The 47829-nt window shown below is 62.1% G+C and carries 50 protein-coding genes (1 of these 50 running past the window's edge); 25 read left to right on the top strand and 25 right to left on the bottom strand.

The features are described 5' to 3' along the window. Window positions 1–281, top strand: a 281-nt coding sequence (locus GYH35_RS16635) for a hypothetical protein (protein WP_161828991.1), incomplete at its 5' end; no start/stop codon positions are given. Here the strand turns inward: GYH35_RS16635 and GYH35_RS16630 are convergent. Then, window positions 256–1392, bottom strand: a complete 1137-nt coding sequence (locus tag GYH35_RS16630; protein ID WP_202624370.1) for a DSD1 family PLP-dependent enzyme — start codon at window positions 1390–1392, stop codon at window positions 256–258. The two genes, GYH35_RS16635 and GYH35_RS16630, sit on opposite strands and share 26 nt — an antisense overlap. A 47-nt stretch (window positions 1393–1439) precedes the next feature. Between GYH35_RS16630 and GYH35_RS16625 the strand changes: the two genes are divergently transcribed. Both GYH35_RS16625 and GYH35_RS16620 read left to right on the top strand, forming a co-directional pair. Next, window positions 1440–2855 carry an FAD-binding oxidoreductase gene (locus GYH35_RS16625; protein WP_161811033.1) on the top strand — a complete coding sequence of 472 codons (1416 nt, stop codon included), beginning with the start codon at window positions 1440–1442 and terminating at the stop codon, window positions 2853–2855. A 29-nt stretch (window positions 2856–2884) separates the two neighbouring features. Next, a complete protein-coding gene (locus GYH35_RS16620) occupies window positions 2885–3979 on the top strand; it encodes a DUF3187 family protein (RefSeq protein ID WP_161828990.1) in 1095 nt (364 codons plus the stop codon). Here GYH35_RS16620 and GYH35_RS16615 read toward each other — a convergent pair whose 3' ends face one another. The 3 genes from GYH35_RS16615 to GYH35_RS16605 form a co-directional block, all read right to left on the bottom strand. Beyond that, window positions 3980–6004, bottom strand: coding sequence for a PhoX family protein (locus GYH35_RS16615; protein WP_161828989.1), 2025 nt, complete (start codon window positions 6002–6004; stop codon window positions 3980–3982). A 66-nt stretch (window positions 6005–6070) separates the two neighbouring features. Then, window positions 6071–7435 carry an alpha/beta hydrolase family protein gene (locus GYH35_RS16610; protein ID WP_161828988.1) on the bottom strand — a complete coding sequence of 455 codons (1365 nt, stop codon included), beginning with the start codon at window positions 7433–7435 and terminating at the stop codon, window positions 6071–6073. A gap of 88 nt (window positions 7436–7523) precedes the next feature. Further along, complete coding sequence (locus GYH35_RS16605) at window positions 7524–7883, bottom strand: hypothetical protein (RefSeq protein ID WP_161828987.1); 360 nt, start codon at window positions 7881–7883, stop codon at window positions 7524–7526. Window positions 7884–8014: 131 nt separating this feature from the next. Here GYH35_RS16605 and GYH35_RS16600 point away from each other — a divergent pair, with 131 nt between their 5' ends. The 5 genes from GYH35_RS16600 to GYH35_RS16580 are packed head-to-tail and all read left to right on the top strand — an operon-like array spanning window position 8015 to window position 9922. Then, on the top strand, window positions 8015–8338 hold the full coding sequence (locus GYH35_RS16600; protein ID WP_129647457.1) for an ArsR/SmtB family transcription factor: 324 nt from the start codon (window positions 8015–8017) through the stop codon (window positions 8336–8338). After that, window positions 8335–8763 (top strand): SRPBCC family protein, encoded by a 429-nt coding sequence (locus tag GYH35_RS16595; RefSeq protein ID WP_161811028.1) that lies wholly within the window; start codon window positions 8335–8337, stop codon window positions 8761–8763. The genes GYH35_RS16600 and GYH35_RS16595 overlap by 4 nt, the downstream gene beginning before the upstream one ends. 1 nt (window position 8764) lies before the next feature. Further along, complete coding sequence (locus GYH35_RS16590) at window positions 8765–9214, top strand: DUF1801 domain-containing protein (protein ID WP_161811027.1); 450 nt, start codon at window positions 8765–8767, stop codon at window positions 9212–9214. A 28-nt stretch (window positions 9215–9242) separates the two neighbouring features. Continuing rightward, a complete protein-coding gene (locus GYH35_RS16585) occupies window positions 9243–9446 on the top strand; it encodes a hypothetical protein (RefSeq protein ID WP_161811026.1) in 204 nt (67 codons plus the stop codon). Next, the gene (locus GYH35_RS16580; RefSeq protein WP_202624369.1) at window positions 9443–9922 is read left to right on the top strand and encodes a DUF1801 domain-containing protein; all 480 of its coding nucleotides are present in this window, start codon (window positions 9443–9445) and stop codon (window positions 9920–9922) included. Before GYH35_RS16585 ends, GYH35_RS16580 begins: the two co-directional genes overlap by 4 nt. An 18-nt stretch (window positions 9923–9940) precedes the next feature. Here GYH35_RS16580 and GYH35_RS16575 read toward each other — a convergent pair whose 3' ends face one another. Continuing rightward, window positions 9941–10570, bottom strand: a complete 630-nt coding sequence (locus GYH35_RS16575; protein WP_161811025.1) for a PKD domain-containing protein — start codon at window positions 10568–10570, stop codon at window positions 9941–9943. A gap of 286 nt (window positions 10571–10856) precedes the next feature. On the opposite strand from GYH35_RS16575, the gene GYH35_RS16570 reads away from it, so the two are divergent. Next, a complete protein-coding gene (locus GYH35_RS16570; protein WP_161828986.1) occupies window positions 10857–11831 on the top strand; it encodes a J domain-containing protein in 975 nt (324 codons plus the stop codon). Window positions 11832–11928: 97 nt separating this feature from the next. Here GYH35_RS16570 and GYH35_RS16565 read toward each other — a convergent pair whose 3' ends face one another. The 3 genes from GYH35_RS16565 to GYH35_RS16555 form a co-directional block, all read right to left on the bottom strand. Next, a complete protein-coding gene (locus GYH35_RS16565; RefSeq protein WP_161811023.1) occupies window positions 11929–13008 on the bottom strand; it encodes a phosphotriesterase family protein in 1080 nt (359 codons plus the stop codon). Window positions 13009–13227: 219 nt separating this feature from the next. Next, complete coding sequence (locus GYH35_RS16560) at window positions 13228–14076, bottom strand: MBL fold metallo-hydrolase (RefSeq protein ID WP_407700219.1); 849 nt, start codon at window positions 14074–14076, stop codon at window positions 13228–13230. A 10-nt stretch (window positions 14077–14086) separates the two neighbouring features. Then, complete coding sequence (locus tag GYH35_RS16555) at window positions 14087–14914, bottom strand: MBL fold metallo-hydrolase (RefSeq protein ID WP_161811021.1); 828 nt, start codon at window positions 14912–14914, stop codon at window positions 14087–14089. Between the two features lie 134 nt (window positions 14915–15048). On the opposite strand from GYH35_RS16555, the gene gcvA reads away from it, so the two are divergent. Next, window positions 15049–15951, top strand: a complete 903-nt coding sequence (gene gcvA / locus GYH35_RS16550; RefSeq protein ID WP_161811020.1) for a transcriptional regulator GcvA — start codon at window positions 15049–15051, stop codon at window positions 15949–15951. Window positions 15952–15986: 35 nt separating this feature from the next. On the opposite strand, the gene GYH35_RS16545 is transcribed toward gcvA, so the two are convergent. Continuing rightward, entirely contained in the window at window positions 15987–16874 is an 888-nt protein-coding gene (locus tag GYH35_RS16545) for a DUF1028 domain-containing protein (RefSeq protein WP_161828985.1), read from the bottom strand. Window positions 16875–17108: 234 nt separating this feature from the next. Here GYH35_RS16545 and GYH35_RS16540 point away from each other — a divergent pair, with 234 nt between their 5' ends. Then, on the top strand, window positions 17109–18704 hold the full coding sequence (locus tag GYH35_RS16540; RefSeq protein WP_161811018.1) for an amidase family protein: 1596 nt from the start codon (window positions 17109–17111) through the stop codon (window positions 18702–18704). A 178-nt stretch (window positions 18705–18882) separates the two neighbouring features. Further along, window positions 18883–21375, top strand: coding sequence for a Kelch repeat-containing protein (locus GYH35_RS16535; RefSeq protein WP_161811017.1), 2493 nt, complete (start codon window positions 18883–18885; stop codon window positions 21373–21375). A 16-nt stretch (window positions 21376–21391) separates the two neighbouring features. On the opposite strand, the gene GYH35_RS16530 is transcribed toward GYH35_RS16535, so the two are convergent. Together GYH35_RS16530 and GYH35_RS16525 are read right to left on the bottom strand one after the other, a co-directional pair. After that, entirely contained in the window at window positions 21392–22027 is a 636-nt protein-coding gene (locus tag GYH35_RS16530) for a hemerythrin domain-containing protein (RefSeq protein WP_161811016.1), read from the bottom strand. Between the two features lie 129 nt (window positions 22028–22156). Continuing rightward, complete coding sequence (locus tag GYH35_RS16525; protein WP_161811015.1) at window positions 22157–22540, bottom strand: DUF427 domain-containing protein; 384 nt, start codon at window positions 22538–22540, stop codon at window positions 22157–22159. Window positions 22541–22676: 136 nt separating this feature from the next. Between GYH35_RS16525 and GYH35_RS16520 the strand changes: the two genes are divergently transcribed. From GYH35_RS16520 to GYH35_RS16510, 3 genes are read left to right on the top strand one after another with little or no spacing between them, the layout of a single operon-like run. After that, window positions 22677–23936 carry a cytochrome P450 gene (locus GYH35_RS16520; protein ID WP_235936796.1) on the top strand — a complete coding sequence of 420 codons (1260 nt, stop codon included), beginning with the start codon at window positions 22677–22679 and terminating at the stop codon, window positions 23934–23936. A 52-nt stretch (window positions 23937–23988) separates the two neighbouring features. Beyond that, window positions 23989–24915, top strand: coding sequence for an SDR family oxidoreductase (locus GYH35_RS16515; protein WP_161811014.1), 927 nt, complete (start codon window positions 23989–23991; stop codon window positions 24913–24915). Between the two features lie 5 nt (window positions 24916–24920). After that, window positions 24921–25553: a BON domain-containing protein gene (locus GYH35_RS16510; protein ID WP_202624367.1), complete on the top strand. Its 633-nt coding sequence runs from the start codon at window positions 24921–24923 to the stop codon at window positions 25551–25553. 71 nt (window positions 25554–25624) lie between these two features. On the opposite strand, the gene GYH35_RS16505 is transcribed toward GYH35_RS16510, so the two are convergent. The 3 genes from GYH35_RS16505 to GYH35_RS16495 are packed head-to-tail and all read right to left on the bottom strand — an operon-like array spanning window position 25625 to window position 28924. Beyond that, on the bottom strand, window positions 25625–26707 hold the full coding sequence (locus tag GYH35_RS16505) for a cysteine synthase A (RefSeq protein WP_161811012.1): 1083 nt from the start codon (window positions 26705–26707) through the stop codon (window positions 25625–25627). Next, the gene (gene cysG, locus GYH35_RS16500) at window positions 26704–28146 is read right to left on the bottom strand and encodes a siroheme synthase CysG (RefSeq protein ID WP_161811011.1); all 1443 of its coding nucleotides are present in this window, start codon (window positions 28144–28146) and stop codon (window positions 26704–26706) included. The genes GYH35_RS16505 and cysG overlap by 4 nt, the downstream gene beginning before the upstream one ends. A 34-nt stretch (window positions 28147–28180) precedes the next feature. Beyond that, window positions 28181–28924, bottom strand: coding sequence for a phosphoadenylyl-sulfate reductase (locus tag GYH35_RS16495; RefSeq protein WP_161811010.1), 744 nt, complete (start codon window positions 28922–28924; stop codon window positions 28181–28183). Between the two features lie 130 nt (window positions 28925–29054). Between GYH35_RS16495 and cysB the strand changes: the two genes are divergently transcribed. The 5 genes from cysB (at window position 29055) to GYH35_RS16470 (ending at window position 33892) form a co-directional block, all read left to right on the top strand. After that, window positions 29055–30032 (top strand): HTH-type transcriptional regulator CysB, encoded by a 978-nt coding sequence (cysB, locus tag GYH35_RS16490; RefSeq protein ID WP_161811009.1) that lies wholly within the window; start codon window positions 29055–29057, stop codon window positions 30030–30032. Window positions 30033–30059: 27 nt separating this feature from the next. Beyond that, window positions 30060–31856 (top strand): ABC transporter transmembrane domain-containing protein, encoded by a 1797-nt coding sequence (locus GYH35_RS16485; RefSeq protein ID WP_161811008.1) that lies wholly within the window; start codon window positions 30060–30062, stop codon window positions 31854–31856. 181 nt (window positions 31857–32037) lie between these two features. Then, entirely contained in the window at window positions 32038–32610 is a 573-nt protein-coding gene (locus tag GYH35_RS16480; protein ID WP_161811007.1) for a hypothetical protein, read from the top strand. An 85-nt stretch (window positions 32611–32695) separates the two neighbouring features. Beyond that, the gene (locus GYH35_RS16475) at window positions 32696–33367 is read left to right on the top strand and encodes a dihydrofolate reductase family protein (RefSeq protein WP_161811006.1); all 672 of its coding nucleotides are present in this window, start codon (window positions 32696–32698) and stop codon (window positions 33365–33367) included. Window positions 33368–33403: 36 nt separating this feature from the next. Beyond that, window positions 33404–33892 (top strand): VOC family protein, encoded by a 489-nt coding sequence (locus GYH35_RS16470; protein WP_161811005.1) that lies wholly within the window; start codon window positions 33404–33406, stop codon window positions 33890–33892. Between the two features lie 52 nt (window positions 33893–33944). On the opposite strand, the gene GYH35_RS16465 is transcribed toward GYH35_RS16470, so the two are convergent. From GYH35_RS16465 to GYH35_RS16430, 8 genes are all read right to left on the bottom strand, one after another. Then, a complete protein-coding gene (locus GYH35_RS16465; protein WP_161811004.1) occupies window positions 33945–34496 on the bottom strand; it encodes a 3'-5' exonuclease family protein in 552 nt (183 codons plus the stop codon). An 8-nt stretch (window positions 34497–34504) separates the two neighbouring features. After that, window positions 34505–35239 carry a slipin family protein gene (locus GYH35_RS16460; protein ID WP_161811003.1) on the bottom strand — a complete coding sequence of 245 codons (735 nt, stop codon included), beginning with the start codon at window positions 35237–35239 and terminating at the stop codon, window positions 34505–34507. Between the two features lie 25 nt (window positions 35240–35264). Then, on the bottom strand, window positions 35265–36638 hold the full coding sequence (locus GYH35_RS16455; protein ID WP_202624366.1) for an NfeD family protein: 1374 nt from the start codon (window positions 36636–36638) through the stop codon (window positions 35265–35267). Between the two features lie 103 nt (window positions 36639–36741). Next, window positions 36742–37518, bottom strand: a complete 777-nt coding sequence (locus tag GYH35_RS16450; RefSeq protein ID WP_161811400.1) for an SDR family NAD(P)-dependent oxidoreductase — start codon at window positions 37516–37518, stop codon at window positions 36742–36744. A 97-nt stretch (window positions 37519–37615) separates the two neighbouring features. Continuing rightward, window positions 37616–38110: a DUF934 domain-containing protein gene (locus tag GYH35_RS16445; protein ID WP_161811002.1), complete on the bottom strand. Its 495-nt coding sequence runs from the start codon at window positions 38108–38110 to the stop codon at window positions 37616–37618. Further along, window positions 38085–39743: a nitrite/sulfite reductase gene (locus GYH35_RS16440; protein ID WP_161811001.1), complete on the bottom strand. Its 1659-nt coding sequence runs from the start codon at window positions 39741–39743 to the stop codon at window positions 38085–38087. Before GYH35_RS16440 ends, GYH35_RS16445 begins: the two co-directional genes overlap by 26 nt. Before the next feature lie 84 nt (window positions 39744–39827). Then, on the bottom strand, window positions 39828–40688 hold the full coding sequence (locus GYH35_RS16435; protein ID WP_161811000.1) for an acyl-CoA thioesterase: 861 nt from the start codon (window positions 40686–40688) through the stop codon (window positions 39828–39830). Between the two features lie 2 nt (window positions 40689–40690). Next, entirely contained in the window at window positions 40691–41755 is a 1065-nt protein-coding gene (locus GYH35_RS16430) for an NAD(P)/FAD-dependent oxidoreductase (RefSeq protein WP_161811399.1), read from the bottom strand. Between the two features lie 242 nt (window positions 41756–41997). Between GYH35_RS16430 and GYH35_RS16425 the strand changes: the two genes are divergently transcribed. The 3 genes from GYH35_RS16425 to GYH35_RS16415 all read left to right on the top strand — a co-directional run bounded on the left by GYH35_RS16425 (window position 41998) and on the right by GYH35_RS16415 (window position 45366). Continuing rightward, window positions 41998–42492, top strand: a complete 495-nt coding sequence (locus GYH35_RS16425; RefSeq protein ID WP_161810999.1) for a (2Fe-2S)-binding protein — start codon at window positions 41998–42000, stop codon at window positions 42490–42492. 13 nt (window positions 42493–42505) lie between these two features. After that, complete coding sequence (locus tag GYH35_RS16420; protein ID WP_202624363.1) at window positions 42506–44758, top strand: xanthine dehydrogenase family protein molybdopterin-binding subunit; 2253 nt, start codon at window positions 42506–42508, stop codon at window positions 44756–44758. A 62-nt stretch (window positions 44759–44820) separates the two neighbouring features. Further along, a complete protein-coding gene (locus tag GYH35_RS16415) occupies window positions 44821–45366 on the top strand; it encodes a hypothetical protein (RefSeq protein ID WP_161810998.1) in 546 nt (181 codons plus the stop codon). On the opposite strand, the gene GYH35_RS16410 is transcribed toward GYH35_RS16415, so the two are convergent. Next, window positions 45367–45555: a hypothetical protein gene (locus tag GYH35_RS16410; RefSeq protein WP_161810997.1), complete on the bottom strand. Its 189-nt coding sequence runs from the start codon at window positions 45553–45555 to the stop codon at window positions 45367–45369. 87 nt (window positions 45556–45642) lie between these two features. Here GYH35_RS16410 and GYH35_RS16405 point away from each other — a divergent pair, with 87 nt between their 5' ends. Beyond that, window positions 45643–46047, top strand: coding sequence for a type II toxin-antitoxin system prevent-host-death family antitoxin (locus GYH35_RS16405; RefSeq protein WP_161810996.1), 405 nt, complete (start codon window positions 45643–45645; stop codon window positions 46045–46047). Between the two features lie 4 nt (window positions 46048–46051). Then, window positions 46052–46747, top strand: coding sequence for a zeta toxin family protein (locus tag GYH35_RS16400; protein WP_202624362.1), 696 nt, complete (start codon window positions 46052–46054; stop codon window positions 46745–46747). On the opposite strand, the gene GYH35_RS16395 is transcribed toward GYH35_RS16400, so the two are convergent. Both GYH35_RS16395 and GYH35_RS16390 read right to left on the bottom strand, forming a co-directional pair. Further along, on the bottom strand, window positions 46723–47364 hold the full coding sequence (locus GYH35_RS16395; RefSeq protein WP_129647417.1) for a response regulator: 642 nt from the start codon (window positions 47362–47364) through the stop codon (window positions 46723–46725). The genes GYH35_RS16400 and GYH35_RS16395 overlap by 25 nt on opposite strands. After that, window positions 47361–47829 carry the end of a GAF domain-containing protein gene (locus GYH35_RS16390; RefSeq protein ID WP_161810995.1) on the bottom strand. The gene runs 1193 nt beyond the window's last position, so 469 of the gene's 1662 nt are visible here — the last part of the coding sequence; the start codon falls outside the window, past its right edge; the stop codon is at window positions 47361–47363. The genes GYH35_RS16395 and GYH35_RS16390 overlap by 4 nt, the downstream gene beginning before the upstream one ends.

Here is a 47829-nt window from a genome sequence, read left to right as displayed (position 1 = left end):
ATCTGCTCGATACCAAGGCGTTCGAGCTGCGGTATCGATTCGATGTCACGGTCGATGAGCGTTACGGCGAGGAACATTTAATCGGCGGCACTGCCAGGCCCTTCGTTGCCAAGGCTGGCGATGGGCCGGAGAGCAGGTTCGTGTGCCTGCTCGACGGCGATGAAGTCGTCGCCAGCCGTACCGTTTCAGCCGATGAGCTGCATGCTTTGGTCGAGGATGGCGAATGGAGCGTCCTGACCGAAGACACGGCCGCTGCTAGCGTGACCGACCCCGAGCAGTAATCGGCCAGATCGCAACGAGCGTCTCACCGCTAACAACGTGATACGCGTCGTATAAATTCACCGTCGGATCGCAGTGGGGCGCAGCCAATCGCATGCTGTCGCCAATCGTCCAGACATGCTTCGACTCTGGATCGACGATGCCGCCGTGCTCGTCGCCCATGAACTGATACACGCTTCCCTTCGGCGCCCCGCTCAGCACGACCGGCACTCCGCCATCGGTAGCAAACGCCTTGTAGCCAGCGTCAATCGTCGCCCGGCCAGGCGTATTGGCGCTCACGACTGTCGCATCCACGAACAGGGAATATTCGTAAGGAACGGCGGGCTGATTCGCCAGATCGCACTCGGCGTACTGGCGATCCATGAACGCATACGACCCGACCTGCCACTCGTTGAGCACGCCGAGCAATGCGTCGATGTGATGCGTTCCGGTACCCGCACCTGTTACCACCTCAGGCGCCCCGCCCTGCGCTTTCAATGCCGCGATGACGGACTTCAAGTAATCCATGCGCTCGCTGATGGCGTCGGTTCGCTCTTTGTAGCTGGCGATGTGCTGCTGACGGCCGCAGTACATCTGCACGCCTCGATAGCGCAACTTCTTGTGCTGCTCGATGACCTTGAACAGCTCGACCGCCGCAGCCGCAGACGGCACGCCGGTGCGGTGAATACCCGGATCGACATCGATCAGTACATTGAGCGGCCGTGTGACCACCGTCGCCAGTGCCGCGACATTCGCCGGGTTGTCGACCACCACGGCCAGATCGCGCATGCGCTCGTTCAACGCCTTCAAGCGCGCCAGGGCCGGAGCCGCAACCACCGGCGAGGTGATCAGAATGGACTCAACCCCGCCCTCCGCGAGCGCCTCTGCCTCGCCAAGCTTCGCGCAGCACACGCCCACCGCCCCGGCGGCGATCTGCAGCTTCGCGATGTCGACGCTCTTGTGAGTTTTGGCGTGCGGCCGCAAGGCCACGCCGTGTTTGCGGGCCAGGTCGGCCATCCGGCGGATGTTTCTATCCAGGGCGTCGCGATCGACGACCAGCGCCGGCGTATTGAGCCTGGCTCGCGAGCCGGGTTGCCCGATCAGGGCCTGATGTAAGCGCACGTCATCCAGCATCGATCGTCCCCGGGCGCGGCGAATGCCATTGGAGTTAAGCTTACCTCATGAGCATCACCCGCTCCCTGCTCGCCGATCTCCGCCGCGCCGTCGGTCCGCAGGGCTATCTCGAACAGGCGGCGGATATCGAGCCTTTCCTCGTCGACCATCGCAAACTGTATCGGGGCGCGACACCTCTGGTCCTGCGACCGGAGAGCACCGATCAGGTGTCCGCCATCATGCGGATGTGCAACGAGGCGCGCGTCGGCGTCGTGCCAGTGGGCGGCAACACCGGCTATTGCGGTGGAGCGACGCCGAGCGAAGATGGCTCGCAGATCGTGCTATCGCTCGCACGGATGCGGCGGATCCGCGCCATCGACCCCTTGAACTACACCATGATCGCCGAAGCGGGCTGTGTGCTGGCGGAAGTGCAGGCCGCGGCGGCCTCGGTGGATCGTTTGTTCCCCATGAGCCTGGGCTCGGAAGGTTCCTGCCAGCTCGGCGGCAATCTCTCGACGAACGCCGGCGGCACCGCCGTGCTCCGGTACGGAATGATGCGAGATCTGATTCTGGGCCTCGAAGTCGTGCTGCCCGACGGCCGCGTGCTCGACAATCTCAAGCCTCTGCGCAAGGACAACACGGGCTATGACCTGCGCAATCTATTCATAGGCGCCGAAGGCACACTCGGCGTCATCACCGCAGCGGCCTGCAAACTGTTTTCGCGACCGGCGTCCAATGTCACAGCCTTCGTCGGCCTTACCGACCCACAGCGCGCCGTTTCGTTACTATCCCGGCTGCGCACATTCACTGGCGACGCCGTGTCGACCTTCGAGCTGATCCCGCGCACCGCGCTCGAGCTGGTGCTCGAATACATTCCAAACACAGCCAACCCGCTCGACCAGGGTCACGATTGGTACGTGCTGCTCGAGATCGGGATGGGCCGTCAGGCTGAATCGATGCGCGAGGCCATCGAGGCCGAGCTGGCCGCCGCGATGGAACAAGGCGAGATCTCGGACGCCGCGCTCGCCGCCAGCGAATCCCAGCGAGAAATGTTCTGGCGGCTGCGAGAAACCATTCCCGAAGCCCAACGGCACATCGGCGCCAGCATCAAACATGACGTGTCCGTGACCACCAGCGAGCTGCCGCGGTTCATCGTCGAAGCTTCCCAACTGGTGCGTGCCCTATCGCCGAAAGGTCGGATTGTTTCCTACGGCCACCTGGGCGACGGCAATCTGCATTTCAACATCAGCCGCCCGATCGACAGCGACGATGAATCGTTTTTGCGCCTGGCGCCGAACATTAACCGGGCAGTGCACGATCTGATCGCGCGCTATGGCGGCAGCATCAGCGCCGAGCACGGCATTGGCAGGCTCAAGCGCGAGGAACTGGTTCGCTACGAGCCGCCGGTCGCGATCGAAGTCATGCGCGCCATCAAACAGGCGCTGGACCCGAACGGCATCATGAATCCTGGCAAGGTGCTGTAGGGAGATATATCACCAGAAGGAGCTGACAAATGACCGCAGGTCGAGGTTGCTTCGCGCTGCTGGTCATTTGTTTCTGCGGATCGGCAGCATCCGCGGCCGACCAGGACGAATGGAATCATCCCGGCCTGCTCCGCGGGCGCGATCTCACGCCGTTTGGATTGTTTCGTCTCGACATGCTGCCCGCACACACCGTGGACGCCCGTCAGGACAGCTTTGCCGTCGAGGTGCTGACCGCCTATCAGAACACCTTCGTGATGAGCGACAACGTGCGTGAGTATCTCGAGACTCGCAATGCAATTCGGCAGCCTCTGAGCCGCGCCGACGCGGATGAGATCCTCAGCATGGGCCGCGACGCGTACTACGTCGATGCCGAAGTCGGCTTGATCGACGCGGTGATCCACAAGCGTCTGAGCACCTGGTGGACGTCGTATGTGAGCCTGCCGTACATCGGCTACGGCCGCGGCGTGCTCGACAACACCATCGAATCGTTCCACGACGCAGTCGGGTTCAGCCAGCAAGGCCGCGACCTGGTCGCACGCAATCAATTTCAGATGGTCTACAACGTGCGCGGCGCGAGTTTTTCACAACTCGCACAGACGCCGGGCGGCTGGGGCGACCCCGTGTTCGGCTTCCGTTATTCGCTGCCCGAGCCACGCTACGGCTGGGACGTCGTCTTCGAGCTGGCGGCCAAATTCGCCATCGACGGCGAACGGTTCCTGTTGTCGACGGGGCGCGATGATTACGGCACACAGCTGACGCTGCAACGAACCTGGGGCCGACATGCCGCCTACATTGCCGGCAGCGCCGTGTACTACGCCGGCGGCCCGGAAACACCGGCTGACGAGCATCAGATCATTCCCACGGCACTACTCGGCTACGGCTTCGGCATCACTCGAAACACCACGGCCATCCTGCAAGCGTACGCGAGCCGAAGCACCGTGCAGGATGCCGAAGACGTCGAGGAGCTGACCGAGAACAAATATCAGCTGAGCATCGGTCTGCAACAGCGCGTCGGACATGTGCAGTGGAGCCTCGCGATCACCGAGAATATCTCCAACTTCAGCAATACGCCCGACATCGGCGCGCAACTCGGGCTCGCTTACTTCCCGATCGCGCGGCGCTGATCAGCTGCCGACGACGCCACCGCCGTCTTTGCGAATCGCGATCACACTGGCGCGCGGCTGGCTCGTGCCGCCGTCCGGCCAGTGGCTGCGCGGCTCGGCGGTCGTGCCGCCCTCGCCGGGGTGCTGAATGCTGATGAAGAGCGTTTCGTCATCCGGCGAGAACTGACAGCCGCACACTTCACAACCGACCGGGCCGCTCATGAACTGTTGCAAGCGACCGCGATTCGGGCCGGTCGTCGGCATTGCCCAGCAGCCGTTATTGCTGACGCCCGGCTGGGTGTCGTCGGTCACCATCCACAAGTTGCCGGCGCGGTCGAAACCGATGTTGTCGGGCGAGCCGATCGGGCTGAGATCCTCGGCGTTGGCGTAGCCCGCATAGTAGACGCTGTCGGGCTTGATGCGGCCCAGATCGGTGATCAAGCGGTCGCCGGAAGGATCGCCCGCCAGCAGGAACACTTCCCAGGAAAACTCCAGGGACGTGTGATCGTCGCCCGCCTCGGCGATCTCGATGATGTGACCGAAGTTGTTCGCGCCGCGCGGATTCGCGGCGTTGGGCCTTGTGTCGACCTCGCGGCCACCATACGTCACGGTGCCCGGCTCGACAGTGCGGTTCTCATTTCGTGTGCATGCGATGTAGATGCGGCCACTCGTCGGGTTCGCTTCGACATCTTCCGGACGATCCATAGGTGTCGCGCCGAGCAGATATGCAGCCATGCGCGCTTTGATCAGCACGTCGGCCTGATCGCGAAATCCGGCGGCGGCATTGAGCGGCCCCTTCGGATCGAACACCAATGGCAACCACTGCCCTTTGCCACTGGCATCGAAGCGCGCCACATGCAGCGTGCCCTGATCCAGCAAGTTGCGATTGGCCGCGCGGTTCTTCGGATCGAAGCGTCCGTTCGAAATGAACTTGTAGACGTACTCGAACTTGTCGTCGTCGCCCATGTAGACGGCAACGCGGCCATTCCGGGCAATCACCGGACTCGCACCCTCGTGCGCGAAACGACCCAATGCGGTTCGCTTGACAGGTGTGCCGGTGGGATCGAGCGGATCGATCTCGACGATCCAGCCGAAGCGGAACGGCTCCGTCGGCGCGACCGCCAGGTTGAAGCGGGAATCGGCCATGTCCCAGTTGTATAGCGACTGCGCCTTCCACATGCGGAAGCGCCGATGCGATTCGACGATGAACGGATCGACGTCGTTGCGCGCCTTCAGCTGATCCAGATTGGCGAAGTAATCCTGAATGTTCTCTTCGGCGGTGAGGTAAGTGCCCCACGGCGTTTCGCCACCGGCGCAATTCGCGAATGTGCCGAACGCACGCTCACCCGCCGGGTCGTCTTTCGTCTGCATCAGCGCTGCGCCGCGCGCCGGCCCGCCGATATCGATGGGCGTGTCCGCAGTGATGCGACGGTTGTAACGAGAGTCCTTCACGAATCGCCAGCGACCGCGTTCGCGCTTGACCTCGACGATCGACACCCCTTGCGCCGCCTTGGAGACCGCGACGACTTGCGAATACTGTTCGACAAACGCGCGGCTCACAGCGCCGCGCAGGCCGCGAAATCCCGGATGACCGGGAAACATCAGCGCGTCATCCGTGTACTCGTTGTTCACGCACAGCACGCCGTGATCGCTGCGACCGTTCAGTGGAAAGAAATGGATGGCGTCGCAGTTCTGCCCGAACTGGCTGCGCTGATGTAAGGCGGCCGTGGGCTCGAACAGCGTGCCGGCGTCGAGCTTGGTCGCATCGAGATCGGGCACCGAAGAGAACAGACTCTCGCCCCAGCGAATCACCACGTCGTAGCTGTAGCCCGGAGGCAGGACGATGGCGTCCGCCTTGCTGCCTTGAATCGCCTTGAAGCCGAGCGAGGCGGTCTTCGAAGCGTTCGCATCGGATGTCGCAAATGGCGCGCATCCGGCCAGGGCCATCGGCGCGATCGCGGCGCCCGCTTGCAGTACCTGGCGGCGAGTCAGTCGTTGCGCGAGCAGGTCTTCGAAGAGAGGAGCATCGGGGGCACGGCGGGTCATGAGCAGTAGACATCGATAGCTGCGGCTGAGAACACCGCAGCGTACTCCAATTCCACTGCATTCGTATTACAGCAAGCCGCTTTGCTTGCGGAACCACTCCACTTGCTGGCGGTAGTAGCCGTCTTCGAAGCCGAGCGTGACTCGCGCGCCGTCATCCTTTTGCCGGAAGCGCGTAATGCCGTGCTCGGCGTCGGGGTAGATGAAATATTCGATAGGCTTGTTGTCGGCCTGCAGCTTGCTCAGCGCGTCGACGCTCCATTGCGTCGGCGCGCTCGAATCCTTGCCAGCGAAGACCCACAAGCTCGGTACGTCGAGCTGCGCGAGCGTCTGCGCCGGGTCATACAGGCGATCGATGAACGGCGGATCGTTGCGGCCATACTTCCACCACAGATACGGGCGCACGACCCACAGCGGCATCTCGGCGCCGACGATCGCCCCGAAGATGGAGTCGCTGTGCTTCGCGGTTTCGAACCAGGGCTTGCTGCGCGATTCCTTCAGTGCTCGAGAGAGCTCGGACCAGCGGTTCTCGCCGCGATCGAAGATGTCGGCGAGGATGGCAGCGACGCCATCCACTTCAGCGATCTCTTTCTCGCCAAAACCGCGCTGCTGGAGCGCGTACACATAGCCCCACCGATCTTCGCCGAGCACCGGCACGGCGACGCCATAGCCGACGAAGATGCTGCGGATATGGCCGTCTTTCTGCGCTGCCAGCGGCGCGATCCAGCCGCCCTGGCTGTAACCGGCGAGATGCACTTTGTCGCCGTCGATCTCCGGCCGCTTGCGCACGTACTGGACGGCAGCGACGGTGTCGTCGGAAAGCACATGGAAATTCTGCGTGTAGCTTCCTTCCGAACCGCCAGTGCCGCGCTTGTCGTAGACAAACGCTGCGATTCCGTTGGCGGCGTAAATGTATGGATCGGAGTAGTGATCCACGGCGCTGTAATCTTCGGAGCCGTGCACCGTGATCATGACCGGGAACGGCCCTTGCCCTTCGGGCAGTATCAACTTGCCGCGCAAGGTGAGCTCGCCGCTGGGAAACGTGACGATCTGCTGCCGCAGGGGCAGACGTATCGCATCACCGCTTGGTGATTTGTCGTCGCCGACTCGCTGCCACGTCAGCGCAGTGACATCGCCCGCGCTGTTCCGCTGAAACTGCACACGATTCGTGACTGGCGCTCGCTCGGCCCAGCCCGTGCCGCCTTCGAAGTTGCCATGCTCATCGGTGGGCCAGAGTGCGCCCGTCTCGCCATTCATCAGCTTGAAGCGCAGATCGGCGGTGTCGCGCGGGCCGACGACTACCAGCGTGCCATCGTCGAATCTATATGCGCCGGTATAACGAGTGTCGGCCGGTTGCTCGCGATTGAGAACAAGCAACGCCACGCCGATCAGTAACAACGCCGCCGCGGTGAGCCACCAGATTTTCTTTCGCATGCCATCCCCACATCGACCCGGTCTGGGCCGTCATGGCGGTTGGACGCGGCGATTTCGAGGAAGGTTGCGAAGCGAGTCGGCGCTTCGTCTAGGAGCCTTTTTGAGCCGTCACCATCAGCCACTCGACGCCCGATGGAATTTCCTGCCCCGGCGCCTCGTAACGGAACGAACTGACCCAGGCCGTCAACGCTTCCTGTATGCAAGCCGGGCCGGCGCTGGCCTTGATGTCGTCGGTGCGGCCGTCGCTCATCACGGTGAATTCGACAAAATAGCTGCCGCTGGCGTCGCAGTTGTCCGCAACCTTCAAGGGCTCCGATTGAAGGATACGCAGCCTCGGCTTGGAGAGCGCCGACGTCGGCGTCGTTTGACAGCCGCTCAACGCGATTGCCCCGGCGAGCAGAGCGGCGCAACCGAGGTGTCGGCGAATGTAATACGGCGCGAAATTCATCTCAGGCCCTCGCACGATAGCGGCTCGCAGCAATGTGCTAGCTCTGTCGGAAGGCGTCAAGGTGGGCCTGGGGTTGACTCACGCATAGCCAGCTGGTTATATATCGACCCATAGCCAGCTGGTTATCGATCATGTCGAACCCTCACGATGTGCTGTTCAGAACGCTCGCCGACCCGACCCGGCGCGAGATCTTCGAGCAATTGTGCCGTGAAGGTGAGCAGACGGTCGGCGCGCTGACCGCGCATGCCGGGATTTCGCAACCGGCCGTGTCGAAACATCTCGGCGTGCTGAAGCTCGCCGGCCTGGTCCGCGACCGCCAGGAAGGTCGCCAGACCCATTACAGCGCGCAGCTCGGCGCCCTGAGCCCGCTGATCGACTGGACCCGCCAGATGGCGGGTTTTTGGGAAAGCCGGTTCAACCGGCTGGAAGATTTGTTGAAGAGGATGGATCAATGAGTACCGCCGCCGAGACCCTCGTTGCCGTCGTCGAACGGGAGCTGCCGTTTCCACCGGAAAAGGTCTGGCGCGCGCTCACTCAGCAACACTTGATCGAAGAGTGGCTGATGAAGAACGATTTCCAGGCCGTCGTCGGTCACAAATTCAACCTGCGCGGCGACTGGGGCGGCGTGCTGGCTTGTGAAGTGCTTGCTCTCGAACCGCACAAGACGCTGTCCTACGCGTGGAATTTCCCGCACGACGACCCGGCGTTCGACACCAAGACCGTGGTGACCATGACGCTCACCCCGACCGGCAAAGGCACACATCTTCGAGTCGAGCAGGCGGGCTTCCGCAAGGAACAGAAGCAAGCCTACGGCGGCGCGAAGGCCGGATGGGCACAGTTCCTCGGCAATCTCGAGCAGGTTCTGGCAAAGGTAAATTGATATGGCGCCCGTCGCGAAGAAAACCGCAAAAGCGAAAACAACGGCCAAGAAAGCTGCCTCTAAGGCTGCTGGCACGAGCGAGAGTGGCAAGTCCGCTTCTCAGCTCATCGACGCCCGGATTCGCGAGCTCAATGGCTGGCGTGGCGAGACGCTGTCGCGGATGCGCGAGCTGATTCTCGAAGCGGACCCCGAGATCGTCGAAGAATGGAAGTGGAGCAACCCGGTGTGGTCGCGCAATGGAATCATATGCACCGGCGAGTCGTACAAGTCGCACGTGAAACTCACGTTCGCGCGCGGCGCCAGCGTTCCGGATCCGTCCAAGCTGTTCAATTCCAGCCTGGAAGGCAACATGCGGCGGGCCATCGACATCAAAGAAGGTGAACAGGTCGACGCGCGGGCGTTCAAGACACTCATCAAGGCCGCCGTGGCCCGCAACAGCTCGAAAAGCTGAAGAAGAAAAGTTTAAAAGGAGATTTCCCTTGAGCAAGTGGATTCGCCAAACCCATCGCTGGTTGTCCATCACCTTCACGATCGCCGTGATCGCGAACATCGTGGCGATGTTTCAGAAGTCGGATGCGACCTGGATCGGCTTCCTGGCGCTGGTGCCGCTCATCCCGCTGCTGTTCACCGGCCTGTATATGTTCGTGCAACCGTACCTTGCCAAGTCGAGGCAGCCCTCGTGATTGCCAAGGCGAAAGCCAAGAGCAAGAAGCCGGCGGCTGGAGCCAAAACCAAATCCGCGCCGAAAGCAGGCGACAAAGTCGTCCTGCTCTCCGGCGGCAACCCGCAGATCGCGAAAGGCTATGGCGACGAGCCGGTGCAGGCCTATATCGCCGCCATGCCCGGCTGGAAAAGCGCTCTGGGCAAACGCATCGACACGCTCGTTACCAGGCACGTGCCCAAGGTCCACAAGGCAGTGAAGTGGAACTCGCCGTTCTACGGCATGGAGCACGATCTGTGGTTTCTCAGCTTCCACTGCTTCAATAAGTACGTGAAGCTGACCTTCTTCCGCGGCTCATCGCTGAAGCCGCCTCCGCCTGGCCTCAGCAAATATCCCGCCGTGCGCTACTTCGACATCCGCGAAGACGACGACCTGGACGAGGCCCAGTTGACGAGCTGGATCAAACAAGCCGCCGCGCTGCCGGGCGAAAAGATGTAGCGGCTGCTCAGAGCAGATTCAGCTGCCTGGATCCGCAACCTCGAAGACGACTTCTGCGACGGCGGTCTCTCCGGCATCGTCGGTCACGACAACCGAGGCCCGATAGACGCCGGCGGTCGGGAATATCACAGCGGCCTGCGACCCGATCGCTGCCTGCCCATCGCTGAACGTCCAGTCATAGCTCAATGCCCGGTCATCTACTGCAAACGTCAGTGCCAGGAATTCAACCGGCTGGTTTGCGATGGCGTCAGACACCATCACGAGAGTGGGCATCAAAGGCGGCACCCGAGCCGAAACGGTAACCTGCTCCGCGTCGCGTGCGGTGTGGCCACTCGCATCATAAACAGTGAGCGTGACGCGATAGCTTCCCGGAGCCGTGTAAACATGGGCGGCCTGCCCACCATAGACCAGCGTCCCGCCGTCGCCAAAGTCCCACGCGAATTGCAGTGGCGGCGTGCCGCTGCCGCTGGCAGTAGCTTGCACGATGTCGCCCACTCGCGGCTCGATGGGCTCGAGCCGATCGATGCGAGCCGTTGCCCCAGACGGATTGCTGACTGCGGCGCACCTGAACTCTGAACCCATCAACGCCGGGCTGATCATCGCGATCAGCAGCACACAGCGGCGCGAGAACGACGGCGTGTACCGCATGTCCTTCGCTCCGTAAGCCGATCCACCAAATAGTCACTTGACTGGAGTGCTATCAGATCTGGGAGGGGGCAGTAATGCGTAGAGCGGGCGAGCCTACGTTCTTCGTGTGTGGCGATATACGCTTGATTTGCGGCGCGAACACTAATCCCGGACAATTCGCGCCCCGTCGCGCACTGTCTCGATCATGTCCGGAAAATCGCTCCTACACGTTCCACGAGCGGCTGCACGCAGCCCTTCGACGCCGGATCAAGAGCGCTTTCGATATCTCATCGATCAGATCGAGGCGATGCGGCGCGCACGCGCCGATTGGAACGAACTGGTCGCCTCATTCAGAACGTCTGACGCCGAGCGCGTCTATCCACTGCGCGCGACCCTCAAGCAGGTTACGCGCGAAACCGTTCTCCTGATCGATCGACTGCTCGATGGCAAGGGCTGGTCAAGAGCGGACCAGGCCGCGCTGAAGGAGATCGCGTGCCAGACGGCGGAAGCCCTCCTGCACGCCAATCCAGACGATCTCGAGATCCGTGACGTCTTCGACCGCCATAGCCCGATGACCTTCCAGGAATCAAAGCGAGAAGAAATTGAAGATTTGAAGCAGCATGCGAAGGAATACATGGGCATCGATCTGGATGATGCCGACATCGAGTCTGAAGAGGATCTGGTCGAGCACATCTACGAGCATATGAAGAACGATGAAGCCCGTGAGCGCGAGCGCTCGGCGGAGCGTCGGAAGTCGCGAGGACAGAAGCGGGCCGAAGCCAGCGCAAAGACCGCGAAGCAGCTTCTGAGAGAGATTTATCGCAAGCTCGCAAGCGCCGTGCATCCGGATCGAGAAGCCGATGCGGCGCGGCGCGCCGAAAAGAACGAGCTCATGCAACAGATCAACCGTGCGTACGCGACAAACGACCTGTTGACGTTGCTCGAGGCACAACTGCGTCTGGAGCTCATCGATCCGAATCACGCAAGCAAGCTCAGCCGTGAAAAGCTGCAGCAGTTCAACCGACTGCTCTCTGAGCAGCTCGAAGCGATGAAGACCGAGCTGCGATCGATCCAAGACGCATTCCGCATCGATCATGGACTGCCGCAGGGAAGCGCGATCGACGCGCGGAGTCTTCATCTGGTCAGTAAACAGCGCTCGCGAGAATTGCGAGCGCATATCGATCAGCAGAAAGGCTTCCTCGAAGTGCTCGCCAACAAAAGCGCGACAAAACGGTGGCTCAAAAGTCTACGTCGCTTTGACGACGATGACGGCGAGTACTGACCACCCGGGCCGAGGCTGCCACCGTGACCGTCCGGCTCCGGCAAGAAGCTGCCATTGAGATAAGACAGCCGCATTACGCCGCATCAGCAGCGTTCGTTCAGCGCGACGGGTGACCCCCTAACGAAGAATGACCCAACGCCTCGCGGCGACTGAAGAAGCGTTTAGGATTCTCAACGGTAATCATCTGGATTTCCCGTTGTGATACGCCGATTTGTTTCAGATAGGGAATCGTCTTGCGAATCGTAAACAGCATACCGTCCGGGTTGACTTTTTCCCGCTCTACGTCGCCGTGCACCCAGTCGTTCGAGAGAAATATCCTGTCGACGAAGCCGTCGTCTATGAGTTGTTTGATGCAGCCTGCCCGTTTTTGCCAGGGCAACGTCGCCCCGGGAGCCATTCCCCAGAATGTATGATCCATGCCAAGCGTGTAGCCACGCTTGGCGAGACCGCGGAGGTAATTCATATCATCCGTATCGTCGCTGTGGCCGAGCGATACTCTTGCGGGACTCACGCCCTCGGCTTCGAAGAGTTCCGCCTGCTTCTCACCGGCGCGGCGATGTGAATTCGTATGTGTTGCAATGGGAACCCCGGTAGCCTTGCTGGCGCGCGCCGCCGCCTTGAAAACTTTCTCTTCGGCGGGCGTCATGGTGTCATCGCGAGCTGCTACCTTGATTACGCCCGCCTTGATGTCTGTGCCGTCGATGCCTTGGTCGATTTCCCGGATGAAGAGCTGGGCGATCTCTTCCACGGTTCGTGCATTGTAGGAGTCGGGTGCAAAGAAATGCTGACCCGTGGCCGCCACGATTTGCATTCCAGACTTGCGTGAGATCTCTTCGCGGTAGCGAATGTCGCGGCCGATGTCGAAGGTAGTGACATCGATAATGGTCTCGATGCCTGCATCCCTCGCCGCTTTGAGCTTGTCGACGGCATCGGCTACGGAGCTCGCCCTGCTGCCGAAGATTTCTTCTGCCCCGCTGCCCAAGTGCTCATGGGTCAAAGTGAAGCCGAGCTTCGATGCATCTAGCGGTCCTAGGACAGTTTGAACGACGCCAGCACGCGCGAGCCTGGCCGCATCTGTGTTGGCGTCAGCGTTCGACGCGTGCGCGACCTGAAAGCATTCCACCGCCAAGAGACCGGCAGCCGTTGTTTGCATCAGGAAGTCTCGCCTGGTCGTCACGACGGCTCTCCGTATGAAGCGGACATGGTCACCAAGTTTTTCAGCACCGGCAAGCCAGCTCCGTCCTTATGCTCCCGCTCCGAAGCAAACAGCGGTGTGCCGCAGCAGCTCTTATTCGACACCGGATGCTTTCGGCCGCGGAACTCTATACTGATCTTATACAGCCACGCTAGATTGACCTGAAAGCCCATTGTGAATGCGCAGGATGCAGAGTCGGCATCACCACTCCACCCAGGCACCTGGCGCCAGCGTCTGAATTTCCAGAGACTTCTCGCGCGCAGCCGAGAGTAAGCGGCCGATCGGATCCTCGACCTCGACGTACTCTGCGGTTCCCGATATGCCGTAGTGAATCGGAATTACGCGGCGTGCGCCGAGGATGATCGCTGCTGCCACGGCCTGCTCGGGCGTCAACACGCCCGGCAGATCGCTGACCGGCTTGCGCCAGCCGAAGCGCGCACCATTGACCGGCAGAAATGCAGCATCGAATGGGCCGAACTGACGACCGATACGCCACCAGTGTCCATGCCAAAGTGTGTCGCCACCATGAAAGATGCGACGCCCCGCGGCCGAGACAACCCAAGATACTTGCGGGTCGCCATAGCCATCCGAGGCGGGCACGGCGGTGGCAGTGAAATCGCCGAGCAGCTGTGGCTCCCAGAGTGCCGCCGGACGCGCGCGTGCGTTTCGAGGAACAGGCAGCGGCAGCGGATTCGTTCCCACCGGGTAAACAAGAGCGCCGCCGTTGCTCAAGGCATCAGCGGCGGCCTTGGCATCGAAATGATCTGGATGCGCATGAGTGACGAGCACATAACTATCACCGACAGCATCGGCGACAGGAATCAGCGGATCCTTGAGTGAGGCTCCCCACGCATCGGGGTTGATCAGCGGGTCGATGAACAACGTCGCCTGCGGCAATTGCAGGCGAATGCCCGCCCACGCCAGACGCTGAATGCGCAAGCCTTCTCCAACGCCAGCCGCGGAGGCAGGCGCACCTGGCATCTGTCCAGCTACCGCCAGACCGCCGCAAGCGAGCACGAATTCCCGGCGCCGGATGCCACGGCGAAACATCCTGATGTCCCTATTCATGCGTGGCGCCCCTCGATGCGATCGCCGTGTCGAACGCGAACACCGACTGCGCAACGATGACCTCCAGGTTGTGCTGATGCCATTGGCGCTCGAAGGCTGCCGGCTCGACCCGAGGCGCGAGGCACGCCTCGATTCGAATCGAGGCGATGCGCTCATCGACCTCCTGAGGCGAGGCATCGGCGCGAATCCGAACCACCGCCTCTCGCAGTCGGTCCAGGTAGTGGACCGCGTTGTCCAGGACGACGGCCGGAAACCTCCCCATGTGCCCGCCGACGACCGTGCTCCTCTTGAATTGCCGCAGCCGGCCGATCGCGGCACGGATCAGCGCGGGATCCGCCTTGGAGAGATAGATGATGTTGCCGACGATGTTGTCGCCGGCACAAATCAGATCGGCGCTGGCCACATCCACGCTGACGTGGTCCATGGTCTTGCCTGGATTGTGCAGGAAGCACAGCTCGTGCTGGCCCCAGCGTAGCGTCATCGAGCTGTCGAACATCAGCTGGGGCTCACGGTAGAGCTCATCGACCCGCCGGTTCTGCGAAAGAAAGGTGAAGCGATGATGCCGGTGTGCGATCGTAAGCGCGTCCGGAAAAAGTGACATTCCGGCGATGTGATCGCTCATGAAGTGCGTGGCCGCGATGGCACGCACCTTCTTACCCATGTCCTCGCACAAAACACGACGCAACCAGTGCGCGTCTGCAACGCTGCCGAGCGAGTCGACCAGCAGTACATCGTCTCCGTCGAGGAATGCAGTGGCGACCGACTCATACTCGTCGCCGACGAACATCAGTACGTTGGAGCTCAGCTCTTCGAATCTCACGATGATCCCCGGTTGGTTCGATGGCGCCATCGTCACCAACAGCGGGGCCGGCGACAAACGAGATGTTTTGCCGGCCGCGTTAGAAAAACTAACCTGATACGATGTGCACCCGGCCTCCGTAAACCTGAATCATCGTGAAACCCCGCCACCCCGCGCCGCTAAATGCGCTGCGAGCTTTCGAGGCAGCCGCACGCCACCGCAGTTTTCGGACCGCGGCCGCGCAGTTGTTCGTCACTCCGGCGGCGGTGAGCCATCAGGTAAAGCAACTGGAGGCCTACCTCGGCGTGAAGCTGTTCCACCGCGGCCATCGCCTGGTGGAGCTGACCCCCAAAGGCGAGGAACTGGCCGCTTCGCTGAGCGAATTGTTCGGATTGCTCGATCTCGCTCTAGATCGCGCCACTGCAGCCACGGTCGCGAATCTCCGCGTTAGCACGGTGGAATCGTTCGCGGCGAAATGGCTTGCGCCCAGGCTGCACCGGTTCCATCGCGACGTCCCCGATCTCAAAGTGCGCATCGACACCAGCAACGAGCATGCAGACCTCGTCCGCGGCGCCATCGATGTCGCCATCCGCTACGGACCTGGCGGTTACAGCGAGGTTTCTTCCGAGCGACTCATGGGCGCACCCGTGTTTCCAGTCTGCGCGCCTTCGCTGATGGGCGACGAAACCCGCCCACTGACGAAGCCCGCGGATCTGCGGCATCACACGCTGCTCCACGACGAAAGCGCAGCCGGTCGCCCCGGCGTGCCAGACTGGTCGACATGGTTGAAAGCCTCGGGTGCAACTCTCGTGGACGCAACCCGCGGACCCGTCTTCGCAAGCATCTATCTGGCGCAGGAAGCTGCTGTCGCAGGACACGGCATCGCGTTAGGTGTTGCACCGCTGGTCGAGGAGGACCTGCGACAGGGTCGTCTCGTCAGGCCATTTGAGCATTCTCTCGAGAATGGCTACGCATTCTGGATCGTGCGCCGAGATGACGCGGACGCGAACCCGGCCATCGATGCTTTCTGCCATTGGTTGCGAAAAGAGGCCGGCTGACGGGCCGATTGGAAGTCAGCTGGAGGGCTCGCCTCCTAACTCTTCGGCTGATACAGCGTCGGCGGAGGCGGCGCCAGGCGCGGCGAGCCTGACTTCACCCACGCGTCATAGCGCATGCGAAGCGTGCGCACCGGATTGGCGCTCTCGCCCCGTTTGATGTCGTTGTCCATCACGCTGATGTATGCGAAGTATTTGCCATCGTTGTGAGTGACGCCCGGCTGGTCGTTCTTATCGGCGATGGCGATGTAGGAAACATGCGCCGTCTTGTTGTCGCAAGGAACGAAGTCCATCGGGTTCGATTCGCAATTGCAGCGGTGATCTCCGCCGTTGACGTCGGCCGCTTCCATCGCCGCCATCACGCGATCGGCCAACGTGCCCGTGGCGCGGGTGAATGCGAGCGCGGCCAGATGCACCACCTGATCGCCCAGCAGCGTGTTGCCCTGAACCTGATAGTAGATGTCGGGGCCGACCTGGCCGCCGAAGTACAACGACGAGCGCGAGTTGCCGGCGCCGTTGAATCCGGCGCGATTGTTGCTCGCGGTGATGTCCTTGCCATTGGGCATGGAGACGATGCCGAACTGTCGCCGCTCGATGTTCGGATCCTTCTTGAGCATTTCGATGATGTCGGCGGGCGGCGTGCCCTTCTTCAGTTCCCGATAGACCAGCATCTGGTTCTCGTGCGTGTTGTCGGCGCCGGCCTGGCAGGCCGCCACTCCGACGCCGGGCACGATCACCGCCTGCAGGTCCATCAAGTCACGCGCAGCGTTGGGCTCGCGCTTGGGGAATGCCTCTTGCCGGACGCAGGTCGCCGACGCGATCACCACCTGGCCGCTACGCGCATCCAGCGCGATCACCGACCACGTTGCCCACGCAGGCGCCGAGCCCGCGAACAGAATGAACGCCAGCGCAAGGTGTCTCATCATCGGCCATCCCCCTTTTGTCGGCCGAGCATATCAAGAAGCAAACGAATAGATTTTGCGCAGCGACCCTGGTATCCGCCGATTTTTATGATGCGAGGCCGCCCACGCGCGCGGCAAATCCAGCGCGCGACAAAAATCGGTCGCGATGTGCCGCGGGCGTGAATGGATTCACCAGTCGCCGCGCCGGCTTGCATCCTGCTATCTTCGCTGGACAACAAGAGCTCCGGGGAGCATTCGATGGCATCGAAGCGTTCGTGCGGCCTGGCAACTGTGGCCGCGTTGCTGATCGGTTACTTCAACTGCGCGCGAGCGGGCACTGTCGATTTCGACGCAGCGACCGTCGCGGATCTGAACCAAGCCTTCAAAGCCGGCACGCTCACGTCCGAACAACTGGTCCAGCATTGCCTCGCGCGCGTCGAGGCGTACGACCGCCAGGGGCCGAAGATCAACGCCGTCATCATGCTGAATCCGAAGGCGCTCGAGACCGCTCGCGCGCTCGATGCCGAGCGCAAGAGCAAGGGCCCGCGCTCACCCTTGCACGGCGTGCCGGTGCTGCTGAAGGACAACTTCGATACATTCGATATGCCCACCACGGGCGGCTCGGTGCTGCTGGAGAATTGGATACCGCCCGATGATGCCTTCGTCGTCAAAAAGCTGCGCGACGCCGGCGCGATCATTCTGGGCAAGCTCAATCTCTCCGAGTTCGCCTCGGGCACGGCGCACAGTTCGCTGGGTGGCCAGACGCTCAATCCTCATGACTTGATGCGCACCCCATCCGGCTCCTCCAGCGGCACCGGTGCAGCCATCGCCGCCGCGTATGCGCCGATCGGTTTGGGTACCGACACCGGCGGCTCGATTCGTGGTCCTTCGTCCGCCAATGGCATCGTGGGTTTGAAGCCGACGCACGGCTTGATGAGCCGCGACGGCATCATTCCGCTGGCGTTGTCCTTCGATACCGGCGGACCGATGGCACGCAGCGTCTATGACGTTGCCGTCGCACTGGGTGTCATGACGGGCATCGACTCCGCGGATCCGGCGACCCAGAAGAGCAAGGGAAAATTCGCGACCGACTACACTCGGTTCTTGAAGGCCGATGCATTGAAGGGCGCGCGTATCGGCATCGCTCGCGATTTCCTCGGTGCGGATCCGGATGTCGATTGGGTAATGGAATCGGCGCTCGAATCGATGCGCAAAGCGGGCGCGACCATCGTCGACGTGAGCTTTCCGAAGTGGCTGATCGACAGTAAGCCGGAGTTCTATGCCGCGGTTCGTCGCCCGGAGTTCGCCGCCCAGATCAGCCAGTATCTCGCCGCGACCGGACCGGCTTATCCGAAGAACATCCAGGAACTGATCGAACGGTCGAATGACGTGCGCTCGTTGCGCCCGGGTGGCGCCGGCCCGAATCCGATTCGTTGGAATCTGTTCAAGAAGGAAGCGGAGAGCGGCAAGCTCGACGACTATCGTTACCTCTCCGTTCGCGATCACGCCCTGCCGATGGTGCGCGCGGTGGTCGAAGGCATTCTCGCGGCGGAGAAGCTCGATGCCATCGTCTACCCAACCTCATCGCGCCGGCCGCCGTTGATCGCCGAGGCGCCGCCCTCACCTGACTCGGCGTCCGCTGTCGACATCGCCAATCTCACGGGCTTTCCCGATTTGATCGTGCCCGCCGGCTTCACGACGGACGACCTGCCGGTCGGCATTTCTTTCTTCGGTCCCGCGTTCAGCGAACCAAAGTTGTTCGCGCTCGGCTACAGCTTCGAACAAGCCACGCGTGTGCGGCGCCTGCCGGTGAACACGCCGCAGCTGGAGAATCAGTCGGTCACGGTGCCTTGAGGCGAGGAAGGCCTCATTTGTTAAGTTACTTCAAGCCAGGCTGAACGCGAATAGATACAAGCGAAGAAGGCGGTTCTCATCGCCGCCGCGGAGTGCATAATCGCGGCCAGGATCGACTCAGCAATGTCGCAGTCGTCACACGGCCAGTGACATAACAATAATCCAGGGAGAAGAGGCGATGCGTTTCATTTCCGCGCTCATGCTCATCGTCGTGTCCACTGTGCTCACGGCGTGCGGGGGCGGCGGCGGCGGCGGCGGTGGTGGCGGCGGTGGTGGCGATGGCGGCGGATCGAACACTCCACCCCCTACCCAATCTTTGTTACCGCAATCGATTGCCTTTGCGATGACTGGCCCCGTGCAGCGCTCGTTGGTCGAAGGCGCTTTCACCAACGTCGCTTCTGGCGGCGAAGGGACTGGCGCCATTACGTACAGCAGCAGCAACACCGGCGTTGCAACTGTGGGCGCCGGCGGTGCGGTGACGCTCGTGGCGGCAGGCACGACGCAGATCAGCGCTGCGAAAGCTGCCGACTCGAGGTTTGCGGCCGCCAGTGCGACTTACGTTCTGAACGTGACCTCTCCCGGAGCCGTGTCATTTACGGCGCTCGTTGGCGAACTAGACTCGCAGGTTTCTTTCTCCGCAGCTGCTCGTGGACTGCAGTTCCTGCGTTCGACACAATCCGACTGCAATCCCGCGCAGATCACTTCGTGCACGAACGGTGCAACGGACGTTGTCGGCGACTCCGCCATTCTCGAGCAGGCCGCGACCTTATCGAGGGATGCGTCCTACTGGCTGCGCAGAGGCGACGTGATCGGCACGCCCGCACGCATCTCACAGCAGCGTTTCCTGGCACGGTCCGGCGCACAGATGGCCAGTTTCAAGGGCAAGCTGTGGCTCATCGGCGGTCAGCAGACTGATATCGAGGTGAAGTCGGATGTCTGGTCGTCCGAAGACGGCATCGTTTGGACGCTCGAGACCGATCGCGCCGGATTTGCTGTACGAGGCCGCCATCAACTACTCGCCTACAACGATCGGCTCTGGGTGATCGGCGGAAATGGCAGCGGCCCCTATGTCAAGGACGTGTGGCGCAACGATGTCTGGTCTTCCGCCGATGGCGTCCATTGGACACAGGCGACCGCCGAGGCGGCGTTTCCAGGCCGGCTCCTGGCGGGCGCAGTCGTGTTCGATGGACGCATGTGGATCGTTGGCGGTGCAACCTATTCGACCGGTGGAAACGACGTCTGGTCATCCACGGATGGCGTGACCTGGAATCTGGCAACGGCAGCGTCGGCCTTCGGCTACCGCGCGGGCCACACGGTCACGGTCTTCAACGGCAAGATGTGGCTGGTCGGCGGTGGCGCCGTGGGCGAAGCGGTCGTCTGGTCCTCGAGCGACGGCGCGACCTGGGTGCCCGAAGTCACAAACGCTCCCTTCGGCCAACGATCTCTGCATGTGGCCGCGGCCTTCAACGGCCGGCTTTGGGTGACTGGCGGACGCACAGACGGCGTACCTTATTGGAATGACGTGTGGTCGTCGGCCGATGGCGTGAACTGGGTCGAAGAGCGCGCCGGCGCATCGTTTTCGAAGCGCGCATACATCGCGGGTACCGTGCACAACGCCCGCATGTGGGTTGCCACGGGTGAAATCCTGCCGAGTGAAGTCGTGCCGGTCAGCGGAGGCGGAATGGTACTTCTTCTGCACAACACCGGCGATGTGTGGTCGAGTGCGGACGGCCTCGACTGGACGCAGATGACGCCGCATGCGCCGTTCTTTCCGGGCGCTCACAACGTGCAGACCCTCGGTGAGAAATTGTGGGTCGTCGGCGGATCGGATGGATCCAGCGGTCGAAACGATGTCTGGTCCTCCACGAACGGCAGCGACTGGCAGCGAGCGCCAGCCACCCAGGCATTTCCGGCTCGCCAGAATCCTGGGGTAACGACATTCCAGAATCGCTTGTGGGTGACGGGAGGATCCAGCTCCGCAACCGGCCCTGTGCCGCTGGCGGACGTATGGCATTCGGATGACGGAAGTGCGTGGACCAAGGCTATCGATGCGGCAACCTTCGGCCCGCGCGCCGGGCATGCATTGGTCGCATTCAACAATCAAATGATGCTCGTCGGCGGCATGGACGGGACCGGTTTGCGCAATGACGTATGGACTTCGAGCGATGGAGTCGCTTGGACACAATTGACAGCGAGTGCGGCGTTCCCTGCGCGCGCATTCGCGCAAATCGCCGTTCTCGACGGCCGGGTCTGGTTGCTTGGAGGTGCGGGTGCCGCTGGCGAACTGACGGACAGCTGGTCTTCCACGGATGGCGTGACCTGGCAGTTGGCGTCCGCCGCCGTGCCTCATCTGCCGAATCGGAACGCAACGCTTCGCGCATACAACGGCAAGCTGTGGTTGACGGGCGGTTACCGGTTCGGAGGCGCGCCAGGGTACGGGGAGATCATCTATTCGAACGACATCTGGTCGAGCACCGATGGTGCTGCGTGGACCAAGGCTCCCGTCAGCGCTCGCTTCGCGCCACGCTCGGGAGCCTCGCTCGTCGATTTCAAGAATGCATTGTGGCTGATCAGCGGCAGCGATCGATATGGACCGAAAAGCGACGTGTGGACGTCGCCAGACGGCGTGCAATGGAGAATGTCCTACTCAGGAAACATCGCCTATCCCTGAGCAGGATCGCCTCCGCTCAATGCCGCCATCGGCTCATGCGGTTTTCTGAAGTCCGTTTGGTGTTCCTGGCGAACAGCATCGCACCGACAGCGACCGCACCGGCCGTGAGCAACGCAGCTCCGGCGGCGGCGCCCGCGGGGAACGATCGAACTGTCGACTCGGCGAACTCGGCGGCATGCGGCTTCATCAGCTCCAGGCGCCGCTTCGTCATCTCGATGCCGAGCCGGCCAAGCTGATCGCGCAGCAAGCGCTCCGCTGCCGGCAGCAGCCGCGTCTCCTCATCCGCCACGTGATGCATCACCAGGCGCATCAGCGCGAAGAACTTCTCATCGCACGCTGCTTCGTCGGTGGGGCCATCGCGCCCCATCAGCCCGCGCAGTTCGCCGATCAGCGTACGCATCTGCTCGTGCTCCGGTTCGCTCTTCTCCAGGACTTCGTCCCCGGTCAATACCTCACGCAACGCCGGATAGAAAATCTCCTCCTCGAGTTGCGCGTGGATTTCGATCGATAAGCAGGCATTGGTTATCAGGGCGCGCTTTTTCGCTGGCAGCACGTCCGGCTTGTAGCGGTGAAAGACCGCGAGCACCTGGGAATGATCCATCCGGATCATGGTCGTGATGCTAGGTGTGATGCGCTCGGCAACCGGATTCATGTTCGCTCCCCCGCAAGGCAATTCAGCATGGTGACTCATCACCAACGGCGGACCCGAAGCCTTGTTCCCAGCGCGTCCGTGATACGCGAGCGCCTACAACCAGAGCGGGTTTCCCCTGCGCGGGGACCGTTACGGACGTGGCGAGATGCTGATTTCCGGCAGCCGGTCATCGTAGAAAGCCAGGCGTCCCTTGAGGGCGAGGTGCTCTTCGTACGGGTCTTCGTACGACCAGACCGCATCCTTCAGCTCCTTGTCGCCCGCCTTGATGGAAAAATAATTGGCCACGCCTTTGAATGGACACTGCGACGTAGTGGCCGAGCGCTCCAGCCGTTTCATATCGACATCCGCGCGTGGAAAGTAGTAACGAACCGGACTGCCATCCTCCTCGACCTTAACGACATCGCTCGACTCCGCGATGGTCTCGTCCGCGATCGACACCTTGATCCGTTCCCTCAACTGACGCTCCGCCACCTTGTGCTGGGGATGTTCCCGATGGCCTGGAGATCTGGTCATGGTCCGTGCCTCCATCGAACAGGATTAGCAATGCAACAAGATAGAAGATGACTCGGTTCCCTACACCATTCCCGCGAGGGGAACTTTGCCGGAGACTCTGAATTGCTGACCGAATGGGTCGTCTCAGGAGTCGAGCGTGCCAGTCAGCATTCATCACATCCCGCGCCTGCTCGGCCTGGATCACACCCTGGCGCTCATGCGCGATCCCTATGAATTCATTTCTCGCCACTGTCGCAGCTTCGGCTGGGACGTGTTCGAAATGCGACTGCTGCTGCGCCGAACTCTGTGCATGACTGGCGCTGACGCCGCGAAGGTATTCTACGACCCCACGCGATTCAAGCGCGCGGGCGCCGCTCCACTGCGACTGCAGGAATCGTTGCTGGGCGTCGGCGGCGTGCAGTCTTTGGACGGCGTCGAGCATACGCACCGAAAGCAAATGTTCCTGTCATTGATGAGCTCGGAACGCTTGCAAGAGCTCGCTTCGATAATGACCAGAACGTTGAGGACGGGCGCCGAACGTTGGTCTACCCTCGATCGGATCGTGCTCTATGACGAGCTGCACGCAGTACTCACACGCAGTGTCTGCGAATGGGCCGGCGTACCCCTTCCCGAAGAAGATGTCACAAAGCGAGCGCAACAGTTATGCGCAATGTTCGATCGGGCCGGCGCTGTCGGGCCGCCCCATTGGTGGTCACGGCACGCACGCAATCGAGCGGAACGTTGGATGGCCGAGATCATCGAGAGCATCCGCGCCGGCAGAATCGACTCATCTCAGCACAGCGCCGCGCATCAGATCGCGTCTTATCGAGACGGCCAGGGACAACCCTTAGATGCGAAGACCGCCGCCGTCGAACTACTCAACGTGCTACGCCCGACTGTTGCGCTGTCGGTATATATCGTATTTCTCGTCCATGCATTACACGTGCATCCAGAGTACAAACGCCGGCTCGAGACTCAGGACGGGCACCTTGCGCAAGCTTTCGTGCAGGAGGTCCGGCGCTTCTATCCGTTCTTCCCGGCCGTTCCTGCGATCGTGCGAGAGAGCTTCGAATGGAAAGGCATGCCGTTTACCGAAGGCACTCGAGTGCTGCTGGATCTGCACGGCGTGAATCACGATCCACGCGTCTGGAAAGAACCCAAGCTGTTCATGCCCGATCGCTTTCTGAGCTGGCAGGAGAATGCATACACGCTCGTCCCGCAGGGTGGCGGCGATCACCTGCGCAATCATCGCTGCGCCGGTGAATGGCTGACGATCGCATTGATGAAAGCCGCGCTGGAGTTCTTCGTGACCGGCGTGAGTTACCAGCTGCCTGAGCAAGATCTCGGGATCGATCGTACTCGATTGCCCGCCCTGCCCCGCAGCCGCCTGATCCTGAGCGACGTGCGTTTGCTCTAACAGGAACACTGTCAGCAGGCCAGCCGTTGCCGAACAAATCCCGGAGACGAGCATGGCAACGCAAACAGATTTGAACGGCAAGGTCGTGGTAATCACCGGCGCATCCAGCGGCTTCGGTCGCGGCGCCGCGCTGGAGTTCGCGAGCGAAGGCGCATCGGTCGTGCTTGCAGCGAGGCGCGGCGAAGCGCTCGATACCGTCGCGCGCGAGTGCGAGATCGCAGGCGGAACGGCGATCCCGGTCTCTGTCGATGTAAGTAGTGAACGCGATGTGGAGCAATTGGCCGAGACGGCAATTTCCCGATGCGGCCGCATCGACGTGTGGATCAACAACGCCGGCGTCGGCGCGCTGGGGCGCTTCGAGGACATCCCTATCGATGTTCACGAGCAGACCATCAAGACCGACTTGCTCGGCACGTTGTATGGCTCGTACTTCGCCTATCGTCAGTTCCTGAAGCAAGGCGGCGGCACGCTCATCAACATTGCTTCGGAGCTCGGCAAGACCAGCGTGCCCTACTACACGTCTTACGCCGCGGCCAAACATGGCGTTGTCGGTCTGAGCGATTCGCTGCGCCAGGAAGTCAAACAGAACAAGATTGCCGGCGTGCACATCTGCACCATCCTGCCGACCGCGCACGACACGCCGTTCTTCGATCATGCGGCCAACTACACCGGCCACGAAGTGACACCGCCGAAGCCGCTGCACGATCCGCAGAACGTCATCGACGCGATCGTCGAAGTCGCGCGCGATCCGGAGGACGAACGCATCGTTGGCGGCGACGGCATTCTGAAGGTCGCCATGGCGAATCTCATGCCCGGCGTCACGGAAAAAATGGAAGCCAAGATGATGCACCAGACCCAATTCGAGAAAGCGCCGCGGGGCGAAGACTCGCCAGGCGCGGTGGAACAGCCCACGGCCCGCGGCACAGCGGTGGATATGAACCGGCGCAAGCAAAAGAAGTCTGCGCCCGCGAAGGAGTAATGCACATGGCCCAATCAACTCAGTGGCGAGATGCGCCGTTAGCCGGCGATGACTTGTATGGAGACCGCGAGAACCGCAGACGTTATCGCGACAACGAGCGCGACGAGCATCGGCGATTCGCGGCCGAATATGAATACGAGCACCAGAACGGCCTGCCGCGCCGCTCCGCGTTGATCGACTACGACGAAGTCGACGTCGACTTCACCGGCGGTCAGTATCGACCCGGACGACGTCATGCCACCGAGGGTGGCTTCGCCTATGGCAATTACGGCGGAGTCACGCCGGAGGGCCGCCGATACGAAGGCGCCAGCGACGAAGGCGCGAATTATCCGCAGCCGCGAGTGAGCAATCGAGGCCGAGGACCCCGCGGCTATCAACGCGCCGATGAACGAATTCACGAGGACGTCTGCGAGCGACTCACCGATGACGAGCACATCGACGCCTCGGATATCGAGGTGACAGTCGCCAACTGCGAAGTGACATTGAGTGGAACGCTACGCTCGCGGAATGCGAAACGCCGGTCCGAATACGTCGCGGAGCAGGTGCGCGGCGTGAAGGATGTTCACAATCTCATCCGCGTCGTGGATGAACAGACACGCCAGACCGATGTGGCTAGAAACACCGGGATGAAAGTGTAAAGCGCAGCTTCACAAACGACGCGGCCGCAGGCTCAAAGAACCTGCGGCCGCTTGGGTCGATACCAGAAGAATCAGGCGCTCAGCCGCTGCGGAAACGCACCGACGTTGGCGACATTCTTGGCCACATCCAGCAGCGTCGGCTGACCGTTCTGGGACAAGCCGGCCGCATCGAGCAAGCCCTTTTCGGCCAGCCACTTCTTGTTGAACAGACGCGACTGATACTTCGCGCCGTTGTCGCACAGGATGGTGACGATCGTGTGGCCGGGGCCGAGCTGCTTCGCGATCTGCACGGCCGCGGCGACGTTCACGCCGCTGGTGCTGCCGAGGAACAAACCTTCATCGCGCAGCAGCTGATACACCGTGCGCACGCACTCGATATCGGTGATGTGCAGAGCATCGTCGATCGGCGAGCCTTCGAGGTTCGCGGTGACGCGACCGATGCCGATGCCTTCGGTGATCGAGCCGGGACCGGTGGCCTTCAGCTCGCCATTGCGCAGCCAGTGATACAACGAGCTGCCCTGCGGGTCGGCCAAGGTGACGCGCACCTTGGAATTTTGTTTCTTGAGGAAGCGCGAGATGCCGCCGAGCGTTCCGCCCGTGCCGGTCGCGCACACGAACGCATCGATCTTGCCGCCGGTCTGCTGCCAGATTTCCGGACCGGTCGTCTGCTCATGCGCATCGCGGTTCGCGGTGTTATCGAACTGGTTGCCCCACACCGCGCTCGGAATCTCATCGGCCAACCGGCCGGCGATCTTCTGGTAATGATTCGGGTCGCTGTACGGCACCGTCTTCACGCGCAGCACTTCGGCGCCGAGCGTTTCGATCATCTGGTATTTCTCGTTGGACTGGTTGTCCGGCATCACGATGACGCAGCGATAGCCGCGGGCATTGCAGACATGCGCGAAGCCAATGCCGGTGTTGCCGGCGGTGCCTTCGACCAGCGTGCCGCCCGGCTTCAATTTGCCGCTGCGTTCAGCCGCTTCGATGATGGCGCGCGCGGCGCGATCTTTCACCGAGCCGCCCGGGTTCATGAACTCGGCCTTGCCGAGGATTTCACATCCCGTGAGCTCGCTGAAACGATTCAGGCGGATCAGTGGCGTGTTGCCGATGGCATCGGCGAAGCCATGACGGATAATTTCATTCGAGCTGCTCATGCGGACAGCCTTCCTTCATCGGTAGATGCGACTTCGACGGAGCGCGTGTTGAACCAATGCAAAGCCTCGTGCAGGCGAGTCACCTCGCCCACGATCAGCAATGCCGGCGATTCCACGCGAGCTCCGGCGGCTTTCTGAACCAGATCGGCAATCGTGGCGGTCACCACGCGTTGCGACGGGCGAGTTCCGTGCTCGATGAGCGCGGCGGAGCGATCTTCAGGCACGCCGTGCTCACGCAACCGAGCGACGATGTTCTCGAGCTGGTTCAGGCCCATGTAGAACACCACCGTATGACCGGGACGCGCGAGCGCGGCCCAATCGACATTGTCAGACTCACCTTTGCAATGTCCCGTAACAAACGTCAGTGCCTGCGCGTGATCGCGATGGGTGAGCGGGATGCCGGCATATGCGGCACAACCCGCCGCGGCCGTCACGCCCGGCACGACTTCGAATCGAATGCCTTCGGCGGCCAGCGCTTCCAACTCTTCGCCGCCCCGGCCGAAGATGAAGGGATCGCCGCCTTTCAACCGGCACACGCGCTTGCCTTCTTTGGCGAGCTTCACGAGTAGCGCGTTCGTATCCTCTTGCGACACGTGATGATTGCCCGCCGCCTTGCCGACGTAGATCCGCTCGGCGTCGCGACGCGCGAGATCGAGCACATCGGCTGAAACGAGGCGGTCGTACACAATCACGTCCGCGTTCTGCAACGCTCGCAGCGCGCGTAACGTCAGTAAGCCCGGATCGCCGGGGCCCGCGCCGACCAATGCCACTTCGCCCGCGAACTTCGATTGCTTCGCGAAACGGGTGAGCGAGTTGCCGATGCGATCGAGCACGCCTTGACCCGCCGCGTCCTCGCGACCGGACAGCACATCGGCGGCAATCGAGCCGTCGAAGAAATTTTCCCAGAAGCGCCGTCGCGTGCTGGCGTGTTCCAGCTTTGCCTTCACGGTCGGACGCAGCTTGCCAGCAAGCTTGGCGAGATCGCCGAGCCGCTGCGGCAGGAACGATTCGAGCTTCTCGCGCAGTCGACGCGTCAGAACGGGCGCATCGCCGCTGCTGCCCACCGCGACAACGACGGGTGAGCGATCGACGATCGCCGGCATGATGAACCGCGACAGCTCGCGATCATCGACCACGTTCACCGGAATGTTCCGACGCTCGCACTGATGCGCGACCCACGCGTTGACCGATTGCTTGTCGGTCGCGGCGATGGCGAGCCGCATGCCCTCCAGCAACTCGGGCTGAAATTCGCCAGCGACGTAAGCGATGACACCGGCTGCGGCCTTCTCCGCCAGCGACTCGATCAGGTCGGGAGAGACGACCGTAACCTTCGCCTGCGTGCGCAGGAGCAGATCGATCTTGCGCGCAGCCACTTCCCCGCCGCCGACGACCAGCACCGGTTCGTTCGCGAGCCGTAGAAAGATGGGGAAGTAGTCCATATGCGCGTCGTCCTGCGACGCCCGACGTCGCGGCTTACTGGCCGGCCGCGCGACGCGGCTCGACCTTCAGCGGAATGACCCGGCGGCGCGGCTGCAGGCCGCACTCGCGAGACTCGGGATTCTCCCACCACCAGCGGCCGGAGCGCGGGTCGGCGCCAGGCTCCACTGCCCGGGTGCACGGCGCGCAGCCGATGCTGGGAAAGCCTTTGTCATGCAGGGCGTTGTACGGAAGGCTTCGAGCCTTGATATACGCCGACACGTCGGCCTCGGTCCAGTCCAGCATCGGGCTGATTTTCCACAGGCCGTAGCGGTCGTCCCAGGACTTGGCCTCACCCAGCGCGCGCTCGGCGGACTGCTCACGGCGCACGCCAGTGACCCAGGCCTTACGGCCGGCGATGGCGCGCTTGAAGGGCTCGATCTTGCGGATGCCGCAGCAGGATTGACGCTCGTCGGTCCCGAGGTAGAAACCGTTGATACCATTGTCGCGCACGTACTGCTCGATGGCCTCGGCCTGCGGATAGAACACCTGAATGCGGCGCTGATAGCGGCGCTCCAGGCGGTCCAGCAGCGACAGGGTCTCATCGTGCAAGCGGCCGGTATCGAGCGTGAACATCTCGATTTCCGGCGTGTACGTGTTGATGATGTCGGTCAACACCATGGCCTCGAGGCCGAGGCTGTTGGAGTAGACCACGTCCTGGTGCTCGCGAACGGCCTGCTCCAGCAGGGCGCGAGTTCCCTCGACGAGGGTTTGCAGGCGGGGCGACAGTGCATCGGTCATGGTCAATCGGTCCTTATTCTCTGTCGTGCACTGTAGCTAACCCGCTTATAACCAGGGAAAGACTGGTTTGTTCTGTCATGATGCGGGCCCGTTATGACTTCGCCGCACCCCGTTCGTTATAGTTAAGTGCATGAAACTACAACAATTAAGGTACCTCGCCGCCATCGTCGAGAACGACCTGAACATCACCGCCGCGGCCGAGCGCCTGCATACCTCGCAGCCGGGCGTCAGCAAGCAGCTGAAACAGCTCGAGGACGAGCTGGGGTTTCCCATCTTCCTGCGCCAGGGGCGAACCCTGACGCGGGTCACGCCGGCCGGTAAGCGGGTCATCGACCGGGCGCAGAAAATCCTCAAGGAAGTCCAGAGCATCAAGCGCCTGGCGGACGAGCAGAAGGGCGACGGCAAGGGCTCGCTGGCGATCGGCACGACCCACACGCAGGCCCGGTATGTCCTGCCCCAGGTCATCCGACGCTTCCGGGAGCGCTATCCCGACGTGGAGCTGCACCTCCACCAGGGCACCTCCGAGCAGATCGCCGACATGGCCGCGCGGGACCGCATCGACTTCGCCATCAACACCGGCTCGCAGGAGCTGTTCACCAACCTGGTGCTGTTGCCGTGCTATCGCTGGCATCGGCGCATCGTCGTGCCGCAGGGTCATCCGCTCGCGAGCGAAGGCAAGGTGACTATCGAGACACTGGGCAAGTATCCGATCGTCACGTACGTCTTCGGATTCTCGGGCCCGTCTTCGTTACAGCAGATTTTCGCGCGTCATGGCATTACGCCGCACGTGGCGCTCACCGCTCGTGATGCCGATGTGATCAAGACGTATGTGCGCCTTGGGATGGGTGTGGGGATCGTCGCCAGCATGGCCATGGATCCGCGCGAGGATTCGGACCTGGTGTCCATCGACGCGTCGCATTTGTTCCCGGCGCATTCGACCTGGGTGGGCTTCCATCAAGGCGCCCTGCTGCGCAGCTACATGTACGACTTTCTGCAATTGCTCGCACCGCATTTGACACGCCGGCTCGTGGATCGCGCCGGCAATGCGGCCACGCCGTCCGATGTGGAGGCGTTGTTCACGGATGTGGAACTACCGGTCTATCGCTAGACCGACGATAAGGATGTTTTGCACGCCATGTCAGCCAATCCAGAAAGACCCAAAGCCCGCTCGCTCAAACCGCTGCGCGAGCTTTGGCCGTATCTCAGCAGATATAAGGGCGTTCTGACGCTCGCGATGATCGCGCTGCTGCTGGCCGCGGCGGCGATGCTGGTGATCCCGATGGCGTTTCGCGATCTCATCGATCGCGGCATGGCGGCACAGGACGCGGCCACCATCAATACTTACTTCGTCGCGTTTCTCGTCGCCGCGGCGCTGTTCGGCATCTTCGCCGCTTTGCGCCTGTATTTCGTCACCTGGCTGGGCGAGCGAGTCGTCGCCGATCTGCGGGCGGATATCTACGCGCGCGTGGTGCGGATGGATCCGACATTCTTCGAGGTCACTCGGATCGGCGAAGTGCTGTCCCGACTGACGACGGATACCACGCTGGTGCAAGGCATCGCCGGCGTGAATCTCTCCATGACCTTGCGCTCGATCGTGCAGCTGATCGGCGCCCTGGTGTTGATGATCGCCACCAGCCCGTCGCTGGCCGGCATGATCGTCGTGCTCATTCCGCTGGTGATCTTTCCGATCATCGCGGTCGGCCGGAAGCTGCGTACGTTGTCGCGCGAATCGCAGGATAAAATCGCCGACACTAGCGGCCTTGCCGGCGAGACGCTGAATGCCATTCAAACGGTGCAGGCATTCACGCTGGAGGGCTTGCACACCAAACGCTATAGCACGGCCGTCGAAGACTCGTTCCGAGTGGCTCTGCAGCGGACGAAGGTCCGCTCGGCCATGTCGGCGATCGGCACGATGATGATCTTCGGCGCGATCACGTTCGTGCTGTGGCAGGGTGCGCATCGCGTGCTCGACAAGGAGATGACCGGCGGCGAGCTGAGCCAGTTCCTGATCTATGCCGTGTACGTCGCGATCGCAGCGGCCACGCTGAGCGAGATGTGGGGTGAAGTGCAGCGCGCGGCCGGCGCGATGGAGCGCCTGGTCGAATTGAAAGTCGCGACCCCGAACATCGTCGCGCCTCCCAAGCCGCAGCCGTTTCCCAGCCCGCCGCTCGGGCGCATCACGTTCGAGCACATTTCGTTTCGTTATCCCTCACGCCCGGAATCGCTGGCGCTCGACGATTTGTCGCTGGCCATCGAACGTGGCGAGACTGTCGCGTTCGTCGGCCCTTCGGGCGCGGGCAAGAGCACGACGTTTCAGTTGCTGCTTCGTTTCTACGATCCGGCGTCGGGGCGCATCACCATCGATGGCGTGGATATTTCTCAAGCGAAGCCGGAAGACGTTCGCGCGCGCATCGGCTTGGTGCCTCAGGAGACGGTGTTGTTCGGCACCACCGCGCGAGAAAACATTCGCTACGGCCGGCCGAATGCTTCCGACGCCGACATCGAAGCCGCGGCTCGCGCCGCCGGGGCCGATGAGTTCATTCGTGAGCTCCCGCAAGGCTACGACACTCATCTCGGCGAGAAAGGCACTCGCCTTTCCGGCGGTCAACGCCAACGCATCGCCATCGCTCGCGCGCTGCTGAAAGATCCGCCTATCCTGCTATTGGACGAGGCCACCAGCTCGCTCGATGCCGAAAGCGAACGTTACGTGCAGGAAGCGCTCGAACGCCTGATGGAACATCGCACGACCCTGGTCATCGCCCATCGCCTCGCGACCATTCTCAAAGCCGACCGCATCGTCGTGCTGGACCACGGCCGCATCGTCGACATCGGCACTCACGCGCAACTGCTCGAGAGCAACGAGCTCTATGCGCGCCTGGCAGCGTTGCAGTTCGCGGACTTGAGCGGGAGTGTGCCGGCGACCGCCGCCTGACCTTCGAGCAATCATGGAACGATTACCACTGCTCGCCACTGTCACTGAAGCCGTACAACGATATCGAGAGCAATTCTTCGCTCTACTGCGTGTGATTGCACTTCCCGCGCTGGCGTACGCGGGGATGTCGTATCTCTGGAACCAATGGTCTTCGGCGAGCCCTCTGACGAGACCTTTGCTATTGGTCGCTCAAGCATTGCCGCTGACGCTGGCGGCGCTCTCCTGTCACCGCGTCCTCTTGCTGGGACCTGAATCCGTACCCTCCTTCGGCGCGTCCGGCACCCAGGCGCGCGACTGGCGATTCGTCGGCATGGCGGCAGGGCTGTTCGTGATCACCAACCTGCTGCTCCAGGTGCCAGTCACGGCGACCTTCCTTTTCTTGCAGTTGGACAACCCCGGCTTACTCTCGATGGAGCACGACACCATTTCTGCCATCGGACGATTTGCCGCCCTGCCGGCGATCTATGTCGCCTGCCGATACTCCATCTGCCTCCCCGCGATTGCGACCGATCGCCCGATGCGCATGAGACAGGCTTGGGCATGTACCAGGGGGTACGGCATGCGCCTGCTACTGTTGATCGGCGTATCTCCGTGGCTGCTGCATTTCGTGCAGCGCTCGCTGGCCGACCTGTTCGCCTCGGATACCGATTACGCCATCGCCAGCAATTTAATGTTCTGGCTGTTCCTGCCGCTGGAGATCGCGCTGCTGTCGATCTGCTTTCGACGGCTCGACCAGGTCGACGTAGCGGCTTGAACCCAAACGCCCGCGAATAAGTTCATGGTGTTGTCGGCTCTGACGCCGGCTGTTCGTCCTAGGGTCAAACCCAAGGAGAGTCGCCATGCGGAAGATTATCGTCGGCGCCATGATTTCCCTCGATGGCGTCATGCAAGCGCCCGGCGGGCCGACTGAGGATCCGACTCACGGATTCAAGTTCGGCGGCTGGGTGATGCCCTTGTTCGATCAGGAGTTTGGCGAAGAGCTGGATCGCCTGTTCGGCAACCCCTTCGATCTCCTGCTCGGCCGCAAAACCTACGAGATTTTCGCCGCCTACTGGCCCTACTACGACGAAAACGCCCCTGACGGCGGCATCGCCAAGCAGTTCAACCGCATCAAGAAATACGCGGTGTCGCGCTCGGGTGAAGTCGATACCGGTTGGCAGTACTCGGTGCTTCTCCGCGATATCGCCGACGTGAAGCGCCTCCGCGAAGAGGATGGCCCGGACCTGGTCACCCAAGGCAGCACCGAGCTCGTGCACGCGCTGCTGGCGAACGACCTTGTCGATGCGATGAGCATCTTTACAGCGCCCGTCGTGCTGGGTGGCGGCAAGAAGCTATTCACCGACGGCTCCGCACCGCATTCCTACAAGCTGACCCGATCGCGCGTCTCCAGCACGGGCATGATGATCGCCCACTACGAGCGCGCGGGCGACATCAAGACCCACGGCGCCGAACTCGACTCACCGAGCGACCGTGAACGCAAACGTCAGGAACGGATGAAGCGCGAAGGTTAGAAATTCATTCAACCCGCAAACCAACGGAGACAGACCATGACCAAGAACGTAATTTGTCTTTGGTATGACGGCGCAGCCGAAGAAGCCGCGAACTTTTACGCGAAGACTTTTCCAAACAGCGCCGTGACAGCAGTTCACACCGCCCCCGGCGATTTCCCGAGTGGCCAGCAGGGGCAGGTGCTCACCGTCGAATTTACGGTGGCTGGCGTGGCCTGCCTCGGGCTCAACGGCGGCCCGATGTTCAAGCACAGTGAAGCCTTTTCCTTCGTGATCGTCACCGAGGACCAGGCCGAGACCGATCGCTATTGGAATGCCATTGTCGGCAATGGCGGCGCCGAGAGCGCATGCGGCTGGTGCAAGGACAAATGGGGCCTGTCCTGGCAGATCACTCCTCGCGTACTGCTGGAAGCGACGACCGACCCCGACCGTGCGGCCGCCAAGCGCGCGTTCGATGCGATGATGAAAATGAAAAAGATCGACATCGCTACCATCGAAGCCGCGCGACGCGGAACGTCTCGCGCTTGATCTCATGCCGCACGCTGCGCGCGTCCACTGGAGCTAGTGGTCGCGCGCAGATTTAAGAGCGATTCTCCTTGAGCATGTTGCAGAAAAGCGCCCCCTGCTCGATCGCATCGTCCAGCGCCACATGGCTGTGCGGCAGCGGATCGAACCATCGCTTCGGCATGTTCCGCTTCGTGCTCTGCCGATAGTCGCTCTTGAGCATGGCCATGGCGAATGACTTGATATCCAGCGCCGAATGACTGAAGGGACTCTCCCCGACGAACCGGATCAAATACCAATAGACGAACAGGAAATCGAATCCCGCCGGGTAGGCAACGAACACGGGCTTGCCCTCGAGCGATCTGATCCACTCCACATAGCGCCTCATCGCCTGCTGCGGCTGTTCAAGATCCTTCCTGCACGCCGCCCACGCCTCGGGCTGCGTCGCCCACCACTCCGCCGTCTTCGGATGCGCCTCCGCCCCCGGCAATGTTTCTAAATTCGTGGAGAAGGTGGACACCAGCACCTTCTCCGCCGTGTACGCGGCCGAACCGATGCTGAGCATCGAGTGCGGACCGGGGATCGGGCCGTCGGTTTCGACGTCGGTGCTGATGTAGATCTCGGGCATGGAGCAACTTACCTATCCAGCAACGGCTTGATCAAATCGATCGGCAGCGGAAACACCACCGTCGACGTCCGCTCGCTGGAGATATCGCTCAACGTCTGCAGATATCTCAATTGCATCGCGCGGGGTTCGGCCCCGAGCGCCCGAGCGGCTTCCACCAGCATGGCGGCGGCCTGCTTCTCGCCTTCGGCGTGAATGATCTTTGCGCGACGGGTGCGTTCTGCTTCGGCTTGCCTGGCCATGGCGCGGATCATGTTCTCGTTGAGGTCGACGTGCTTGATCTCGACGTTGGCCACCTTGATGCCCCAGGCGTCGGTGGCGTGATCCAGGATCTGCTGAATGTCGAGATTGAGCTTTTCGCGCTGGCTGAGCATTTCATCCAGCTCGTGCTGGCCGAGCACCGAGCGCAGCGTGGTCTGCGCCAGCTGGCTGGTTGCCTCGAAGGGTTGGGCCACCTGGATCACGGCCCGGGCCGAGTCGACGATGCGGAAGTAAACCACTGCGTTGACCTTCACCGAGACGTTGTCGCGTGAAATGACATCCTGGGTCGGCACGTCCAGCACGACGGTGCGCAGATCCATCTTCACCATCCGCTGCACCAGCGGCACGACCAAGATGATTCCGGGTCCGCGCGTTGCCGTATAGCGTCCCAGCGTAAAAATCACGCCGCGCTCATACTCGTTGAGGATACGAATCGCACTGAAGATCAGGAACAGCAGGATGACGGCAGGCACGATCAGGTACATGGCTCGATCCTCGTTTGCCGATGAATCATTGCTCGCCGGGCGCGACTTCGAGCGTCAGGCCATCGACGCGCAGCACTTTCAGGCGCGCGCCTTTCTTGACCGGCGTCCGTGTCACGGCGCGCCAGATTTCGCCGCGAATATCGACTCGTCCGGCGCTATCGAAATCCTCGAGCGCGACCGCATGCTCCTGAAGCATCTGCTCGACGCCAGTGGCGACGCGCGCGCGACGGGATCGCATGAACATGCCGGCAGTCAGCAACATACCGATGGCCGCCGTCACCGCCACGCCACCGATCAGACCTCGCGCGATTCGAAAGCCCGGGACTTGTCCATCGAACAGCATGATGGAGCCAATCGTGAACGCGACGACACCTCCCACGCCGAGCGCGCCGAAGCTCGGTGCGAACGCCTCGGCGACAATCAAGGCAATCCCCAAGGCGATGAGTGCGAGACCGGCATAGTTGACGGAGAGAATCTGAAACGCGTACAGGGCCAGCAGCAAACAGACGGCGCCGGCAACGCCGGGCGCGAAGCTGCCGGGGTTGTAGCCTTCCAGCAGCAATCCATACACGCCGACGAGCATCAGCAAATATGCGACATTCGGATTGGTCACGATGCTCAGCAGCTTGGTGCGCCAGTCGGCTCTGAACTCCTCGCGCACCAAATCCTTTGTCGCCAGCTGCACGACGCCATAACGGGTTTTGATCTTGCGACCCTCCAGCTGACTCAACAAATCCTGCAGGTCGGTGGCCACCACATCGATGACCTTTTGCTCCAACGCGGCTCGGGCCGTGAGACTGACGGCCTGTCGTACCGCAGCCTCGCCCCAATCGGCGTTCCGATCGCGCAACTCCGCCAAACCACGGATCAACGAAACGGCGTCGTTCACAGCCTTGCGTTCCGAAGCGTTGTCTGGCTGCTCCGGTTTCTGCGCGTCGCGCGGTTGGTCTTTTTTGGGCTCGGACGGGCCGCCGATCTCAACCGGTGTCGCCGCACCGAGATTCGTTGCTGGAGCCATTGCCGCAACGTGACTGGCGTACAGCAGATAAGTGCCGGCGCTGGCCGCGCGCGCACCCGAAGGCGAGATATAGATAACGACAGGCACGGGGGACGCGAGAATGGCCTGAATCATCTCGCGCATGGCGGAATCGAGACCGCCAGGCGTATCCATCTCAAGCACCACGAGTCGTACATTGCGCTCCTGCGCCCGCTCCAGGGCTCGCAGGAAGAAACTGCTGGTCGCTGGCCCGATCGCGTCGCGTATTTCCAGATGCAACAGCGCGGGCTGCTGTTGTTCCGCGGGACTCGGTTGCGCCGCGCCCGTCCACGCTGCGATGGACAACAACAGCATCGCAACGACGAACATCATTGCCCGGTGGGGAGATTTCGTGTGAGCCACAACGACCTCCTCGACGCCCGAGAAAGGGATTCTTCAGCGCCGCCGCTGGTTCCCTATATTCCGCAGGAAAGCACCTGACAATACGGAACTGGCGCGCAGGCTCTCACCGAGGCGGAGCGCCGAGGCGATTGCCGCCGTCGACGAGGATGAGCTCGCCGGTAACGGTGGGACCGCCGGTGAGGAGCCAGACGGCCACATCGGCGATGTCTTCGGGGGTACTGGCTTTCTGCAGGGGCGAGTTGCTCGCCCAGCGAGCACGGGCCATTTCATATTTTTCGCCGATCGCTTCCTGCAACCAGCGCGTTTCGACGAAACCGGGGCACACGGCATTCACGCGAATCTGCGGGCCGAGCGCGCGAGCCAGGCCCATCGTCATGGTGTTCAAAGCGCCCTTGGAAGCGGCATAGGCAATGGAAGTGCCGGTGCTGTCGATGCCGGCGCGGGAAGAAATATTCACGACGGAGCCGCGACCCTGCTTGCGCATCGTGGGCTCGACGGCGCGGATCATCTGGAAGGCGCCGACGACATTCACCGCGTAGATCTTCTGGAAATCTTCCGCCGACAACGCTTCCAGATTGGCGTGATTGAACACGACCTTGGTGGTGCCGGCGTTGTTGATGAGGCCGTCGATGCGGCCCCACTTTTCCAACGCCGCCTCGGCCATGCGACGGCAATCGGCGTCTTCGGCAACGTTCGCGCGCACCAGCAGCGTCTCACCGCCGTGCTTCTCACATTCACGCGCGGTTTGCTGAGCTTCAGCCTCGCTCTTGGTGTAATTGATGACAGTGCGCCAGCCGCGCTTCGCCAGTTCCACGGCGCAGGCTGCGCCGATGCCAGTGGCGGAACCCGTGACGATACAAACATTGCCCGAGGCCATGATTCAACCTTCACCAGCAATCGCAATCGATTGAGTGAAGTGTGCACGCACGCACCCGCCGCTGTCACGGCGAGTGGCGCAAAGAGACAGGCTGTTTAGATCAGGCCGCGACGGTGCGACGCTGAACGTGCACGCCGGCGGCGTCGAAGGCGCCCTGATACGCGACCGAGAAATCGTCGAACGCCGTGAGCGCGACGCTCAGATCGGCGCCCTCGGGCAGCTCGAACGTATCGAAGCCACAGCGCGCCATGTAGAACAACTGATCGCGCTGGATCTTGCCCACGGCACGCAGCTCGCCCGTGAACTTGTAGCGCGAGCGAAGCAGCGCCGCCTGGCTGTAACCCCGGCCTTCGGCCAGGCCGCCAAATTCGACAGCGACCAGCCCGATGCGAGTGAAATCGTTCTTCAGGTCGGCGATCGGATCGGTGGGCCCGATGCGCACGCCAAGGCGGCCGTCCCACAGCCACCACTGCTCGCGCTCCGCCTTCCAGCGGGCGAACGGCAGGATCAGCGCGCGTTCGCGGCCGACCGGATCTTCGTCGGCATAGCGCCACTCATCGACGATAACTTCACGCTGCTTGATCAGCTGGCGCATAAACCTTTGCCTTGAAGGGAGCGACGCCGATGCGACGGAAGGTATCGAGGAAACGTTCCTCTTCCTGCCGGTGCTCGACGAAAACATGGATGATGCGTTCGATGGTCTCGGCAACGTCGTCATGCGCGACGGACGGGCCGATGACCTTGCCCAACGATGCGTCGTGGCCGCCGGTCGAACCGCCGAGGGTGATCTGATACCACTCCTCGCCGTCCTTATCGACGCCGAGCACGCCGATGTGGCCGACCGAGTGATGGCCGCAGCCGTTCATGCAGCCCGACATCTTCAGCTGGATCTCGCCCAGATCGTAGAGGTAGTCGAGGCTGTCGAAACGTTCGTTGATCTGCGTGGCCAGCGGAATGGAGCGCGCATTCGCCAGCGCGCAGAAATCGCCGCCGGGGCAGCAGATCATGTCGGTGAGCGTGCCGATGTTCGCCGTCGCCAGATCGATCAGCTTCAGCTGCTGCCACAACGCGAACAGATCGCTCTGCTTCACATGCGCGAACAGCACGTTCTGATCGTGCGTCGAGCGGATCTCGCCCAGCGAATATTGCTCGGCCAGATCGGCAACCCGATCCAACTCATCCGCAGTGATATCGCCCGGCGGACGCGTCGGCGACTTCAGTGACAGGAACACCGCGCGATAACCCGCGACCTTGTGCTTGCGGGTGTTGTACTGGAACCAGTTGCGGAATTCCTGCGGCTTGCCGGAAATCACATCCTGGTCCTGCAGCGACTCGTAAACCTTCGGTGCGAAGAACGCCTTGATGCGCTCGAACTCGGCGGCATCGAACACCGGTGCGGTGTCTTTCGCGGCGGCGAATTCCTCTTCGACCAACTCGCGCATCTTTGCAGGGCCGATCGCCTTCACCAGGATCTTGATACGCGCCTTGTGAATGTTGTCGCGACGACCTTCGAGGTTGTACACGCGCAGGATCGCTTCGAGATACGCGAGCAGATCCTTCTTCGGCAGGAACTCGCGAATCACGTGACCGATCATCGGCGCGCGACCGAGGCCGCCGCCGACCAGCACTTCGAACCCCACTTCGCCCTGCTCGTTCTTCCTCAGGTGCAGACCAACGTCATGCACGCGGGAAGCGGCACGATCCGCCGGCGAGCCGGTGACCGCGATCTTGAACTTGCGCGGCAGATACGAGAATTCGGGATGCAGCGTCGCCCACTGGCGAATGTATTCGCACCACGGACGCGGATCTTCCAACTCATCGACGGCAACGCCCGCGAGGTGATCGGCGGTCACGTTGCGAATGCAGTTACCGCTGGTCTGAATGCCGTGCAGCTGAACCGTCGCGAGCAGCGCCAGAATGTCCGGCACCAGCTCGAGCTTCGGCCAGTTGAACTGCATGTTCTGGCGCGTGGAGAAGTGGCCGTAACCTTTGTCGTACTCGCGCGCGACGCGGGCGAGCATGCGAACCTGCGCCGGCCGCAACAGGCCATACGGAATCGAAATGCGCAGCATCGGCGCATGCTTCTGGATGTAGAGGCCATTGCGCAGTCGCAGAGAACGGAAATCGTCCTCGGACAGCTGGCCCGCGAGATAACGCTGCGTCTGGTCCCGGTACTGGGCGACGCGCTGATCCACGAGCGATTGGTCGATCTGGTCGTACTGATACATGGTCGGGGACTCTAAGCCCCCGCCATGAAGGGAGAAATTCGACTTGGATATGACCAGATGCCGGTTAGAAAGGGGTCACAGGAATCAAGAACTTAGCCGCCGAACCAAGCCCTCCTGAGCAGTCGATGCGACCAGCCGGCCGTCCCGGGTGAACAGGCTGCCTCGCGCGAACCCGCGAGCTCCGGACGCCGTCGGGCTATCCAGGACGTAAAGCAGCCACTCGTCCGGCCGCGCCGGGCGATGAAACCACATCGCGTGATCGATGCTGGCCATCTGCAATTGCTCCCGCTCGCTCGACATCCGGGCGTCCATGCTGGCCGCGCCGAGCAGGAAGTAATCCGAGGTGTAGGCCAGCAGGCAGCGATGCAGGATGGGATCGTCGGGCACCCGCTCCACCAGCCGGATCCACACTTTGACCCGCGGCTCACGCGGCACGTCCGCGAGCGGATCGGGCAACTCCGCAGGCCGGAATTCGAACGGATGTTCGTGAATCCGGAAAGGCGACGGCCGATCCGGTGCTTTGAGCTTTGCCTCCGCGACGGCGGTGGCCAGATCGGGCACCGACTCGGGCGCCGGCACCTCGGGCATGTCGGCCTGGCGATCGATGGCCGCTTCCGGAATCTGAAACGAGGCCGACATGTGAAAGATCTGCTCGCCATGCTGAATGGCGACGACGCGACGTGAAGAAAAGCCGCGGCCATCCCGGCTGCGGTCCACTTCGTACACGATGGGATGATCGGGATCGCCGGCACGCAGGAAATACGCATGCAGCGAATGCGCCTCACGACCTTCGATGGTCGCGTACGCCGCCGCGAGCGCCTGGCCCAGCACCTGCCCGCCGAACACGCGTCCGCCGGCGAGCTTGCGGCTCTGGCCCCGAAACAAATCGATTTCCAAGCGCTCCAGCTTCAGCACCTGAAGCAGATCCGCCAACAACGCATTCACGACTACTGCTCTCCCGCGACTCCCAAGCGCTTTTGCATGATGGGGCTGGTGGTCGTGTATTGCAGTGGAATTTTCTTGGCGGGATTCAAGTGCGCGGCGACCGCGAACGCCGCCAGTGCTGCCTCGTGGAAACCCGAGAGAATCAGCTTCTTCTTGCCGGGATAGGTATTGATGTCGCCGACCGCGAAGATGCCGGGAATGTTGGTCTGGAATTTCTCGGTGTCGACCAGGATGGCGCGCTTGTCGAGCCCCAGGCCCCACTCGGCGATCGGGCCCAGCTTCGGATGCAGGCCGAAGAACACCAAGGCGCGTTCGGCGTGCAGTTCCTCGATCGCACCATCGCTCTTCTTCACACGCACGCCTTTGAACTCGCCGCCGTCCGTGATGAGCGACTGCGCGATCGCTTCAACGTAGCGCATGCTTCCCGAGTTGACGAGGTCGTGCATCTTCGCGACTGAAGCCGGCGCCGCGCGAAAATCCGGACGACGATGAATCAACGTGAGACTGCGCGCTTTGCCCGCCAATTCCAGTGTCCAGTCGAGCGCCGAATCGCCGCCGCCGAAGATCAGCAAATGCCTGCCGGTGAACTCAGCCGAGTTCTTCACTTTGTAATGAATGCTGGTGTTCTCGAACGCCTCGACACCCTCACAACCCAGTCGCCGTGGCTGGAACGAGCCAAGGCCGCCAGCGATGATCACAGTTTTGGCGTGAAAGCGCGTATCGAGCGAGGTGCGTAACAGGAATGTGTGGTCGGGCAGCACCTGCAGCTCGGTGACCTCCTGCCCCAGATGAAACTGCGCGTTGAACGGCTTGGCCTGCTGTAACAATCGGTCGACCAATTCCTGCGCGCCGCACACAGGCAGCGCCGGGATGTCGTAGATCGGCTTCTCCGGGTACAGCTCGCTGCACTGGCCGCCGGGATGCTTGAGCGAATCGATGATATGGGCGCGAATGCCCAGCAATCCCAGCTCGAAGATCTGGAACAGGCCGCACGGGCCCGCCCCGACGATGACCGCATCGGCCTGAATGGCGCCGTCGACACCGGCGGCTGTGGCGCTATCACTCACATTGGTGCTCAAAACTGCTCTCCCCAGAGTCGGTCAGGAAGTGTCGCGGCGATTCTACACAAGCCGTCCGTTGCGTCAGTTCCACGGTGCGCACTGATCTTGTCAGGCGCCAGTCAGCGCATTGTCAGCGCGGGCGATAAGTTTCGACAAATCGCCACTCGCGCGCGGCCGGCTGCATTGTTCATGACCGGAGGCCATGAAAGAATCGACCGTCATCCCAGCTCGCAGCCAGGAAGATTTCCATGCGCCTGAACATCAACGGCAAAGATGTCGAAGTGACCGACGTCGACGAGACCACGCCACTCCTGTGGGTCCTCCGCGATCACCTCGGCTTGGTCGGCACCAAGTACGGCTGCGGTGTCGCTCAGTGCGGGGCTTGCACCGTGCATCTCAATGGCGCGCCGATGCGCTCTTGTTCCATTCCGGCGAGCGCCGTGGCGGGCCAGAAGATCACGACGATCGAAGGCCTGGCCAACAAAGACGGCAAATTGAATGCCGTGCAGGCGGCATGGATCGAGCACGACGTGGCTCAGTGCGGCTACTGCCAGGCGGGCCAGATCATGACGGCCACCGCGCTGCTGAAGAGCAACCCCAAGCCCACCGATGCCGATATCGACGCTGCGATGGCCGGCAATCTGTGCCGCTGCGGCACGTACATCCGCATCCGTAAAGCCATTCACGCCGCCGCTGCCAATATTGCGAAAGGCGCGAACGGCGAACTGATCAGCCAGAACTAATCGGAGGTTCACCATGAGCGCCCTCGAATCTTCGATTCTGTCCGCCGATGCATATGTGCAGGACATGCTTCGCGCCGCCGAAGCGCAGTCCGCGCCCGGCACGGTCAGCCGTCGCACGTTCCTGAAAGTCACCGGCCTGGTTGGCGGCGGCTTGGTGCTGGCGTTTTACGTCGGCGAGAAAGGCGTTGCCCTCGCCAAGAGCGCGGACTTCGCGCCCAATGCGTTCCTGCGCATTTCGCCGGAAGGCCCGATCACGCTGTATTCCAAGGCGCCGGAGATCGGTCAGGGCATCAAGACCGCCTTCCCGATGATCATCGCCGAAGAGCTCGATGCGGATTGGGCGCAGGTGAAGGTCGAACAGGCGGCAATCAATCCTGCCGTGTACGGCCGCCAGAGCGCGGGCGGCTCGCGTTCCATTCCTACTTCGTGGAATCAGCTGCGCACTGCCGGCGCGGTGGGCCGCGCGATGTTGGTGAGTGCCGCGGCGAAACAGTGGAATGTGAGCGAAACCGAGCTCACGACCGAGAACAGCACCGTCTTCCACAAGGCGAGCAATCGCAAGGCGACCTATGCGTCGCTGGCCACTGCGGCCGCTTCGTTGCCGGTGCCGGACGAGAAGGCTGTCAAACTCAAGCCTCGCAGCGAATACAAACTGCTCGGCAAGCGCATCACCGGCGTCGACAATCGCGCCATCGTCACGGGCCAGCCGCTGTTCGGCATCGATCAAGTGTTGCCGGGCATGCAGTACGCCGTGTTCGTGAAGTGCCCTGCGGTGGGCGGCAAGGTGGTTGAAGCGAATCTCGAAGAGATCAAGAAGCTGCCGGGCGTGACGCAGGCGTTCGTGGTGAATGGCACTGGCAAGCCCACCGAGGTCATGCCGGGTGTGGCGATTCTCGCCAAGTCCACGTGGGCTGCATTCAGCGCGCGCCAGAAGTTACAAGTGAAGTGGGACGAATCGGCTGCCTCCAAGGACAGCTGGGCTGCGTACGTCGAACAGGCGAAGAAGCTCGCGTCTCAGTCGGGGCCGGATTCGATTCGTAACACCGGCGATGTCGACAAAGCGTTCGCCGACTCGAAGCCGGTCGAGGCGTTCTATACCTATCCGTTCATCGCCCACGCACCGCTCGAGCCGATGAACACGACTGCTGTTTTCAAAGACGGCGCGATCGAGCTCTGGTCGCCGACACAGACCCCGGAGGCCGGCTTGAAGCTGGTGTCCGATGTGCTCGGCATCACGCCGGACAAAGTCACATTGCATCAGACGCGCGTCGGTGGCGGCTTCGGCCGTCGCTTGATGAACGACTACATGTGCGAAGCGGCAGCGATCGCCAAGCAAGCCGGTGTGCCGGTCAAGCTGCAATGGACGCGCGAAGACGACATGCATCATGACTTCTATCGCGTCGGCGGCTTCCATTCGTTCAAGGGCGGCTTGGACAAGTCCGGCAAGTTGATCGCGTGGCAGGATCATTTCATCACCTTCACGCAGGACGGGCAGCGCCCGACCAGCGGTGGCGATCTGGCGGCGGATGAGTTCCCCGCTCAGGTGTTGCCGAATGCTCGTCTCACTCAAACAAAGCTGCCGCTGAAGATTCCCACCGGGCCGTGGCGCGCACCGCGCTCGTGCTCGATCGCGTTCGCGACGCAGTCGTTCCTGCATGAGTGCTCTGTCGCTGCGAAGCGCGATCATCTGGAATTCCTGCTGGAAATCATGGGCGAGCCGCGTTGGCTGCAACAAGGCAACGAGTTCGCGCTGAACACAGGACGCGCAGCTGCTGTCATCAAACTGGCTGCCGAGAAGGCCGGCTGGGGCAAGCCGCTGCCCAAAGGCCGCGGCCTCGGCCTGGCCTTCCACTTCAGCCACGCCGGCCACTTCGCCGAAGTCGCCGACGTGAGCGTCGACGCCAATCGCAAACTGACCATCCATCGCATCGTCGTCGCCGGCGACGTCGGCCCCATCGTCAACATGAGCGGCGCGGAGAATCAGACCGAAGGCGCCGTCATCGACGGCTTCAGCGCCGCGCTCGGCCAGCAGATCGATTTCGAGAACGGCCGCATCCAACAGAACAACTTCGACACGTACTCGATCCTGCGCATGCCCAACGCGCCGAAAGTAGAGTCGTATTTCATCGAAAGCGATTTCACCCCGACCGGCATCGGCGAGCCGGCGTTGCCTCCGGCTGCTCCGGCGATTGCGAATGCGATCTTCGCGGCGACCGGTCATCGGGTGCGGTCGATGCCGTTTACGAAGGAAGGGTATTCGGTCTAAGGATGTTTCAAGGAGGCGCCGTGCAGGCGCCTCCGGGCCATGCTTGTCACAAGGAGTAGACCATGGTCGATGTGTTGCTCCGCTGGGCGACCCTATTTGGCATTGCCGCTTTTGCGCTGCCCGCATGGGCCTGCTTCCCAGCACCCGGCGCCAAGCCGACCCACGCAATCAGCGTCGTCGAGCTGCCTCGAGCCGCGATCGGCATTGGCGTCGTGCTCCAGTCGGAAGGTTATGCGGTGCGCGTGCTTGCCAACGATCTCGCGTCATTGCTCTCCAAGGAGCAAGTTTCGATCGCCTCCCCCAACGACCTGAGCAAGGCGGTGCGTTCCAAAATGGCGCTCGGCGAGGACTTCGACACACGGCATCTCCCCGCGTTGTCTTCCGACCCTGAAACGCAGCGCTGGGCAGCTAAGCAGGCCATCCTGAAGCTCCGCTACGCCTTCGCAAGCCTGCTGGAACAAGGCAAAGCGTCCGTCACCGATCTGTCGTCCCATCGAGACCTGTCACAGATCAAACTGGACCGCTACACCGACATCTGCAGCCGCGGCCGCTCCTTCAAGACGCCGGATGGAAAAGTGGTGCTGCACGTCGTGGATGCGATCTCGTAATCAGAGCCGGCAGTAGATCTGCGTCATTGCCTTATCGTTTGGATTGTAGCTCGGATCGTCTGGCGTAAACGTATCCTCGAGCACGCGCACATCCGACGTCTCAGATAGTTTCCACAGCTTGCCGAAGCCGGTCCCAACCTCGATGGCCCGAAGCACGTCGCTGCCGGCCGTCGATACGCCGAAGGACACCCTAGCCTGTGTCCGCCCGTGACCGCATATTGGCTAATTCTCCACAAATTAGCTAAACTCGGCCTGTCCTCGACTGGGGCTACCGCCATGGCCAGACGCATCCTGAAAAGGGCTCCGAAATCCTCGAGCCGCAACTCTAAAGTTGAGGCCGGGGCGAGCATTGCCCCGGCCGCCGTTGCTACCCGATCGGATCGCAGGTCCGTACCCGCCACCCAGGCAAAAAATCGTTTCGGCGAAATCCTGCAGACAGTCCGCGACTCCGGACCGGTCTTCATTGAACGCCATGGCCAGGCGCAAGCGGTCGTGCTCGGCATCGACGCTTACAACAAGCTCACGTCAAATAGAGAACGCACACCTCAGGAGCGCGAGCTCGATTATTGGACTCGCGAGTTCGATGCACTTCACGCCAAGATGCAAGGCGACAAGGCGCGGCAAGCAGTGGATGCACTGTTTTCTGCGACCGACACCGAGCTGAATTACAGGGACACCTGAACGCGTGCCAAAGCGTCGCGGCCGGATCGTCGTAGCAGCGGGGACCAACGGCGCGGGCAAAAGCGTCATAGCTGGAGAGTTTCTCTCGGCGCGCGCCGGTGGGGTCTATTTCAATCCGGACCTCGCGGCGAAAGCGATGACAGAAAGAGACGGCCTTACGCTCGCCGATGCAAATGCGCGAGCATGGAACATCGGCTTCGATCTTTTGAATCGCTCGATCGAGCGCAACCAGGATTTCAGCTTCGAAACAACGCTCGGGGGCAACAGCATGACCCAGGCGCTGTTGCGCGCCGCGGCCTCGGGCCTGGAGCTTTTTATCTTTTATGTGGGACTCGATTCACCGGAGCGGCACATCGCTCGAGTCGCAGCACGAGTGCGTCGAGGCGGCCATCCAATCGCTGCGGAAAAGATCCGAGAGCGATATCCAAAGAGCCTGGCGAACCTCATCAAGCTCCTCGCCTGCGCAAGCGAGGTTCGCATTTACGACAATTCTGATGAATCCGAGGACGGCCGGCCGCGCGCCCACCTGGTGCTCAGCATGTCACGAGGACGAATAGTGAAGCCGAAGCCGGATCAGCTTGTTCCGACTGCGCCGGAATGGGCCAGGCCAGTGGTGGCTGCTGCGATTCGAATCCACGAACAGAGCCCGTCAAATTCCAGATCGCGCGTTGCATCTCACCGCCGCCCCAAGCCCCGCTGAACCGCAAACAACGCCGCCTGCGTCCGATCTTCGAGCTTCAGCTTCGCCAGGATCGTGCTCACATACCCTTTCACCGTTCCCTCCGTGAGATGAAGTTCATCGCCGATCTGGCGATTGCTCATGCCGCGAGCGATGAGATCCAGCACGCTGCGCTCGCGCTGAGTCAACAACGCCAAGGGATCGGCCTGGCGATTGCGCAACTGCTCGACGAGAGAGCGCTGGGCCAACGGATGGAGCCAGGTCTGGCCGCCGGCGACGGTGCGAAGGGCGGTGACGAAATCGGACTTGGTGACGTCTTTCAAGATATAACCGGCAGCGCCGGCGGCCATGATTTCGCGGACTTGGCCGTCTTCGGCGTAGGAAGTCAGCGCGATGACTTTCACAGAAGGCGACGTCGCGCGAATGACGCGGATGGCATCGCTCGCCGCCATGCCGGGCATCTTCAAGTCCATGAGCACGATGTCGGGATGCAAGCGACGAACGGCATCGCAGGCCTCATCGCCATTGCCCGCTTCGCCGACGATGACGAATTCCTCGCCGTCGTCGAGCAGTGCCCGGAGGCCTTCGCGAACGATGCCGTGATCGTCGACGAGCAGCAGCTTGATAGTGGCGGTCATGGTGTCGCCAGCAGCGGAATGCGAATGCATACGGTCGTCCCTCGTCCAGACTGGGATTGAACTTCGCAGACGCCGCCGAGCGCGGCGGCGCGCTCGCTCATGGTCTGCAGGCCGATGCCTTGTTCGGGAGAATCTCCAGTGACTTCGGCGCGGGCGGCGACGTCGAAGCCGCGGCCGTTGTCCTGAATGCTCAACATCAGCACGTCGTCGTTGACGGCAGCGCTCACATCCAGCTTATCCGCGCCTGAATGGCGAATCGCGTTCGACAGCGCCTCGCGGCAGATCAGATACAACCGCTCTTCCAGCGACGGCGACTGTGAACGATAGGCGGCGAAGTCCAGCCGGATGCTCGGCGTCTGCGGCGCCAGGATGAACGCGAACCGTTGCAACGCTGCCGCCAGCCCCATCTTCTTCACGTCACCGACGCCGGCATTCTCCACCGAGCTCACGCCCGCCGACGGATCC

Origin of the sequence: Steroidobacter agaridevorans (genome assembly GCF_009932555.1) — a bacterium.
GTDB lineage: Bacteria > Pseudomonadota > Gammaproteobacteria > Steroidobacterales > Steroidobacteraceae > Steroidobacter > Steroidobacter agaridevorans.
Note: the sequence above shows the minus strand (reverse complement) of the source record. Positions and strands in the feature narration are given on the sequence as shown.

Bases quoted from the DNA above. Each gene is read 5' to 3' on its own strand.
- GYH35_RS16630 (WP_202624370.1), bottom strand. From the start codon at position 1,392: ATGCTGGATGACGTGCGCTTACATCAGGCCCTGATCGGGCAACCCGGC.
- GYH35_RS16625 (WP_161811033.1), top strand. From the start codon at position 1,440: ATGAGCATCACCCGCTCCCTGCTCGCCGATCTCCGCCGCGCCGTCGGT.
- GYH35_RS16620 (WP_161828990.1), top strand. From the start codon at position 2,885: ATGACCGCAGGTCGAGGTTGCTTCGCGCTGCTGGTCATTTGTTTCTGC.
- GYH35_RS16615 (WP_161828989.1), bottom strand. From the start codon at position 6,004: ATGACCCGCCGTGCCCCCGATGCTCCTCTCTTCGAAGACCTGCTCGCG.
- GYH35_RS16610 (WP_161828988.1), bottom strand. From the start codon at position 7,435: ATGCGAAAGAAAATCTGGTGGCTCACCGCGGCGGCGTTGTTACTGATC.
- GYH35_RS16605 (WP_161828987.1), bottom strand. From the start codon at position 7,883: ATGAATTTCGCGCCGTATTACATTCGCCGACACCTCGGTTGCGCCGCT.
- GYH35_RS16600 (WP_129647457.1), top strand. From the start codon at position 8,015: ATGTCGAACCCTCACGATGTGCTGTTCAGAACGCTCGCCGACCCGACC.
- GYH35_RS16595 (WP_161811028.1), top strand. From the start codon at position 8,335: ATGAGTACCGCCGCCGAGACCCTCGTTGCCGTCGTCGAACGGGAGCTG.
- GYH35_RS16590 (WP_161811027.1), top strand. From the start codon at position 8,765: ATGGCGCCCGTCGCGAAGAAAACCGCAAAAGCGAAAACAACGGCCAAG.
- GYH35_RS16575 (WP_161811025.1), bottom strand. From the start codon at position 10,570: ATGCGGTACACGCCGTCGTTCTCGCGCCGCTGTGTGCTGCTGATCGCG.
- GYH35_RS16570 (WP_161828986.1), top strand. From the start codon at position 10,857: ATGCGGCGCGCACGCGCCGATTGGAACGAACTGGTCGCCTCATTCAGA.
- GYH35_RS16560 (WP_407700219.1), bottom strand. From the start codon at position 14,076: ATGTTTCGCCGTGGCATCCGGCGCCGGGAATTCGTGCTCGCTTGCGGC.
- GYH35_RS16545 (WP_161828985.1), bottom strand. From the start codon at position 16,874: ATGATGAGACACCTTGCGCTGGCGTTCATTCTGTTCGCGGGCTCGGCG.
- GYH35_RS16540 (WP_161811018.1), top strand. From the start codon at position 17,109: ATGGCATCGAAGCGTTCGTGCGGCCTGGCAACTGTGGCCGCGTTGCTG.
- GYH35_RS16535 (WP_161811017.1), top strand. From the start codon at position 18,883: ATGCGTTTCATTTCCGCGCTCATGCTCATCGTCGTGTCCACTGTGCTC.
- GYH35_RS16530 (WP_161811016.1), bottom strand. From the start codon at position 22,027: ATGAATCCGGTTGCCGAGCGCATCACACCTAGCATCACGACCATGATC.
- GYH35_RS16525 (WP_161811015.1), bottom strand. From the start codon at position 22,540: ATGACCAGATCTCCAGGCCATCGGGAACATCCCCAGCACAAGGTGGCG.
- GYH35_RS16515 (WP_161811014.1), top strand. From the start codon at position 23,989: ATGGCAACGCAAACAGATTTGAACGGCAAGGTCGTGGTAATCACCGGC.
- GYH35_RS16510 (WP_202624367.1), top strand. From the start codon at position 24,921: ATGGCCCAATCAACTCAGTGGCGAGATGCGCCGTTAGCCGGCGATGAC.
- GYH35_RS16505 (WP_161811012.1), bottom strand. From the start codon at position 26,707: ATGAGCAGCTCGAATGAAATTATCCGTCATGGCTTCGCCGATGCCATC.
- cysG (WP_161811011.1), bottom strand. From the start codon at position 28,146: ATGGACTACTTCCCCATCTTTCTACGGCTCGCGAACGAACCGGTGCTG.
- GYH35_RS16495 (WP_161811010.1), bottom strand. From the start codon at position 28,924: ATGACCGATGCACTGTCGCCCCGCCTGCAAACCCTCGTCGAGGGAACT.
- cysB (WP_161811009.1), top strand. From the start codon at position 29,055: ATGAAACTACAACAATTAAGGTACCTCGCCGCCATCGTCGAGAACGAC.
- GYH35_RS16485 (WP_161811008.1), top strand. From the start codon at position 30,060: ATGTCAGCCAATCCAGAAAGACCCAAAGCCCGCTCGCTCAAACCGCTG.
- GYH35_RS16475 (WP_161811006.1), top strand. From the start codon at position 32,696: ATGCGGAAGATTATCGTCGGCGCCATGATTTCCCTCGATGGCGTCATG.
- GYH35_RS16470 (WP_161811005.1), top strand. From the start codon at position 33,404: ATGACCAAGAACGTAATTTGTCTTTGGTATGACGGCGCAGCCGAAGAA.
- GYH35_RS16465 (WP_161811004.1), bottom strand. From the start codon at position 34,496: ATGCCCGAGATCTACATCAGCACCGACGTCGAAACCGACGGCCCGATC.
- GYH35_RS16460 (WP_161811003.1), bottom strand. From the start codon at position 35,239: ATGTACCTGATCGTGCCTGCCGTCATCCTGCTGTTCCTGATCTTCAGT.
- GYH35_RS16445 (WP_161811002.1), bottom strand. From the start codon at position 38,110: ATGCGCCAGCTGATCAAGCAGCGTGAAGTTATCGTCGATGAGTGGCGC.
- GYH35_RS16440 (WP_161811001.1), bottom strand. From the start codon at position 39,743: ATGTATCAGTACGACCAGATCGACCAATCGCTCGTGGATCAGCGCGTC.
- GYH35_RS16425 (WP_161810999.1), top strand. From the start codon at position 41,998: ATGCGCCTGAACATCAACGGCAAAGATGTCGAAGTGACCGACGTCGAC.
- GYH35_RS16420 (WP_202624363.1), top strand. From the start codon at position 42,506: ATGAGCGCCCTCGAATCTTCGATTCTGTCCGCCGATGCATATGTGCAG.
- GYH35_RS16415 (WP_161810998.1), top strand. From the start codon at position 44,821: ATGGTCGATGTGTTGCTCCGCTGGGCGACCCTATTTGGCATTGCCGCT.
- GYH35_RS16405 (WP_161810996.1), top strand. From the start codon at position 45,643: ATGGCCAGACGCATCCTGAAAAGGGCTCCGAAATCCTCGAGCCGCAAC.
- GYH35_RS16395 (WP_129647417.1), bottom strand. From the start codon at position 47,364: ATGACCGCCACTATCAAGCTGCTGCTCGTCGACGATCACGGCATCGTT.